The organism is Microbacterium sp. AC132 (assembly GCF_979258525.1).
Genome location: NZ_OZ409862.1, coordinates 2,315,364 through 2,369,900, shown reverse-complemented (window position 1 = coordinate 2,369,900; position 54,537 = coordinate 2,315,364). Strand labels below are relative to the sequence as shown.

Sequence of the window (54,537 nt, the reverse complement as noted above, 5' to 3'; positions counted from 1 at the left end):
CGTGGTGCCGTCCGCCGACACCGAGGCGCTCGCGCGCGCCGCGACGAACCTGGTCGCGCAGTCGCGCAGCGGACTGCGCCGACGGGATGTGCGCGACGCCGCCTCCGCGCGGCATTCGCTCGACCATCGGCATCGCGAGATCGAACGGGTCCTCACCGTCGCCGCTCAGAGCGCGATGCCCGCCCACGAGCTCGTGGAGGCGGTCGGAGCATGATCGCCTGGTACGTGCACCATCACGGGTGGGGCCACCTGACGCGGATGCAGGCGATCCGCCCGCACCTCGCCGACGAGGTCACGGTGTTCTCGAGCCTGCCTGAGCCCGAGTCCCTGGCACCGCGGACGACATGGGTTCAGCTGCCCTCCGACTCCGACCCGGTCGTCGGGGCCGACGGAGTGCGCCGAGAGGCGCACGAGCTCGGCGATGTCACCGCGAACGGCAGCCTGCACTGGGCACCCCTCGGGCATCCCGGGCATCAGGCTCGCCTCTCGGTGATCGCCGACTGGGTGGCCGTCCACCCGACCGCGGCCTTCGTCGTCGACGTCAGCGTCGAGATCACGATGCTCGCCCGCCTGATGGGCGTGCCGACGATCGTCTTCGCTCAACCGGGCGAGCGCACCGACGCCCCGCACCGGCTCGGATACGACCTCGCCGACCTCATCCTGACGCCCTGGCCGCAGGGAACGATCGAGGCGACGGCGCTCGTCGGCCGCGAGCGCGTGCGAGCGGTCGGCGGCGTGTCTCGCTATGACGGCCGAGCCCGCGTCGACACCGGCGATGAGCACCCTCGTCGCGTGCTGTTCCTGGGCCGCGCTCTCGACCGTGACGGGCTCTCGGAGACCGTCGAGCTGCTCAGAGCGGACGGGTGGGACGTCGAGACCGCCGGCGCGAACGGAGACGACCGGGTCGACGACGTCTGGCCCCTGCTGTGCCGCGCCACGGTCGTGGTGAGCGCGGCGGGCCAGAACAGCATCGCCGACCTCGCCGCCGCCGATGCCCGCGCCGTCGTGATCGCCCAGGAGAGGCCATTCGGCGAGCAAGAGGACATGGCCCGCGTGCTCGCCGCACAGGGCTTCGCCCAGAGTCTTCCGGTCGATGCGGAGCCCTCCCAGGTCGTGGACGGCATCCGCCGAGCTGCCGAGACCGCTCCCCGCTGGCACGCGTGGCAGGTGCACGGGGCTGCGGCCCGCGCCGCGAGCGCGATCGAGGAGGTGGCGCGATGAGCGTCCGCGTCGCCGTCATCACGCCGGCTTCGATCAACCGTCTCGACCATCTGCAGCGTCAGCGGCGGTTCCTCGACGAGGTGAGCACACCCGGCGTCGAGATCATCCGCATCGAGGCGTGGCTCGATGCGGATGCGCCGCCCGTGCAGCCCCCGGCCCTGTTCGTGCATGTGCCGCCGGGCGACCACGGCATGCGCGTCGGCGCGGCGCGGAACGCGGCGGCCTCGCTCGCGCTCGCTCGGGACGTCGACCTGCTGGTGTTCCTCGATGTCGACTGCCTGCCGGGACCGGGACTCGTCGAGCGATATATCGGTGCCGCGCGAACGCACCCGCAGGACCTCCTCTGCGGCCCGGTGACCTATCTCCACAGTGTGCAGCGCCCGTCGACACCGCACGATCTCGGCATCCTGACCCGTCCGCACCCCGCTCGCCCGCTGCCCGCGGGCGACGCCGTCGTCGCGGCGACCGATGACGAGTTCGACCTGTTCTGGTCGCTCTCGTTCGCGGTGACCCCCGAGACCTGGACGCGTCTCGGCGGATTCGACGAGGTGTACGAGGGCTACGGCGCCGAAGACACCGACCTGGGTCGACGCGCACGGGCGCGTGGCATCGGTCTGCGCTGGGTCGGCGGCGCGCATGCCTACCACCAGTGGCATCCGGCCGGCTCTCCGCCCTGGCGCCACCTCGACGACATCCTGCGCAACGGCGCTCTGTTCGCCGAGCGATGGGGCGAGTGGCCGATGCGCGGCTGGATAGACAGCTTCATCGAGGGCGGTGCCGTGGAACCTCACGGCGACGGCTTCCGCCGCGTCGATCGCGCGAGCGCATCCCGTCGCTGAACCGCTCGACGGGAGGTTCGGATGCCGGGGAATCCGCACTACGCTCGGCAGCATGACGGCGTCTTCCCCCGATGAGCACCCGCTGCTTCGCGCGCACCGCACCCTGCGTCCGGGATTCGGCACCGAAGCGGCGGTCTACGGAACGATCCTCGTGAGCGGACTGATCGCCGTCTCGTCCGCACACGGAGAGACGTCTGCCGCGGTGCTCCTGTCGGTCGGAGTGACCGTCATCGTCTTCTGGGCGGCGCATGTCTACGCGGGTGCCGTCGCCCGGCTCGGCCGAGACGATCCCGAGCAGATGGGCGTGCGCACGGCCATCGGCCGCTCGGTGCGCCATTCACTCGGGATGCTGAGCTCGGCCGGGATCCCCGCGCTCATCCTCGTCGCCGGCACGACGCGGGTCATTCCCGACGATGCCGCGAACGACGTCGCCCTGTGGTCGGGAACCGTCATCCTGGCCTTCCTCGGCTACGTGGCCTTCCTCCGTCGGGGCAGCTCCATCCCCGTCCGCATCCTCGGGGCGCTGAGCACAGCGCTGTTCGGGGTGGCCTTCGTCGTGCTGAAGGCGTTCGTGCACTGACGTCCGGTCAGGCCGGCAGGATCACTCTGATCTGCGCGGCGACCTCGTCGACGATCTGCTCGACCGAGTGAGCGATGTTGATCGTGGCGGACATGGTCAGGAACATGACGGCCGAGACGATGCGGGCGAGCGCCGCGGCCTCGTCGGCCGAGACCCGCGTATCACGGGCGATGACGTCGGCGACCAGCTGCTCGGTCTGCCCGGTGAGGGCGAGCGCCTCACCGTGATGCGGTTCTTCGGGGTCGCCGAACACGATCTCACGCAGGTAGGTGCGGCCGTTGTCGATCTGGGTGCGGTTGCATTCGATGACCGGCCGGATCACCGCCAGCACACCCTCGAGAACACCGTCCGCGTCGGCGGCGGCGGCGCGTCCGCGCTCGAGCGCCTCGGCGTACATCGAGTTCTGCACGAGCAGCAGCAGCTCGCCCTTGGTCTTGGCGTAGAGGAAGAGCGTTCCCGTGCCGATGTCGGCGCGATCGGCGATCTCCTGCGTCGTGACGTCGTCCACCCCTCGCTCGGCGAAGAGCTCGCCAGCAGCGGTCGTGATGCGCTCGAGCTTGTCGAGCTTGTTGCGCTCACGTCGACCGAGAGGGCGGGAGTCGACAGTCATGGCGTCCTTCGGAATAAATAATGATCACGCTCAGTTCTGATCATAGTCACCAGGGCGTGGGCTCGGTCCGCCCATTCTCCCACGAGCGCCTCATCGATCCACGGTGAAGCCGTGACGGCATCCGTTCGATCCCTCCCACAGAAAGCCCACCCTCATGCCTTCTCTCTCTGGAGCAGTAGTCCTCGTCACCGGCGCGAACGGAGGGATCGGCACGCACTTCGTCCGCGAAGCCCTCGCGCGCGGCGCCTCGAAGGTCTACGCCTCCGCACGCACGCCCCGCGAGTGGGATGACGAGCGCATCGTGCCGCTCGCCCTCGACGTCACCGATCCGGCATCGATCGCCGCAGCCGTCGCGGCCGCACCCGACGTCACGGTGCTCATCAACAACGCCGGCGCTTCGCCCTCCAGCCCCGGCATCCTCTCGCACAGCGACGAGGAGATCCGCGCGAACGTCGAGACCAACTTCCTCGGCCCGCTGTTCCTCGCTCGCGCCTTCGCGCCGATCCTCTCGGCCCAGCCGCAGTCGGCGCTCATCGACATCCACTCGGCCTTGAGCTGGTACGCCGTCGCCGGCATCTACAGCGCGACCAAGGCGGCGCTGTGGTCGGCGACGAACTCGCTGCGCCTCGAGCTCGCCCCGGCCGGAGTGCACGTCGTCGGGGTGCACGTCGGATACGTCGACACGGCAATGGCGGCGAACGTCACCGACCCGAAGCTCGACCCGGCCGTGCTCGTGACCAAGGTGCTGGATGCCACGGAGGCGGGCGAGTACGAGGTGCTCGCCGACGACACCTCGGTGCAGGTCAGGGCCGCCCTGAGCGCCCCGCTCGAGGCGCTCTACCCACAGCTGGCGCGCACCTCGGAGCAGTAGTCCACACGGCGAAGGCCCCGGGAGCGATCGGATCGCTCCCGGGGCCTTCGTGCGTCCGGATGCTCTGCAGCGATCAGGACTCAGGCTCCCCTGATCACGACCTTGCCGCGGATTCCGCCCCGGGTCAGCGACGCGATGCCGTCGGCGGCCTCCTCGAACGGGAGCACGCGACCGACGATCGGGCGGATGGCTCCCGCGTCGACGAGTTCTGCGATCTGGCGCAGCTGTTCGCCGCTCGCCCGCATGAAGAGGAACGTGTAGGCGACGCCCAGGCGCTTCGCCTGGGCCCGGACCTTGCGGCTGAGCACGGCCATGGCCAGTCGGAGCAGTGGATTGAGGCCGGCTGCGCGGGCGAACTCGGGTGTGGGCGGACCCGAGATCCCGACCGCCCTGCCTCCCGGCCGCAGGATGCGCAGCGACTTCTCGAGGTTCTCGCCGCCGAGGCTGTCGAGCACGACGTCGTATCCACTGAGGACCTCCTCGAAGTCCTCAGACCGGTAGTCGACGACATGGTCGGCGCCGAGCATCCTCACGAAGTCGGCGTTCGCGCCGCTCGCGGTCGTCGCCACCTCCGCGCCCAGGTGCTTCGCGAGCTGGATCGCGATCGATCCGACGCCACCGGCTCCCGCATGGATCAGCACCTTGTCGCCCCGCCGCACCTCGCCGATCTCGACCAGGGCCTGCCAGGCCGTCAGCGCGACGAGCGGCAGCGACCCCGCCTCGTCCATCGTGATCGACGCGGGCTTCAGCGCCACGTCGCTCTCGTCGACCGCGATCCGCTCGGCGAAGGTCCCGATGCGACGATCGCGCGGACGCGCGTAGACCTCGTCGCCGATCGCGAAACGGCTCACGCCGGCGCCGACGCGGATGACCGTGCCCGCGACGTCATGCCCGAGGACGATCGGCAGACGGTACGGCAGGATCGCTCTGAACTCGCCGGCGCGGATCTTCTCATCCAGCTGGTTGACACCCGCCGCCTGCACGCGGACGAGCACGTCGTGCTCGCCCACGGAGGGCTCAGGCACGTCGGCCGCGTGCACGGCGGTGTCGTACTTCGAGAGGACGAAAGCTCTCATGGGTGATGCTCCTTCTGTGCTGTCGGAGGGCCGATCGGGAGAGGTCAGCGACGCGGAGGGGCGTCAGCCGCCGAGGCCTGGTCGGCGGTAAGGAAGGCGACCGCGACCGGAGCGAACCTCTCCCAGTACTGGAAGATCGCTCCATGCCCCGAGTTCGGATAGATGATCAGCTCGCTGCCCGGGATGCGGCGGTGCAGATCGCTCGACAGCACCGAGGGGACCATCCGGTCGTCGTCGCCGTTGGCGATCAGCGTCGGACCGGTGATGACCGACAGATCGGACGGCGCCGAGCGGCCGAACTTCGCGATCGCCGTGAGCTGCGTCTGGAACGCCGAGAGCCTGATGTCCCGGTCACGGTCGACAGCGCGTTCGCCCAGACGGTTCACGAAGGCCTTCGCGGCCTTCTTGCCCGCCGCATCGCGGTGGAAGAAGAGGAACTCCTTCGGATCGGAACGGGTCAGCGTCGCCCGCAGCACGTCCCAGTAGGTGGTGGCGACGACCTTGTCCATGTCCTTGCCGCCGCGCGGACCGGTGCCGGTCAGCACGAGGCGGCGCACGAGAGTCGGATGCGCGACGATCAGGTCCTGCGCGATCATGCCTCCCATCGAGAACGAGAAGACGTCGATCGTCGAATAGCCCAGCCCTCTGATGAACGAGTACGCGTCGCCGGCGGCGCTCTCGAGGGTGGCCGGGACCTTCCCCGACGAGCGGCCCACACCGCGCTGGTCGAAGGTGATCACGTGCCGGTGCTGCGCGATCGCGTCGACGATCCGCGGGTCCCAGTTGTCGAGAGTGCCGGCGAGGTGCATGAAGAACACCACCGGGACCTCTTCGACGGGTCCGAGCTCGCGGTATGCGAACGTCACCCCGTCAGCAGTCAGCGTCTTGGTCGGCGCATGCGCGTACGACGCGTGAAAGGGCGAGCTGCTCATGGCGATCTCCGGAATCCGTCGCAGAATAACGACTGAACTCTATTATGAGCGCACTCAGTTTTATTGTCAACGGCGAGATGCTCTCAGTCGAGTCGAGAGGACAGCTCCTCGATGATCTGCGCGACCTCGCGTCGCGCATCCGCCAACCGTTCGATCTCCGCGTCGAGGCCGGCGAGCGCGGTGTCGGACGATCCGTGACGGCGTGCGATCTGCAGGTTCGCCCGGATGTTCAGCGACGCCCCCGACAATCCGGCGCCCAGGGCCTCTGCGGCGACGGCGAGATCAACGGCGATGTGAGGGTTGCCCGCCTCGACGAGCACCCGCACGTCGCGCAGCATCCGCACGCCGATGCCACCGACCTGCGCCGCGGACTCGGCCGCTTCGACGGCCGCCTCGCGGACGCGCTCGTCGCGGGACGGGTCGTCGCTGGGCAGTGCGAGGGCAGCCCCGAAGCGTGCCGAGACGACGCCGTCCGCCTCGACCGCCCGCAGCGCCTCGACGCGTCGCCCGGCGAGCGGATCGAGGCGCTCCGATGCTCGAGGGTCGTCATCGGAATACCCGCCCACCATGCTCATCAGCGAGGCGGCGATCGCGAGCATCACTCCCGACGCGGCGCCTCCCCCGGGAGAACCGGTCGGACGACTCAGCGCGTCGAACCAGTAGTCCATCGGGGTGGATGCGGGGATGTCGGCGGAGTCCTCCATGACCGTCACCCTACGAGCTACGACCAGAGCAGCGGGAGCAGCGACACCACGAGACCCACGAACCCGACGCCGGCGAACACGATCCCGAGGGTGAGGACGACGCGGCGTGCGTGCGGGGGCTCCCCCACCCGTGCGTGGGAGGGGTTGTTCGCGCTGACCACTCCGTCGGCCCAGCCTGCCTCCGCGGTCGCCGATTCCTGCCGGCTCAGCGGTCGCTCGTGGAAATCTCCGCCGGCGAACCAGCGGGCGAGCAACGCCCCGTCGCGCTCGATGACGGCGATCTCTGCGGGCAGCCACGGCCCCTCGATCGTCCGGATGAGGACGCCGATCAGCAGCATCGGCAGACCGAGCCCGAGGCCGACCCACGACAGCACCTCGCCGACGAGCGCGAGGGTGTCGAGCATCTTCATGATCTCATCGTAGAGAGTTCGGTTAACCCTCGTCGGCCTCTGACGCAAGGCCCTCGGCACACTCGCTTCGATCGCATAGCGTCGGCCACACGAGAGGGAGGAGCGCACAATGAGCACGAACATCGAGATCGACGGCCGGAATTTCGTGCTGCGTGACGATCGCCCTCTGAGGCAGGTGATGGACGAGATCGAGGCCGCCGCATCCGCAGCGCCGACCTTCATCACCCTGTCGGGCGACGACCGCAGCATCAGCGTGCTCATCCGCCCCACGACGCGCGTGGTGATCTCGGTCGAGAAGGCCGCGCACGTCGATACGACCGGACGCATCGAGCCGGACCACGCCTCATGGGACCTCCCGTTCGAAGACTGGGAGATGTGACGTGCAGGAGCTGTGGCTCGTCAGGCACGGAGAGAGTGTCGGCAACGTCGCCGCGACAGCCGCGGAGACCGCCCGCGCCGAGGTGATCGACCTCGCGACCCGAGACGCCGATGTGCCGTTGTCGACCACCGGCGCCGAGCAGGCGCGAGCGCTGGCGGCCGCGTTGCACGGCGGCCCTGTCACGCCCCAGGTCGCCTGGTTGTCGCCGTACGTGCGGGCCCAGCAGACGTTCGCGCTCAGCATGGAGGGCGTGGAGGGCGTTGCCGGCGTCGAGCGGGTGCTCACCGACGAACGGCTGCGCGACAGAGAGCTCGGCATCCTCGATCTGCTGACCCGGTGGGGCGTCGCCGCCCGGCATCCCGAAGAGGCCGACCGTCGGGCGCGACTGGGCAAGTACTACCACCGGCCGCCCGGAGGAGAGTCGTGGGCCGATGTGTCCCTGCGCCTGCGGTCGTTCCTGCGAGACGCACTGGCCGACGACGCCCGCGTCGGTCTCGTCGTCGCGCATGACGCGGTCGTGATGCTGCTGGTCGCACTGCTGACCGGGATGGACGAGACGCGCCTCATGCAGTTCGCCTCGACGAACCCGGTGCTCAACGCCTCGGTGACGCGGCTGCGCCTGGACGGCCGGCAGTGGCAGCTCGAGGACTTCTCCGACGTGCGCCACCTCGCGCAGCTGGGCGCCGATATCACCGTGCACCCGGGAAGCCCCGATGTCGGCCCGGGATGAGCCGACGCGGGTGACGCCGCAGCTGCTGCAGGAGTGGGGTCTGCCCGACCCCGGCGACTCGAAGAAGTCCCGCGGCACGGCGATGATCATCGGCGGCTCGTCTCTCTCGGCCGGCGCGGTCGTGCTGGGCGGGGAGGCCATGCTGCGCGTCGGAGCGGGCAAGGTCGCGGTCACGACCGACGCCTCGGTCGCGGATGTCGTGAGGATCGCGTTCCCCGAGGCCGGGGTCTACGAATCGCCCGGTCCGGGCGAACCGATGACCGACGACCTGCGCAGCGCCTGCGAAGGAGCGGATGCGGTGCTGGTCGGGCCCGGGCTGGACGACCCCGAGGATGCCCTCGGGTGGCTGCGGCGGCTGGCGGGCCACGACATCTCCTGCCTCGTGGTCGACGCCTTCGCCGTCGGTGCACTGCGCGACGTGCCGCGCTCGGATCTTCCGGCGTGCCTGATCGTCAACGCCAATCTCGACGAGGCCGAGCTCCTGCTGGGCCGCCCCGTCGACGACCTCTTCTCGGAGCTGCCGGGACTCGCTCAGGAGCTCGACGCCGTGATCCACTGCTACTCCGCCGTGGTCTCACCCTCGGGCGCCGCATGGCGACTCGACGACGGCGGCCCCGGCCTCGGCACGGCCGGATCGGGCGACGTCGTCGCGGGCGCCATCACCGGCTTCGCCGCCCGAGGACTCGCCCCGGAACGCGCCGCCGTCTGGGGAGCATGGGCACACGCCCGCGCAGGAGACCGACTCGCCGAGCGGATGGGTCTCGGCTACCTCGCCCGCGAGCTGGTGCGCGAACTCCCCGCCGCCGTGCTCGACGGCGACAGGGCTCGAGGCGACGTCGACTGAGCCTCAGGTCACGCGTCCGTCGCCCGGTCGCGAGACCCGGAGCCAGCGGTAGCCGTATGCCGGCACCTCCAGTTCGACCTCGCCGTCCGGCCCCAGCGCGATCTGGGCGGGATCGAGCAGATCGACGAGCCTCGTGCCATCAGGCTCGTCCTCCACCCGGAACGAAGTCGTGACCGGCACCTCGGCGAAGTTGTGGAGGGCGATCATCCTGCCCACGTCCGCGGCGAGCGAGTGCGCGAGAAGCGAGGCGGCCGGCTGGTCGATGATCTCGAGCGTTCCCCAGCCGAGTTCCGGCGAGATCCGGTACGCCGAGGTGAGCGCCCGAACGAAATACAGCATCGACTCGCGGTCACCCAGCTGCGCGGCGACGTTCACGTGCTCCGGCGCGTACCCGTCGGACGGTGGCCGAGCGACGAGCCGGCTGGGCGCGGCATCCGAGAATCCCCCGTTCTTGTCGACCGACCACTGCATCGGCGTCCGCACCGCTTCGCGGCCGGGGATCTCGATGTTCTCCCCCATGCCGATCTCCTCGCCGTAGAACAGCACCGGGGTGCCGGGCAGGGTGAAGAGCAGGCTGTAGGCCATGCGGATGCGACGAGGGTCGCCCTCGAGCATCGGAGGAAGGCGGCGGGTGATGCCCCGCCCGAACACGCGCTGGCGCTCATCGGGCGCGAAGGCGTCGAACACCTCCTGACGCTCGCTGTCGCTGAGCTTGTCGAGGGTCAGCTCGTCGTGGTTGCGCAGGAAGTTCGCCCACTGCACCTCGGATCCGAGCACGGGTCGAGCCCGCAGCGCCTCGATCAGCGGAGCGGGGTCCTTGCGGGCGAACGACAGGTACAGCGACTGCATCCCGACGAAGTCGAACTGCATGGTGAGCTCGTCCTCATCATCACCGCCGAAGTACTGCACCTGCTGGTCGTAGGGCAGGTTGACCTCGCCGAGCAGGATCGCCTCGCTCGACCGGCGCTGCAGGAAGCGGCGGATGTCGCGCAGCAGATCGTGGGGCTCGGGGATGCCGGAGCCCTCGGGGATCTCGAGCAGGAAGGGCACCGCATCGACGCGGAAGCCGGAGATGCCCAGCTGCAACCAGAAGCCGATGACCTTCGCGATCTCGTCACGCACCCGGGGGTTGGCGATGTTCAGGTCGGGCTGGTGCTCGTAGAAGCTGTGCTGGTACCACTGCCCCGACTTCTCGTCCTTGCCCCAGATGCCGTTCGCCTGCCCGGGGAAGACGGCGTTCTTCTGCCCCTTCGGAGGTGCGTCGTCACGCCACACGTAGTAGTCGCGATACGGCGAATCCACGCTCCGTTTCGCGGCGAGGAACCACGGATGCCGGTCGGAGGTGTGGTTGATGACCAGGTCGACGATCACCCGCATCCCGCGGTCCCGTGCAGTGCGGATGACCTCGACGAAGTCGCCGTGGGTGCCGAGTCGCGAGTCGATCCCGTAGAAGTCGCTGACGTCGTAGCCGTCGTCGCGGTCGGGCGTCGGATAGAACGGCATCAGCCACAGGCAGGTGACGCCGAGCTGCGAGAGGTAGTCGATGCGCTGGGAAAGGCCCTGTAGATCGCCGACGCCGTCGCCGTTCGAGTCGAGGAACGTCTCGACGTCGAGGCAGTAGATGACTGCGGTCTTCCACCAGAGGTCGCTCGTGTCGGTGATCTTCACAGTCGCTCCTTCAAGGCGGGGATGAGCTCGGATGCTGCGGCGTCGAGGTATCGGGACTGCTCGGAGCCGACGTGATGCAGGTAGACGCGGTCGAACCCGATCCGAACCAGATCCGCGATGCGGTCGGCCAGTGCGGTCGCGTCGTGGTCGATGAGGACGGCCTTGCGGAGCCCCTCCTCATCGATCCCGACCAGCGCCGCCTCGAAGTCCTCCGGCTGCTCGAGATCCCAGGTGACCGGAGGCGCGAGCAGTCCGTTCCGCCACTGCTCGCGCGCGATCGCGAACGCCGCATCGTCGCTCTCGGCCAGGCTGAGATGCACCTGCAGGATGCAGGGACCCGTGCCTCCTGCACCCCGGTAGGCATCGACGACGCGCTGCAGTGCGGCCGGTTCCTGCGCGACCGTAGCGAGGCCCTGCGCCCACGACGCCGCCCACTCCGCCGTCTCGGCGCTCACAGCGGTCGCGAACAGCGGCGGCGGTTCAGCCGGTCGGCTCCAGACCCGCGCGCGATGCACGCGCACCAGACCGTCGTGGTCCACCTCCTCTCCCCCGATCAGTCGGCGGATCACGTCGACGCTCTCGCGCAGTCGGTCGTTGCGGATGCTCTTGTCGGGCCATCCGTCGCCCGTCACGTGCTCGTTGACCGCTTCACCGCTGCCCATCGCCGCCCAGAAGCGGCCGGGGAACATCTCCTCCAGCGTCGCGAACGCCTGCGCGATCATCACCGGGTGATACCGCTGACCAGGAGCATTGACCATGCCGATCGAGAAGCGGGTGCGGGCGAGCGCGGCGGCGATCCAGCTCAGGGCGAAACCCGACTCGCCCTGAGCCGTGGTCCACGGTGCGAGGTGGTCGGAGCACATCGCCCCGTCGAACCCTGCGCGCTCCGCCTCGACCACGGCCTCGAGCAGGGCGCTCGGGGGGATCTGCTCGTGCGATGCATGAAAACCGATGAACACCATGCGCCGAGTCTGGCAACGAACAGCGCGCGGCGGCAGTGGTGGACACTCCGGAACGAGTCTGGCAAGATGCGACGCCCGGATCGGCCCGCGGTCTCAGCTGCCCGGGCTCACGATTCCGAGCTCGTAGGCCAGGATCACCGCCTGGACGCGACTGGGCAGATCGAGCTTCACCAGGATGCGGCCGAAATGCGCCTTGACCGTCGACTCGCTCAGATGCAGCGTCTGCGCGATCTCGCTGTTGGTGAGGCCGCGCGCGACCTGCAGGAAGACGTCACGTTCCCGCTCGGTCAGCGCCGAGAGCGCGCCCTCACGGGCCCCGGGGTTCGGCGGCGCGAGGTGCGGCAGGGCGACCTCGATGAGCTTCGCGGTGATGCGGGGTGCGACCACCGCATCCCCGGTGGCGACCGTGCGGATCGCGGCGACGAGCTCGGCCGGTCTCGTGTTCTTGAGCAGGAACCCGGCCGCCCCGGCCTGCAGGGCTCCGAAGGCGAACTCGTCGAGATCGTACGTGGTCAGCACCAGCACCCTGGTCCGCGGCAGACGCGCGGCCAGGTCCTGCGTGGCCCGGATTCCGTCGATCCCCGGCATCCGCACATCCATCAGGATGACGTCGGGGGTCAGCGCGATCGCGGCCTCGACGGCGGAGGCGCCGTCGGCCGCTTCGCCGACCACATGCACGTCGTCCTCCGCCTCGAGCACGAGACGGAGGCCGTAGCGGACGAGCTCCTGGTCGTCGGCGATCAGCACGCGGATCCGATCGGTGGGTGCGTCCGGGGTCATCCCGCTGCCTCCGTCTGAAGTCGCACGAACACGCGCCAGCCGCCGCCCGGTCGGGGCCCCGCCTCGACGTGTCCGTCATAGAACGCGGCGCGCTCGCGGATGCCGACCAGACCGCGGCCCGGATCGGCGATCGGCACCACCGGCGCGGATCGATCCTCCACGAGGATCGACAGTCCGTCGTCGGCGACGCTGATCCTCACCAGCACGTCCTGCACCTCGCGCGCGTGCCGGAGGACGTTGGTCAGCGCCTCCTGCACGACGCGGTACACCGTGAGCCCGACCATGGCATCGGGGTCGATGGCACCGACCTGCTCGAACCTGACCGGCAGTCCTGCGCTGCGCGATTCGGCGACGAGGGCGGGGATGCGCTCCATGCTGGCCTGCACCCGCTGGCGGTCGACGGCGTCGGTCTCACCGCGGACGGAGGTGAGCAGGCGACGCATCTCGACGAGGGTGCGGCGCCCGGTCTCGGCGACACGTCCGATCGCACGACGCGATTCCTCGGGCCGCGATTCCGCGGATGCCTGCGCACCGTCGGCGACGGCGATCATCACGGCGAGGCTGTGGGCGATCACGTCATGCATCTCCCGCGAGATCCTCTCGCGCTCGAGGACGGCGGCGATGTGCGCCTCCTGGTCCCGCTCTCGGCGCATCTGCTCCGCGCGCTCCACGAGTGCCTGCAGCTCGCGTCGCCGATGGCCGACGTCGAGTCCGACGAGGGTGGCGATCAATGCGACGGCGATCACGACCGCGCTGATCCCGAGCCAGTCCAGTGGCCAGGCGTCCACGTCGACCCGCGGCGCCAGCCCGAGCAGGGGCGGACCGACGCGCACCCGGATCGCGAGCACCAGTGCAGCGATCGTCCCGGCCGCCGCCGCGGCGGCGAATGCCAGCCACGCCCGCTGCGGGCGGGCGACGCCGCCGCTGCGGTACAGCGCGCCGACGACCAGCACCGCTTCGGCACCGGAGCCGCCGGCGAACGACAGGGGCAGGAGCACGAGCACGACGATGAAGGCCGCCAGCGGATGCCGTCGCGACACGAGAACCGCTGCGACGCCGGCGACGAAGAGCGCCACCAGCGCCCACGCCGGAGTCGTCAGCGAGGACTCGACAGACAGATAGCCGAGCACCAGCGACACGGCCGCGTAGACCCCGAGCATCGCGAGGTCTGATCTCCGCCCACTCATACGTCTCTCGTGCGCAGAGCGAGCGCACCCGCGGCGAGCGCGACCGCTGCCCAGATCGACGCGATGAGCCAGCCAGCGCCGACGCTGATGTGTCCGGCCCACAGGTCGAGGAACGGTCCGCCCTCCGCGCCGACACGGCTCATCGCGTCGCCCGCGTTGCCCAGCTGTCCGATCCGCAGGATGCGGGAGATCAGGCCGTAGGGAAGCAGCGACGTGAGCACGGGAAGCAGCAGAGTGGCGAGGAAGACGATGATCGCGCCTGCGGTCGTCGACCGCACCAGTGCCCCGATTCCCACGCCGAACAGCGCGCAGAGTCCGAGGTACGCGGCCGAGCTGAGCAGGGCGAGCACGACTCCCGGCGCGGCGAGCGGTGCCGCGAGGCCGAACTGCGCGTAGATCGGTGTGGTGAGCGCCCACGCGCTGAACACCGTGATCAGGGCGACAGCCGTGACAGCGGAGGATGCGACGAGCGCTTTCGCGCGCAGTATCCGCAGCCGGTCGGGCACGGCGACGAAGGTGGGCTGAATGGAGCCCGATGCGTATTCGGCCCCGATCAGCATGACTCCGAGGATACCGGCGATGATCTGCCCCAGAACGACGGTCGGCACGGTGACGTCGGCCATGGTGCGTTCGATCGACGGCACCGACGGCGCCCCCGATGACTCGAGCGTCACGCCGAGGAAGAGGCTGCCGCCGATGCCGATCAGGAAGATTCCGATCAGGGCGAGCGCGGCGGAGGGAAGACTGAACAGCTTGATCCACTCCGAGCGCAGCACGTGTCGGAACGCGGGGCGGCGAGTGCGGGCATCCGTTCGTCGGGGACTCGTCGTGATGGTCATCGTCGTGCTCCTTCTTCGGTGTGCTGCGCCCCCGCGCGGTATTCGGTGTCGGCTGCGGTGAGGGCGAGGTAGGCATCCTCGAGCGACCCCTCGATGGTGGCGATCTCATGCAGCACGATCCCCGCGTCGGCTGCCCTGCGAGCGATGTCCTCCGCGGCGAGGTTCTCGATCTCCAGCGCGCCGTCGACCTGCGACGCGACCGTCGCCTCCGGCCCCGCCAGGAGGGCCGCCAGTCGGTCCGCCTCCCGCGTCCGGACGCGCACCACAGAGCGCGTCGCACCGGCGACCACCTCGTGCAGAGGTCCGTCGGCGAGGATCGATCCTCGCCCGATCACGAGCAGATGGTCTGCCGTCTGGGTCATCTCGCTCATCAGATGCGACGACAGCAGCACCGTCTTCCCCTCCCCCGCCAGTTGCCGCAGCAGAGCCCTGATCCACAGGATGCCGTCGGGGTCGAGACCGTTCACCGGCTCGTCGAGGATGATCGTCTGCGGATCCCCCAGCAGGGCGGCGGCGATGCCCAGCCGCTGGTTCATGCCGAGCGAGAATCCCCCGACTCGCCTGTCGGCCACGGCATCCAGACCCGCGATCCCGATCACCTCCCGCACTCGGGCCGCACCGATCGCGTGCGTGGCGGCGATCGCGAGCAGATGCTTGTAGGCGGTACGGCGTCTGTGGGCCGACCGGGCGTCGAGCAGAACGCCCACCTCGCGCAGCGGCGCGGGCAGATCGGCATAGGGGCGACCGTTCACCTCCGCCGTGCCGGCCGTCGGCCTGTCCAGACCCACGATCATTCGCATGGTGGTGGACTTGCCGGCCCCGTTCGGCCCCAGGAATCCGGTGACCGTGCCCGGTTCGACCGTGAAGTCGACCCCGTTCACCGCCACCCGCTCGCCATAGTGCTTGGTCAGAGACTGAACTCGGATCATGTCGCGCCTTTCGTCATCTTCGACGCTACGAACGGCCGCACACGGGCACATCGGGCTGCGGTCCTGAACAGGGCGAGCGGCCAGTACCTGGGTCTACAGAGGGATGCCACCGGTGATCCCGCCCGAATCGGCCTCACCCGCTTCGGATGAGCCCATCGCACATTCTCTGGCCGACCGGTGCGCGCACTGCGATACTGAGCGCAGAATCTCGATGACCGTCTTCTCACGTGCCGGTTCCACCCGAGATGAGGAGCGAGATGGCGAAGACCCGTTCGTCCGACGCACCGGGAGCACCTGCAGCACCGCACCCGGTCGCACCTGATTTCGTCCTGCGGCGCAGCCGAGGAAGGGATGCCCGGATCCGCGCCCCCAGATCGGGCCAGGGGCCGTGGATCCCACCGACGGATCGCGCCGATCCGATCGGGCTGCTGGAGGGCCAGGCGGCGTCACGGGTCGAAGAGCTCGTGCCTGTGCGGCACTCGCGGATGGCGGCTTCTCCGTTCGCCTTCTTCCGCGGCAGCGCCCTGCTCATGGCCGCGGATCTCTCGACGACACCCCACAGCGGTGTGATCGCACAGATCTGCGGTGACGCGCACCTGTCGAACTTCGGGCTGTTCGGCACGCCGGAGCGGCAGCTCATCTTCGACATGAACGATTTCGACGAGACGCTGCCCGGGCCGTTCGAGTGGGACATCAAACGACTGGCGACGAGCTTCGCCGTGGCCGGACGCCAACGGCGCTTCACCGCCGCGCAGATCCACGACTGCGTCGAAGCCGCGGTGCGCGGATATCGGATCGCCATGAGCCGCGCTGCCGACGCGTCGGTCCTCGACGCCTGGTACGACCGATTCGACGCGGACCGCGCGCAGCGGCGCATCCGTTCCGCGAGGCGGAAGGGGCGGTCCGACGACGAGACGGTCGATCGGCTCGACGCCGCACTCGCCAGAGCGCGGAAGCGCGATCACGCGAAGTCGTTCTCGAAGCTCGTGGACCGCGAGGACGGCCAGCTGCGGATCCGAGGGAATCCGCCCCTGATCGTGCCCGTGGACGAGCTCGCCGCAGGCCACGACGGATTCGACGACGTGAGCGCGATGCGGGAGCTGCTCGAGGAGTACCGACGGACTCTGCCCGGCGGACGCCATCCCCTCTCCGAGTACCGCTACCGGCATATGGCGCGCAAGGTGGTCGGGGTGGGCAGCGTGGGCACCCGCGCGTGGGTGATCCTCCTCAGCGGACGCGACGACGACGATCCGCTGCTCCTGCAGGCGAAAGAGGCACAGCCGTCGGTGCTGGAGCAGTTCCTCGGTCCCAGCGAATTCGATCACGCCGGCGAACGAGTCGTTCGCGGGCAGCGACTGATGCAGGCGGCCTCGGACATCTTCCTCGGATGGCAGCGCGTCACCAGCCTCGACGGCGTCACCAGGGACTTCTACATCCGCCAGCTCCAGGATTGGAAGGGCGGGATCGATCCCGAGGCGATGACTCCCGGAGGCGCCGCGCTCTATGCACGGGTCTGCGGTGAGACCCTCGCCCGGGCCCACGCCCGCAGTGGCGACCGCCTCGAGATCGCCGGATATCTCGGGCGCGGCCGAGGATTCGAGAGCGCCATCATCGCGTTCGCCGACACCTACGCCGACCAGAACGAACGGGACTTCGCCTCGTTCCGCGCCGCTTTGGATTCCGGGAGGCTCGCCGCCGCCGATCTCGAACGACCCGCGCCATGAGCACTCCGCTTCAGACGAGGCGCCCGGTCGCTGCGCATGCCGCGGGACGCAGAGCCCTGCGCGGCAGGCACGGCGTCCCCGGCTACGTGGCCGCCCTTGTGCTGCTGGCCCTCTCCTACTGGATCTGCGCCGTCCAGCGCACCACGAACCCGAGTCCGTCCGCCTTCCTGCTCATCCTCGCCACGGTCGCCGTCGTCTTCCACATCACCGCCGTGCGAGCCGTCATCCAGCACGTCGCGTGGATCGTGCTGGCCACCGCCGGCGTGGCGACGATCGTCGCCACGCTCGTCGGCGCGGAAGGGCGGATCCTGGACGTCATGTTCTCGGCCGCATCCATCGCCGCTCTTCTGGTCGCTCCGGCCGCGATCGTGGCTCACCAGGCGCGGCGGCGTGGATTCAATCTCGAAGCGCTGATGGCGACGATCACCGCCTACCTCCTCGTCGGCATGCTTTTCACCTTCGTCTTCAACCTCGTGTCGCTCGTGTCGAGCGCTCCGATGTTCGGCGACGGGAGCGAGGACTCGCTGTCGAATCAGCTCTTCTTCTCCTTCACGACGCTGACGACGACGGGATACGGCAACCTCGCACCGGTGACATCGGGCAGCCAGGCGGTCGCCGTCGCCGAGGCGATCACGGGCCAGCTGTTCCTCATCACCGCGGTCGCGCGCATCATGCGCGGCAGCAGTCTTCGACCGGCCACCCGGCCCGACTCTCGCCAGGAGGCGTCATGAAGAGGTGGAACGTCGTCATCGTGCTCGGCAGCGCGCAGTTCGTGATGGTGCTCGACGGCACCGTCATGAACGTGTCGATCTCGACGGTCGTGGACGACCTCGACACCACCGTGGCCGCGATGCAGGGCGCGATCACGTTCTACACGTTGACGATGGCGGCCTTCATGCTGCTCGGAGCGAAGCTCGGCGATGTGTGGGGTCGGCGGCGAGCCTTCGTGATCGGATCCTGCGTGTACGCGGTCGGCTCGCTGGTCACGGCGGTGAGCCCGAACGTGCAGACCCTGTTCCTCGGCTGGTCGGTCATCGAGGGGCTCGGCGCCGTGCTGGTGATACCCGCCATCGCCGCGCTCGTCGCCGACAACTACCAGGGACGCGAACGGGTCACCGCGTTCGCCGTCATCGGCGCGGTCTCGGGGGCCGCCGTGGCCGCCGGTCCGCTCATCGGAGGCTTCGTCACGACGTACTTCGACTGGCGCTACGTGTTCGCTGCAGAGGTGGTGATCATGATCGGGGTGGTGCTGTGCGCCCGGATCATCACCGACGCCACCGAGCGGGTCCGCATCCGCATCGACCTCCTGAGCGTCGCGCTGTCGTCAGCGGGCCTCGTCGCCGTCGTCTTCGGGATGCTGCAGAGCAAGGTGTGGGGATGGATCGTGCCCCTGCGCATCCCCGTCATCGGGGGCGTGCCGGTCGCGCCGCTCGGCATCTCGCTCGCGGCGTGGCTCATCGTCGTCGGCGTGCTGCTCGTCGCGCTGTTCATCGCCAGGCAGCGGATGCTCGTGCGCGTCGGGCGTCAGCCCCTCGTCACCGTCGAGATGTTCCGGATCAGCTCTCTTCGCAGCGGTCTCTCGGTGCTCGGCGCGCAGTACGCCGTGACGGCGGGACTCTTCTTCATGGTGCCGGTGTACCTGCAGATGACACTCGGGCTGGATGCCCTTCAGACCGGCATCAGGATCTTCCCGCTCTCGGTGGCCCTGGTGCTGTTCTCCATCGTCGGCACCGCCCTCACCAAGCGGATGTCCCCTCGCACCATCGTGCGGATCGGTCAGCTCCTTCTGGTCTTCAGCGCGCTGGTGCTGCTCGGATCGGCGACGAGCGACCTGCGCAGCGGCCTCTTCGCCGTCGGCATGTTCCTCTCGGGTGCGGCTCTCGGGCTGCTCGCCTCGCAGCTGGGCAACGTCAACATGTCGAGCGTGAGCGCGAAGGAGACGAGCGAGGTGGGCGGTCTGCAGGGGGTCTTCCAGAATCTGGGATCATCGCTCGGCACCGCACTCATCGGGTCGATCCTGATCGGGGCCCTGTCGACCTCGTTCGCCTCCGGAGTCGCCGCGAGCGACCTCTCCGCGACGACCCGCGCCTCGGTGGCCGCGTCGACCGAGCACGGCGTCACGATCGTCCCCGCGTCGGCCGTTCCCGCGATCGCCGAGGAGGCGGGGCTCAGCGCCGACGACGCAGAAGCACTGGCCGAGATCTACCGCGAATCGCAGCTCTCCTCGCTGCGTGTCGCGTTCTTCGGACTCATCCTCATCAGCCTCTTGGCGCTGTTCTTCTCGCGCGGCATCCCTCAGGAGATCGAGGTCCGTCGACGACGCGAAGACAGGGTCGTCGACGGATGACCGGGCGGTCCTCAGACCGCACGGTCATCGCCGGCGCTCAGAGCCGCGACGCCGCCTCCCGCGCGCCGCGCACCGCGATCGCGACGCTGGTGAGGGTCGGATTCATGGTGTTGGCGGTGGGGATGAGAGCGTTGCCGCCGACCACGAGGTTGTCGAAGCCCCACACCCTCGAATACGGATCCGCGACGCTGGTGCCGTCGTCGTCGGTGCCCGCTCGCATGGTTCCCATGTAGTGCAGGCTCGACCCGTTCGGCAGCAGCCGCGGCTCGGCGATGAACGTGCCCAGGGCCGCACCGGCGCGACGCAGATGCGCCGTGGCATCCGAGATCTCCGCCTCCTCGACGTCGGTGAGGGCGTACTCGATCGTCATGTTCGGCAGACCGCGGTAATCGAGCTCGTCGTCGTCGAAGCGCACCCCGTCCTCGATCCGCGGATGCTTGCGCACTCCGTACCCCATGTTGACGTATCCCCAGCGGTTGCCTGCGTGCGGGTGCGACGCGTCGAGCGGGAAGGGCGGGTTCTCGGCATACATCACCTGCAGCGAGAAGGGATGGTCGGGCTCCGAGAACGGGATGCGGTTCACGGCGGCGACGGGATCCGCCGGGTTCGTCGCGCGGCGGGCGAGCTCGCGCTCGAGCTCGTCGTCCGTCACGAGGTCGGCCATCCGGTCGCCGTCGAGCGACACGGTCGAGATCACCACGTGGTGCTCGGTGAGATAGCGGCCGAGGGCCGTGGGGCGGATGCCCGATGCCCACAGCAGCTGCGGCGAACGGAAGGCGTCAGCGGCCACCACGACGAGGTCCGCGGGAAAGGACGACGTCTGCCGGGTGCGCAGGTCCTCGACCACGACTCCGGTCGCGCGGCTCCCGTCGTGCTCGATCCGCCGCACCAGCGAGAGGTCGCGCAGTGCGAAACGGGCGCTCTCGTCGGTGCCCGGCTCGATGAGCGGACCGAGCACCATGTCGGCGCCCGCCCACACCATCGTGCCGTCGGGCTGGGGGTCGCCGGCGATGGGCAGAGTGCTCACGCCGTATCCGTCGGGGAGCTCGGCGGCGAACTCACCCTCGAGCAATGCGCGGATGGCACCGCCGATCGGCGAGTCGGCGAAGGCCGCACCCTGGTGATGCAGCAGCTCCTCGGCCGTCGTGATCAGCTCTTCCCACTCCTCGTCGTCGATGAACGGGAGCTTCTCGCTGAATGCCGGACGCGGGATCGCGCAGGTCCAGTGCGATCCCTGGCCCCCGACATTCGTCGCCGCCGCGACAGCCGGGAACGTCGGGGCGTGGGCTGATCCCTCTCCGCCGAAGTCGAGCAGGTGGGTCCCCTGCCGCGCCGTGAACATGCCCTCGACGACGACTCCGGCGGGGATGCCCAGAGACTCGCGGAAGGCGCCCGCCTGCGGACCCTGCGCCATCTCACGCGCGCGAGCCTTCTCCTCGGGATCGACGATGTTGCGGACGCTGGCGCCCGGCCGCTCGGTGATCTGCGGTCCTGCTTCGAACATCACGACCCGCGCGGTCGGATGACTCTGCAGGATCACGCGCGCGTAGGCGGAGCCGATCGGTCCGCTGCCCACGATCGCGACGGTCGGATGCTCGGAGGCGGTGTTCTCAGACATGGTTGTTCTCCCGGTGCGTGCGGATTCAGGCGGTGACGGATTCGACGGAGGCGATGGGGTCGTGCTCGTCGGCCAGACGTCCTCGGGGCATGAGCAGCGCGACGACGAATCCGATGGCGTAGGCGACGGCGAGCGCGGCGAACACCGGTGCGAAGACGTCGTGGTAGATGCCGGCGACCTCGATCTGCAGGGCCGGGTCCGACACCTGCACCAGCTGCGGGGTCAGCGCTGTCGCGTCGAGCCCCGACGGCAGGAGCGCTGCGACGCCGAAGCCGACGACGCCGCCGATGACGGCGGTGGTCACAGTCGCGCCGACCTGTCGCACGATGTTGACGGTCGCCGTGAGGGTGCCGGTCGCGCTGCGCGGTGCGGCGCTCTGCACGACCGTGACGATCAGGCTCATGAACGCGCCGGTGCCGATGCCGACCACGAACATGACGGCCATCGGCGCCCACAGCGGCAGGCCGACCGGCAGCAGCGCCATGACGGTCAGGCCGGCGGCCCCCAGAGCGGTGCCGACGATCGGGTAGACCCGGTAGCGGCCGGTGCGGCTCGCGAGGAAGCCGGATGCCAGGTTGCTCAGGAGCATCCCGAACACGGTCGCGATGGGCACGAGCCCGGAGACGGTCGCCGTCGCCTGGTACGCCATCTGCACGTAGGTCGGCAGGTAGGCGGTGATCGAGAAGAGGCCGACGCCGATGATCGCCGAGAGCGCTGTGCCGACCGCGATCGTCCGATTCGCGAAGAAGCGCAGCGGCACGATCGGCTCCTCCGCCCGCAGCTCGGCGAGCAGGAACGCGGCGAAGGCGACGAGGGCCGCGGCTAAGGCGACGACCGTGGCGGTGCGCAGCGCCGGGTCGGCCACCCACGAGACGGCGAGCACGAGGGCCACGAGCGCGGTCGTGAAAGAGACGGCGCCGGCGATGTCGAACCGGCGCAGCGCGCCCGGTGCGATGCGCGGCACCGCGACGAGAGCGAGCGCGAGGGCCGCCACACCGACGGGGATGTTGACCCAGAAGACCCACTGCCAGCCCCAGAAATCGGTGATGAGCCCGCCGAGGACGGGACCCACGAGGATCGCGATGGGGAAGGCGGCCCCGATGACCGCCATGTACTTCGGACGCTCCCGCGGCGAGGTCACCTGGGCGATGATCGTCTGCGACATCAGTTGCAGACCGGCGGAGCTCATGCCCTGCAGCACTCGTGCCCCGATCAGCCAGGGCATCGTCTGCGCGAAGCCGCAGGCGAGGGAGGCGAGGAGGAACACGACGAGCGAGGTGAGGAACACCGCTCGGGGGCCGACCACGTCGCCGAGCTTGCCGAGCACCGGAAGCAGCACGGTGCTCGCGAGCGTGTACCCGACCACGACCCACCCCATGTGCTCGAGGGCGCCCAGCTCACCGGCGATGGTGGCGAGGGACGTGGAGACGATCGTGTGGTCGAGCGCACCGAGGAAGGACACGGTGAGCAGCGAGACGACGAGGAGACGCAGACGCAGCGTCGAGAGTGGAGGCATGACCGATGACCCGATCGATCGGGCAGTCGACGCGACTTCGTGTGCCCCGCTCGCAACGTCACGAGCGGGAACGGGTTCGAGGAACCCCGGCGCCGAGTTCAGCATACGGGATCTTTAGTCGGTTTTCAACTAAAGTGCACGCCGACGCGCACGGGATCGGCTCCTGGCACGCGGCACCGCGGGCGCGGTGACGGGCGCGCCCACTCTCCCGACGAGTTCACCGATCCCCTCCACCACCATGCGCACCACGTCGCCCTCGACGAGCGGAGGTGGCGTGAGCGCGCCGTTGCGCCCCCACAGCTCGCCCAGGCACCCGCCGTTGCCGACGGTGCCGCTGCCCAGGACGTCGCCCGGCACGACCCGCGAGTTCCGCGAGGCATAGGCGACGAACTCGGGAAACGGCCAGCCGGCGTTCGAGACGAGGTCCTCGCCGATCAGCTCGTCGTTCACGAAGACCTCGGCGCGGATCGCGAGGAAACCGTCGTCGTCGAGATACGGCTCGAGCTCATCGGCCGTGACGATCCACGGCCCCAGGCTCATCCCGAAGTCCTTGCCCTTCGACGGACCGAGGCGCACCTTCATCTCGCGGGCCTGCAGGTCGCGGGCCGACCAGTCGTTCATGATCGTGTATCCGAAGATCAGCGACGCCGCCGCCCCGGCGTCGAGATTCGACTCCCCGACCCCCGGGGCGCCTCCGATCACGACCGCGACCTCCAGTTCGAAGTCGAGTCGTTCGGTCACCGGCGGATGCAGCACATCCGCAGGCCCCAGGATCGTGTGCGGGTTGCCGAAATAGAAGGTCGGCGCGTCGTACCACTCCGGCGCCACGTCGCTCTTGCCCTCGACGCCGGCGCTCACTCCCTCGACGTGCTCCTCGAAGGCCACGAAATCGCGCACCGACGCGGGCGCGACCGGAGCGAGCAGGGTCACCTCGGCGAGCGCCGCTCCCGTCTCGCCCTCGACCTCGCGGTGCAGGTCGCGCGCGGCGTCCAGCCCGAGCGCGAGCACATCGGCCACACGCAGCCGGCGCGGGAAGGAGACCACCCGATCGCCCTCGACGAAGCCCTCGCCGACCTCGCCGTCGACGCTCCAGCGGGCGATCCTCATGCCCGCACCCGCCGCCCGAGCAGCTGTGCGGCGTTCTCCTCGAGGATGCGGTCGACGACCGCGGCTTCGAGCCCCGACCCCCGCACGAACTCGACCGGGTCGTCGAGCCCCATGTCGAACGGATAATCGCTGCCCAGCAGCACGCGCGACTCCCCCGCGACCTCGATGAGTCGCCGCAGCGCGTCGGGGTCGTGCACCACGGTGTCGAACCAGATCTTCGAGAGATATGTCGAGGGCGCGTGCGCGCAGCGCTGAGCCTCGGGACGCACCGTCCATGCGCGGTCCGAGCGCCCGATCGACAGCGGCAGGTAACCGCCGCCGTGGGCCGCGACGATCGTGAGCTGCGGATGCCGGTCGAGCACACCCGCGAAGATCAGGTGCGAGAGCGCGACGGCGTTCTCGGCCGGCTGCCCGACGGTGTTCGACAGGTAGAACCGATCGAGTCGTTCGTCGAGGCTGCAGCCGAACGGATGCAGGAAGACGACGGCGCCCAGTTCGGCAGCCCGCGCCCAGAAGGGCTCCAGTCGCTCATCCGAGAGCTCCACGTCGCCGGCGAACGACGAGATCTCGACACCGGCGAGACCCCGGCCGAGCACCGCGTCGTCGAGGCACTCGACGATGCGCGCCGGGTGCTGCAGCGGAACGAGTCCGAGACCGATGAGCCGCTCGGGCGCCTGCGCCACGTGCTCGGCGACCAGTCGGTTGGCCTCGTTCGCCGCCCACACGGCCAGTCCCTCGGGAGCCCAGGGGTAGAAGTGGTTGGGTGAGGCGCTGACCCACTGCACGTCGACGCCCTGCGCATCCATGTCGGCGAGACGCACCGGCACGGACGTGAGCTGGGGGATGCGCGCGCCCACCATCGGGCCCGAGACAGCCAGGCTCTCGGCACCGTTCCGAGTCAGCTCGAGTGCGGCGGCCTCGCGCACGAGGTCGGGCACGCGTCGCTCGACCTCGGCCTGCAGCGACGGCAGCAGGACGTGAGCATGGACGTCGGTGGTCATGCCGGTGCCGCCATCTTCTGCGCGATGCCGAAGATGAGTCCGCCGGCGTCGGCGTCGCGATCGTGCTCGAGCTGCCAGCGACCGAGCTGCACCGAGGCCTCGACGACGGCCTGCGCACGAGGCAGGCGACGCGCGTGGAACTCGTCGAACAGCGAGTCGTCCACGGCATCCCGCGTCGTCAGCAGCTCGGTGAGCACGAAGGCGTCCTCGAGCCCCTGCGCAGCGCCCTGGGCGATCGTCGGAGGGCAGGAGTGCGCCGCGTCGCCGATCACGATCACCCGCCCGCGGTTCCACGGCGCGGGCACGACGTGCTGGGTGAACCAGGTGTAGTTGGCGACGGCGCCCGCCTCGAGATCGGCGCGGATCGAGTTCCACGGACCGTCGTAGGCACGCGACGCCTCGAGCATGATCTGCGTGGCCTCCTCGCCGGAGACCCCGAAGCGATCCTGCGCGTCCTCCACGAGGAACGCGTACATGGTGTCCTCACCGGTCGGCGTGTACCCCGCGATGTACATGGGCCCGCCGTAGTAGAGCTCGGACCGTTCGACGTCGGCGGGGCGCGAGACGAACGCGCGCCAGATGCCCATCCCGGTCGGCTCCGGCTTGGTCTCGATCCCGACGAGGTCCCGCACGGCGGAGTGCAGCCCGTCCGCGCCGATCAGCAGGTCGTACTCGCCTGCCGACCCTCCGTTCACGACGACCTCGACGGAGTCGGGACCATGCTGCTCGACTCCGGTGACCTTCGCACCGAAGCGCACGTCGGCTCCGGCCGCGCGCGCGTGCTCGAGCAGGATGCTCGTCAGTTCGGCGCGAGGCATGCCCATAGCGGCCGGGTAGTCGGGGCCTCCGGTCTTGACGTCCGGCAGCGCCGCCACGATCGGGGCGCCGGGACCGGGTGCGCGCAGATTCAGTCCCTCGAACGGGAATCCCGCCGCGCGGATGTCGTCCCACGCGCCGAGCGCATCGAACACGCGCAGGGCGTTGCCCTGCAGCGAGATGCCGGACCCGAGGGTGGACGGCGCGTCCTTCGCCTCGAAGACGTCGACCTCGACGCCGGCCTTGGCGAGCTGGATCGCGGCGGCGAGTCCGGCGACGCCGGTGCCGGCGATCGCGACCTTGCGAACTGCGGTCATGAGCAGAACCTCTCTGTTCTGGGTGATCGTGCGGGTGTGAGTGGACTAGAGGATGGCGACGGGGTTGACCGGCGAGCCGACGGCCCCCGTGATCGGGAGCGGCGGCGCCGACAGGAGGAAGTCCCACCGGCCGCGCTCGGCACAGGCCTCGGCGAGCTCATCGAGGTTCCACATCTCGCCGATCGTCAGGCCGAGGTTCGGGATGACGACCTGGTGCAGCGGCTGGAAGGCCGGCACGTCGAACTCGTTCGGACGCACCTCGAACCCCCAGGTGTCGGTCGCGATGGCCGCGATCTCCGTGCGATGCAGCCACCCCGCGGTGGTCAGCGACAGTCCGGGCGCCGGTCCCCCGGCATAGTCGCCCCAGCCCTCGCGGCGGGTGCGTGCGTACTGTCCGGTGCGGACCACGACGATGTCGCCGCGCCCCACGACGCTGGAAGCGCCCTGCGCGGCGATCGTCGCCTCGATATCCGCGACCGTGATGGCGTGACCGTCCGGCAGCTCACCGGTCTCGGGGAACAGGTGTCGGCCGACGTCCAGCAGCACCCCGCGCGAGACGATGACGGATGCCGCGTGCTCGATGCCCGTGACGAGGTCGCCCTCGCTGGTCACGACGTCGCCCGCCCGTCGCCCGTTCCAGGCGTTGCCGTGGTCGAAGATGTGGCCGAGGCCGTCCCACTGCGTCGAGCACTGCAGGGGCATCGCGATCACGTCGTCCGCCCCGCCGATGCCGTGCGGGAAACCCTGGTTGCCGCGCTCGGCGTCGACACCGGTGTCGGTCATGGTGTGCACCGGGTTGGTACGCCTGCGCCACCCCTTCTGCGGGCCGTCGGTGTCGAAGCGCTGCGAGAGCGAGACCACCCGGCCGGAGGACACGAGCGACGCGGCCTTCACCCGAACGGCGTCGTCGATGAAGTTGAGGGTGCCGAGCACGTCGTCGCTCCCCCAGCGCCCCCAGTTGCGATACGCCGTCGCCCGGGCCGCGATCTCGGACTCGGGGTCGGCGCGGTCGAGATCGGCCGGATTCTCGGAGGGCGTCCCCATCACGAGGCCCCGTCCGTCTTCTGGGTCACGCAGCGCACGACCTGGGTGCCGAGGTTGGCGATCGTGCCGGTCATGACGTCTCCGTCGCGGAGGAACCGCCGCCAGTGCTGGCCGTTGCCGGCAGGGCTGCCCGTCAGCAGCAGGTCACCGGGGTACAGCGGGTGGGTCTGCGACGCGGCCGAGAGCAGCGCCGGGATGTCGAACAGCAGATCGCTGGTCGATGCGTCCTGCATCGTCTGCCCGTTGAGGTCGAGGCGCACCGCCGCGTCACTCGCCGAGACGAACGGTGCCGGTACGAGGAACGGACCGGTCGGCAGGAATCCGGGTGCGTTCTTGGCCCGATACCAGTCGGTGCCGATCTCCTTCATGTCCTTGCGGAAGACCAGATCGCGGGTCGTCACGTCGTTCACGATCGTGTAGCCGGCGATGTGCTCCCAGGCGTCCTCGCGCGAGACCTGGAAGGCCTCCTTGCCGATCACGAGGGCGAGCTCGAGCTCCCAGTCGTGCACCTCGCTGTACGCGGGCAGCACGAGGGGGACGTCGTCCCCGACGACCGCGGCGGGCAGCCCGATGAAGAAGTAGGGCTCGCCGTTCGCCTTGCGGTCGTCCATCATGGTGGCGGCGAACTCCCGCGCCTCGTCGGGCGTGCGATCGGAGTTCTGGGTCAGGCCGGCTGCGACGAGCTCGATGACGTGCTCGCGGTAGTTCGCGCCGGTCTGCAGCACCTGACGCGGCTCGACGGGAGCGGTGAGGGTGACCTCCGCGAGCGGGATCCACGGCCCGTCGCTCCGGGCGATCGTGTGCAGTCTGTCCCAGTCGGGGGCCGCGAGGAACTGGTTGAGCCCGTCGGCTCCGAGCTCCTCGGACGAGAGCGGGCGGATGCGCTCGCCGACCGCGAGGCCGAGACGCACGCGCCCGTCGTCGCGATAGCGCGCCAGTGCGAAGGGTGCGTCGGGTGCTGTTGTCGTCGTCGTCATCGTCGGTCGATCCTCTGTCGTTCAGTATGGCGTCACGGAGGTTCCGGGGCGGACGTCGACGTCCGCTCCGGGCGGGCGCTCAGCCCTGGCCGTGCTTGGCGTACGGGTTGAAGAGCGCTTCCTTGATCTCGTCGGGCACGCCCTCCTCGGTGGCGGAGGGGCCGTCCGCCGGCGGGAACGACTCCGTCATCGACATCGGCATCGCGCCGTTGCGGTAGAAGTTGTTCGAGCCGAGCGAGGGCTTCCAGGTGTTCGCCTCCCAGTCCGGGACGTAGTTGCGGTAGCCGCCCGTGTTCAGCTCGATGCGCAGCGTCGACGGCTCGCGATAGTAGAGGAACGTCTGCTCCCCGATGCCGTGGATGTTGGGTCCGTATTCGATCGGGATGCCGTTCTCCATCAGGGTGTCGGCGGCGATCAGCAGCTCTTCGCGGGTGTCGACCCAGAACGCGTAGTGGTTGACCCGACCGGCGCGCGTGGATCCGTCGAGCACGACGCCGAGGTCGTGCGACTTCTCGTTGGTCGTGAGCACCGAGAACACCGAGATCGGCGCCTCGTCGAGCACGGTGCGCGCCATGAAGCGGAAGCCGAGCACGTCGACGTACCAGGCGACGAAGGCGTCGACATCGCTCGTCGCCACCGTGACGTGGTCGAGCTGACGCGGTGCGCCGGCGATCTTGCTGCGCTTCTCGGGACGGTCGGGGTAGATCGAGGCGGCGTCCGTCGTCGACTGGTGGCGCTCGACGTCCCAGTGGAGGGTCATGTCGTGGCCGAAGGGACCGGTGAAGCGGTAGGCACGGCCGATCTTGAATCCGTCGATCCACTCGCCCTGGATCCCCGCGGCCTCGATGCGCTTCGCGGCTTCTTCGAGCGCCTCGGCGCTGGACGTGCGCCAGGCCATGGTCTCGAGAGACGGCTCGTCTCCGGGGACGACGACCACCGAGTAGGCGTAGTAGTCACCCCAGCAGCGCAGGTAGACGCGACCGTCTTCGCGGGCCACCTCGGTGAGACCGACCTGGGTCTTGTAGAACTCCACCGATGCCTCGACGTCCGGCGACGTGATCGCCACGTAGGACAGGTGGGAAAGCAGCTTGATCATCTTCGATCCTTTCGTGGGGGCTCTGGGACCTGCCCCGCGATCTACTTTTGTCGGATATCGGCTATTCAGGAATCCCGATGTGGCTATGCGCGGAATCAGCCTCGTTTATCCGTTCCCCACATCCCCTCAGCGAGCTGCACGTCGTGCCGGAACTCCCGGACATCCGCCGGAAGCGTGCCCTGCAGCGCTGCGTGGATCGCTCGACGGAGTGCGAGCCGCTCACCCGACTCATGCCGCCGAGGCAGGCGCAGCACGCCGTCGGCGCTGCTCGACTCCACGCTTCTCACATCGGTCGCCGCGTCGAGATCGACCTCGATGCGCGTCTCTCCGACGGCGAGTGCCCGGAGCCGCGGTCGCCCTCGGCCGACCAGCGCCGAGACCGTCAGCGCGGCCGCCGTTCCCGACGTCGGTTCCTCGAGCAGGGCGATCAGCCCGTGCGGCAGCGCCGCTGCCGTCCGCAGCTCGAGATCGCCTCCGCCGAGCACCCGCAGCCAGCCGACCGCATCCCTCGTCAGTTCGCCCATCGCTGGCGCCGCTCCGGCTGCATCGACGGTCAGCTGACGCGCCGGGACGGCGACCGCCGCGTCGGCGACGACGTCGGCCCGCAGCCACGGACGGTCCAGCACCACCGGTGCGCCCTCGGCGACAGCCTCGAGATCGCCGATCTCCGCCGCATCCGTCGAGACCGGATTCCCGACGAGCACCGCGGCCGCGCCCCGGCGCACGGCCTCGACCGCCCGCCCCGGCCACCCCGAGGCGCCGTCGACCACGACGACCGCACCGGAGGCCGTGGACGTCGCACGCGCTCGCAGTGGCAGCTCGGCGAGTGCCGCCGCATATCCGGCCGTCGCTCCGGTGACCCCGATCATCGCGTCATCCCCTCGCGCACGGCGGTGGCTGCGGCATCCGCCAGGTCGATCGCGTAGTGCGCATCGGCGAGCATCTCGTCGTACTCGACCGCGTCGGCGCCCGCGGCGAGCGACGCCATCGCCCGCCACTCGGCCAGATAGCCGTCATCGGGCAGCGGCGGGTACTCCGACACCCGGCCGTCGACATGGCGCACTCGTGCTCGCGCGCTGCCGTCGTGCACGAAAGCCGGAGGGAACTCGATGTCGATCAGATCGCGTCCGGTCGCGACCGAGAAGCGCCAGAGCGCCTCCGCCCCCTCGCGCAGCATCACCGCGGTGAGGCGGACGAGCACGTCGCCGGCGATGAATCCCACGCAGTACCCGATGGGGGCGACGGGACGCGCGAACACCACCCGATCGACACGCGGCGCGAGGTCTCGTAGCAGGGGGAGATCGTGGATGCCGAGGCCGAGGATCAGCTGCCGGACCACGGCCGAGGAGAACCCCGGATCCTTCCAGTCCGGCGCGGGTCGGGCAGGTGCGGCACCCGGCAGTGACTCCGTGACGACGTCGTGGTATCGGCCGTTCGGCGGCAGCGCGGCGGTGATCGAGACCGCGCGCACCGGAGCCTGCTCGGCGGCGATGTGATGCCGAGCCCTGCCCCATGCCGGATCGAAGAGGTGATTCGTCCCGACGACGAGCGCCGTGCCGGCTCGACGGCATGCGTCCATCACGGCATCAGCGTCGTCTCTGGTGAGCGCGATGGGTTTCTCGCACAGGATCGCGCGCACGCCGGCGGCCACCGCATCGAGTATCTGAGCCGCATGCTGCTCAGGGGGCGAGCAGATCGCGACCACCTCGACCTCGGGATCGGCGAGAAGCGCGGCCGTGCCCGCTGAGTACCGCGCTCCTGTGCGCTCGGCGAGGGCCTCGGCTCGTCCGCTGCCGCCGTCGGCGATGTGCACGACGCGGAACAGCTCCGGCAGGCGATCGAGGGTGGGCAGATGCAGGGCCGACACCCCCGGGCCCGCTCCGATGATTCCGACGCCTCTCGTCATCAGATCGTTCCTCTCGGGAAGCATCAGGCCTCCATCGGCTTATGTTGGAACTGTACCTAAGTCTGTCCGCGCACGACAATAGATGACGCGATGAACGCGGAATCCGACAGACCCTGTGTGAAAATCGGGTATGGCTAGTGAGTCCACCCTCCGATTCGGCGCGCAGACCGATGAGATGACGAGTCTCCTGCGCATCGTCAACCTCGTTCGCACGGGCGAGGCGGTGACCAGACCCGAGATCGGTCGCCTGACCGGACTGGGGCGAGGCGTCGTCGCCCAGCGGGTCGACCACGCGATCGAAGTCGGGTTCCTGCAGGACGGGGAGTTCGCGCCGTCGTCCGGCGGCAGAGCGCCACGCACGCTGCGCTTCCGCGCCGAACGCGGGCGAGTGATCGTCTGCGCGCTCGGAGCCCTGCACATCCACGTGGGTCTCGCCGACCTCGACGGCGCGATCCTCGCCGACTCGCATCGCGCCTGGGACATCGCCCGGGGACCCGAGGAGACCCTCGACGAGGCGATGTCGATGATCGACCGCCTGGTCGCGGAGGACGCCGCGCCCGGCACGCCCGTCTGGGCCATCACCGTCGGCGTTCCGGGCCCCGTGGACTTCACCTCCGGCCGCCCGGTCGCGCCGCCCATCATGCCCGGCTGGAACGGCTTCGACATCCGCACCCGGTTCGAGGAGCGCTTCGACGCCCCGACATGGGTCGACAACGACGTGAACATCCTCGCCTTCAGTGAGCGCGAGCGTCGCGAGAACGACAGCATCGACCTCATCTACTGCAAGATCGGCTCGGGAATCGGCGCCGGGCTCCTTTCTCGTGGGCGCGTGCATCGCGGCGCGAACGGCGCGGCCGGTGACATCGGTCACGTGCGCGTCCTCGACTCCGAAGAGCTGTGCCGGTGTGGCAAGGTCGGCTGCCTCGAGGCCGTGGCCGGGGGCTGGGCGCTCGTGCGCGACGCTCAGCGGGCGCTCGACGAGGGCGGCGGTGGAGCTCTGGCGAAGCGGGTCGCCGACGGAGAGGCAATCACGCCGGAGTCGATCTCCCGCGCCGCCGAGGGCGGCGACGCCCTCGCGATCTCCCTGATCCGCAAGTCCGCGCGGGTGGCGGGCGAATCGATCGCGACCCTGGTCAACGTGTTCAACCCGAGCATCATCGTGATCGGCGGCGCCGTGGCCGCCGCGGGCGAGCTCTTCCTGGCGGAGGTGCGGCAGCGGGTCTACGAGCTCTCCCTGCCTCTCGCGACGCGCGACCTGTCGATCGTGAACTCGCTCAACGACCAGCGCGAGCCCCTGCGCGGTGGCGCCGCGCTCGCTCGGGAAGAGCTGTTCGACGAGACCTTCCCCCGGTGGTTCGCCGACGGGGCGCCGACGGTCGCGCGCATCCACTCGGTGGACTGAGTCCCTCACTCTCGCACTTCTTCCTATTTCAGACATAAGCAGGTATGTTCTGAACTGAAGTCGAACGAGAGGCGTCGAAGATGATGCATGCCATGCCGGGCGAGTGCTCGGATGCCGCCGCAGACCACAGAGGCGCACCGTGCTCGACGCGCTGACGGCGAGTTCACTCGTCGAGGATGCGACCGGCGCTGTCCTCAGGCTCGCACTGCCGTGGATCCGGGCGCTGCCCCTCGCCGCCGTGCGAGACGTCGAGGTGCACATCGACGGCGTGCCGGTTCCGCACCTCCGTGTCGTTCTCGGTCAGCGCGACATCGCACCCGCCGACCTCGCGCACGAGGACGGCTGGTGGTTCGTGCAGGACCGGCTCGCGCTGCGGCTCGGACGGCGTCTCTCCGCGGGCACGCACTCGGTGCGGGTCTCCTTCCGTCTGGCCGTCCCCTACCTGCAGAAGGGCCCGGACGGTCCTCTGATCCTTCCCTTCCACTTCGCCCGCGACCTCGACACCGTGACCCCGGGCGCCAGCGCCGATGCGGCACGCGACGTCGCCTGACCCGGAGACCGCACATGACGACCGCACTTCCCTCCGACTGGACGCTCTCTGCGAGCGCCTTCAACTGGTCCTCCGAGATCGTGCGTGCAGAGCGCACCGCTCCGGACATCGCGATCGGAATCGTGGCGGAGGGCATCGCCTCGGTCATCGAGGTCGAGCTGGGCCAGCTGTGGCGCTCCTATCCGGTGCCGACCGACGCCGAGGCCGAAGCGCTGCGCGAGTCGCTCGCCGCAGTGGGCGGTCGGGTGAGCATCGTCGGCGCGAGCATCGACGACTGGGACCTGCCTGCCCGACGGCGCAGCGACGCCGAGAGACTCGCGTTCCTGCTGCCTCAGCTGCGGGCCGCGCATCGACTGGGCGCCTCGGGACTCCGTCTGCCGATCGGACAGGCGGGTCCCGCGCTGCTGGCCGACCTGCTGCCGCACCTCCATGAGCTCGACCTCGTGCTGTTCGAAGAAGCGCAGGGCCGCCAGACCCCGTCGGCCCACACTGCGGACTACGACACCGTCGCGGCGATCGACGACTCTCGCGTTCGGCTGCTGATCGACATCAGCATGCTCATGCCGGCGCTGCCCACGACCTACCTCGAGCGCCTGAGCTCGGGCGGGATCCCGCCCGAGCTGATCTCCCGGCTCACCCACGACTGGCGCGAGGCCGAGACGCATGACGCCGTGATGGATCTGCTGCGGTCGGGCGGCGTGCCCGGTCCGGTGCACACGCTCTACATGGACATGCTCGTGCGCTTCGGGCGTTCGGATGCCGCGGAGCTGCGCGGCATCCTTCCCCTCGTCGGCGCCTTCCATCTGAAGTTCTGGGATCTGGACGACGCGGACCACCGCATCTCCACGCCGATCCAGGCTCTGGGCGCCGAGCTGGCGGGGCGCGACTTCCGCGGCACCTTCACGAGCGAGTGGGGCGGGCTCGAATGGCTCGACGACGACGCGGCCGAGATGACCCGCGCGCACCTGGCACTGGCCGGCACGGCGCTCGGGATCGGCGTCTCGTCGGCCCGCGTCTGACCGGAGCACGAACACGGCCTCGAGCCTCCTGATCGGAGGCTCGAGGCCGTCGCCTGTTCGAGGTCGCGGTCAGCCCTCGCGGTTGTAGTACGGCCAAGGCAGGAATCGACGGTCGCCGCGCCGATCCGGCCCCTCGAGGCTCACCTCGCCCGTGGCCGCCCACTCGACGCCGCGCGGGAACATCCTGATGAACTCGATGCGCCGGAACGTGTCGATGTCGTGACCGATGGTGATCGTGAAGCTGCGGCCCGAGCCGTAGTCGTTGATCCAGGCGATCGGCTGATCGGTGTTCATCCCGGGCAGCGCTGCGATGCCCTCCGCGGGAATCGCGACGGGATAGTGCGACATCGGCCAGACGGGCGCCTTCTCGTACGACTCGAGATCGTCGAAGGTCGTCAGCAGAACCTGCGCACCCTCATACAGCTCGACCCCGACGAGGATGTCGTCGCCCGTCACGGTCCACGTCTCAGTGATGCCGTCGGTGATCGCGTGACGTGGCTCCGTCGTGCGCAGCAGCGCCTCACCCCACGGACGGGGACGGATGCCGGTCGGCACGCTGAGCTTCGCACCGCGCATGACGTTGTACTCCTCGGGGTAGCCCCAGTCATCCTCCTGCACCGCCGAGCCGTGGAACCACACGATGCCCTTGCCCCGGTCGTGCACGAATCGCAGCAGCGCGGCATCCGTCTCCGGCCCGAAGCCGACGGCCCTGTCGTGGTAGCCGTCCCGCCCCTCGAAGACGACGATGATCACGTCGTATTTGTCGATGATCTCGGCGCCGAGGCCGCGCGGATCTTCGATCACGCGCACGCGGAAGCGCCCGGTGTCTTCGAGCAGCGTCGTCAGCCACTGATTGTGGGTGCGGAAGCTGCGGTGCTCGTTGTCGTGCTCGATCGTCATGTGCCCCGAGAGGATGAGCACGTTCAGAACGTCGGCCATCAGGCGGTCTCGTCGACCTTCGAGGAGAACGCCGAGTCGAAGGCGGCATCCGGAGGCGTGATCGCGGCGAGCCCGCGAACGAACGCGAGCGCCTCCGGTGCGCCGTGCAGGCGGTCCATGCCGGCGTCCTCCCACTCCACGCTCGTCGGGCCGGTGTAGCCGATCGCGTTGAGCGCACGGAACAGCGGCTCCCACTTCACGGCCCCGTGGCCGGTCGACACGAACGTCCAGCCGCGGCGCGGGTTGGCCCACGCGAGGTGCGAGCCCAGCACGCCGTTACGGCCGTCGAGGTTGGTGATCGACTCCTTCACGTGGACGTGGAAGATGTGCTCGGCGAAGTCGAGCACGAACGCGACGGAGTCCAGCTGCTGCCAGACGAAGTGCGAAGGATCGAAGTTGAACCCGAAGCTCTTGCGATGCCCGATCGCGTCGAGGGTCGCCTTCGCGGTCCAGTAGTCGTAGGCGATCTCCGAGGGGTGCACCTCGAGAGCGAAGCGCACCCCGACCTCCTCGAACACATCGAGGATCGGATTCCAGCGGTCGGCGAAGTCGCGGTATCCGGCGGCGATGAACTCGTCGGATGCCGGGGGGAACATCGCCACGGCCTTCCAGATGCTCGATCCCGTGAAGCCGTTCACCGTGGCGACGCCGAGCTTCGCCGCGAACCGGGCGGTGTCCTTCAGATCCTCCGCGGCCCGCTGACGCACGCCCTCGGGGTCTCCGTCACCCCAGACCCGGTCCGACAGGATGTCGCGGTGGCGCACGTCGATCGGATCGTCGCACACCGCCTGCCCGGTGAGATGGTTCGAGATCGCCCATACCCCGAGGCCGTTGCGCTCGAGGATGTCGCGACGACTCTGCACATAGGCGTCGTCGTCCCAGCGGGAGACATCGATGTGATCACCCCAGCAGGCGATCTCGAGTCCGTCGTACCCCCACTCCCCCGCCAGGCGCGCGACCTCCTCGAACGGGAGGTCGGCCCACTGACCGGTGAACAGCGTGATCGGACGTGCCATGAACGACTCCTTCGTAGAACGGATGGCGATGTGTGACTGCGGTGGGTGGAGGACTCAGCGGATGCCGACCGGCGCCTCGGTGCGCACGCGCACCCAGGCCGCATCGTCTGCCGCGCTGCGCTCGACCGCATCGAGCACCCGCTGGACTCCGAGGCCCTCCGCGAAGCTCGGATGCGGCGCGGTGCCGTCGTGGATCCCGCGCACCAGATCGACCACCTGATGCGTGAAGCCGTGCTCGTAGCCGAGCATGTGGCCCGCGGGCCACCACGCGGCGACGTAGGGGTGCGCCGCCTCGGTGACGATGATCTTCGTGAAGCCCTGTCGGTCGTCGGGAAGGGTGCGGTCGTAGAACTGCAGACTGTTGAGGTCCTCCAGGTCGAACGCCAGTGCGCCCCGGTCTCCCGACACCTCGATCGTCAGCGCGTTCTTGCGGCCGGTCGCGAAGCGCGTGGCCTCGAAAGAGGCCAGCGCCCCTCCCGAGAGCCGGCCGGTGAACAGCGCGAGATCGTCGACGGTGACGTCGCCGTAGCCCGCCCCGGCAGTGCCGGACAGCCCGGATCCCCCCGCGCTCAGCGGACGTCGAGACACGATCGTCTCGGTGACGCCGGTCACGGCCTCCACCGTCTGCCCCGTGACGAACTGCGTGAGGTCGATGATGTGGGCGCCGATGTCTCCCAGCGCCCCGGAACCCGCGTGCTCCTTCTGCAGACGCCAGGCGAGCGGCATCTCGGGGTCGACGAGCCAGTCCTGCCGGTAGGTGGCCCGCACCTGCTGCACGCGCCCGATCACCCCCTCCGCGATCAGATCGCGCAGGAAGGTGGCAGCGGGGACGCGCCGATAGGTGAAGCCGACCATCGAGACCACGCCGTGCTCGGCCGCGCGTGCGGCGGCATCCGCCATCGCCTCAGCCTCCTCGACCGTGTTGGCGAGGGGCTTCTCGCAGAGCACGTGCTTGCCCGCATCGAGCGCGGCGATCGCGATCTCGGCGTGCGAGTCACCGGGCGTGACGATGTCGACGATGTCGATGTCGGGCCGGGCGATGACCTCGCGCCAGTCCGTCGACGTCTCGGCCCACCCCCACTGCTCGGCGGCTCGCTGCACGGAGTCGGCCGTGCGACCGACGAGAACCGCCATCTCCACGTCATCAGGCAGGTCGAACATCCGCGGCGCCTGACGCCAGCCCACCGAGTGGGCCGCGCCCATGAAACCGTGGCCGATCATCGCGACACGCAGCGCGCGGCCGGTCGCCGGCTCTCGGGTCATGCGAGCACGACCTCGCGCTGCACCGGGACGCGGTTGGTGACGTAGCGCCCGGGGCCGCCGTCGACGCCCGGCATGATCTGCATGTAGAGCAGACGCATGGTCAGCACGACCTCGACGGTGAGGGCGTCGCCCGCCTGCGGCACCGGGTCGAGGTCGATGAGGACCTCAGGGCGCTCGGCGACGAACCACAGCGTCTCGTGCTGCTCGGGCAGCTCATCGACGCGGTAGGTGCGCCCCTCGAGCTCGAACCGCAGCGACTCGGTCGGGATGTCGACGCCGTTCACACGGGCGGCGACGCCGTCGACGGCCGACAGCCAGAGGCTGCGGTACCAGGGCAGCTGCACCGCGACGGCGATGCCGGTGTCGGTGCGGCGGACGTCCTTCTCGGAGAACAGGGAGTTGTGAGTGGCCATGAGTGTCTCCGATTCAGACCGCGACTGCGGTCTCTTCGATCGCACGACGCATGAGGTCGTGCTGCTTCTTGACGAGGTCGATGGGGTCGCTCTCGCCGAGGTCCGAGAACGCGTGACCCTCCCACTCGCTCGAGAGGTACCCCTGGTATCCGCCCTCGACGAACTGGCGCACGATGCGGGGGATGTCCATCGCGGGCTCCTCCCCGTCGGGGCCGATGTCGTAGAACTTGGCGTGCACGTGGAAGATCTGCGGCATGATGTCGAGCCATTCCTCCGGCGGCACAAGGCCGTGCATGTTGAACGCCAGGCGCGTGAAGGGTCCGAGGCGCGCGAAGTCGAAGTTCTCCGACGTCAGGAAGTCCTCGAACTTCTGATTGCGCACGTGCATGGGCGTCGGCTCATGCCAGATCTCGTCCATGACGGCGAAGTACTCCTCGGGCATGCCCATCTGCCGCATGGTGCGCAGAAGGGTGGGCGAGAGCGAGTGCATGGTCGACGAGAAGTCGGCGGTGAAGCCCAGTCGATCGGACTGCAGCTCGTCGTACATCTCGCGCATCTGCAGCACCTGCGGGTTGTTCGGACCCGACGGCGCATGGATCTCGTAGCCGAGCTTCTGGTCGTACTTCTCCGCCAACGGCAGCAGACTGCGCAGCAGCTCCTTGCCGTGCGAGCGGATGACGACCTTCTTGAAGCCGAGCGTGTGCGCGGTCTTGAGCTGTCGGGCCAGGAAGTCGTGCTCCTCGTCGGGGGTCATGTCGCGATCCTTGCGGCGGCCCATGTCGAGGTTCGTGCCGATCGCACTCGGCTCGAACCCGTAGCGGTCCATGCTGTCGCGCCAGAGCCGCACGAAGTCGTCGTCGACATCGGGGTAGGTGCGCAGCATCTGCGCGATGTTGAACTCGATCCCGGGGCCCAGGCCGTGGTCTGCGGCGGCCTTGATGAGCGTCTCGGGGGTGTAGAGCCCCGCGGCGAACTCGGAGGTGAGCGAGTAGAGCGTGATGCCCAGCTTGATGCCGGTGCCGGCGATTCCGTCGGTCATGCGCGGAGTCCCTTCGTGAGAGCGTGCGGGAGGTGGGCGGCGAGCGCGCGGTGCGCCTCGGCCGCGTCGGTGATCATGCGGCTGCCGGCGTTCTCGGCCGCGGAGCGCTGAACGGCCTGCTCGCCGGCGATGATCTCGAACGGGCTCTGCCAGTGGTTCCAGTGCCAGCCCTCGTATTCGCTCGACACGGCACCGGAGTAGCCGTTCTCGACGAGCAGCGTGATGAGGTCGCGCACCGGCACCGACGGCTCTTCGCCGTTCTCGTCGATTCCGAAGAACTTGCCGTGCACGTGCTTCACCCACGGCATGATCTCGAGCCAGTCGTCGACGCGCGCGGGTCCGAACAGGCCGGTGCCGTTGATGCCGAAGTCGATGCCGAGGTCGGGTCGACCGTTCTGGGCGGCGAGTCCGATGAAGGATCCGAAGCGCTGCCCGTGCACCGCCTGATCCGCCGGCGGGCCCTGCTCGTAGTAGGTGTTCCACAGGTCGACGACCTTGCCCAGCAGCTCCTCCGACGCACCACGCCGGCGGTAGGCCTCGATGAGCGAGGGCGCGAAGCCCGAGACCGTGGCGCCCCAGTCCATGGTGAATCCGAGGAAGGGCGATCCGACCTTCTCGTAGCGGTCGCGGAGCGCCAGGATGCGCGGATGCGAGGCGTACTGATCGGCATGCACCTCGAGGGCGAGCGTCACCCCGTGCTCCTCGGCGATCGGCGCGAGCGCCTCCATCGAGTCCGGGGTGATCGAGATCTGCACGCGGGCGATCGGGAAGCCGAGCTTCGCCGCCGCCTTGATCTGCAGGGTCATGTAGTCGATGAGCTCGTCCTGCGTCAGCAGACGATCGCGATGGATGCCGATGTCGGCGTTCACGGCGAGCGAGGTGGTGACCAGGCCGACCTCGTCGATCAGGTCGCGGAACCACCCGGCGAAGGAGTCCTCGATGTGCGGGAAGCCGCGGAAGCTCGAGAAGCCGATGATCTCGAGACCGGGCCCGTAGCCCTCGTCCGCCACCTTGCGGATCAGCTGCTCGAGGTCGTATTCGCGACCGTGGAAGGCGCGGGTGAAGCTGTAGAGCGTGACGCCCTGGATGGGTGTGCCCTGAGCGGTCATGCCGCCACCTCCTGTGCCTGACGCGCGGTCATGGTCTTGGTGTCGTGCTCTTCGATGTGCAGCGTCTCGGTGTCCGAGATGATGATGTAGGGGATGTACAGCGTCAGGTCGACCCGCACCTCGTGCTCATCGTCCGCCGTGATCGGCAGGTCGCCCGAGAGCACCGCCGAGTCGACGGGGAACCACCACTCCCCCGTCTCATCGAGGAGCTCGTCGAAGCGGAACTCCCGACCGTTCATGCGCCAGCGCAGCGAGTCGGACGGCGCCTCGACGCCGTCGATGGTGAGCGTCGCTCCGGCGATGCAGCTGCCGGGCAGAGCGCGGTACCAGGGGAGGCGCACCTCCACCGACGCGCGTGTGCCGTCGACGGCGAGCGTGCCTTGTTCGATGATGCGATCGGGGATCACGTGCTTCTCCTTGACTACTTTGTCTTGATTTGAACAGACTAATGTAGTTTTCCTGCATAAGCAAGAGTCAGCGCAGAGATCCGGCGATCTTCCTCGCCCCGCGCACGGCGAGAGCGACCGAGGTCAGCGTCGGATTGCAGGCCGTCGACGTGGGGATCACGTTGTTCCCCGCGACGAAGAGGCCGGGGATGCCCCACACCTCGCTGTCCGGCGAGCAGACGCTGCGACCATCGTCGGTCTGGCCCATGCGCGTGCTGCCCTGATAGTGCAGCGAGGCCCCGGCCGGCATCGTGAACGGACGCTCGTCGAGAGGGTCCCCCACAGCGCGACCCAGGCGCACGATCTCCTCACGGGCACGATCCATCACCGCGTGATCGTGCGGCGTGAGCGTGTAGTGGATGGTCATGGCCGGCATCCCGTAGCCGTCGACGACATCGTCCGAGAACTCGACGCGGTCGTCCCACTGCAGGTCCTTGGCACAGAACAGGCCGAGACCGACGATCGAGCCGGGGACGATCGGATCGTCCTCTGCGAGCGGCACCGGCGAGGCGTCGAGCTGCATGATCTGGCCGTGGAACGGCATCGCATCGGTGAACGGCACCCAGGTGACGCCGCTCTGCTCGCTCAGCGCGCCCGACGCTGCGACAGCATCCTCGGACCCGGCGTGCACGTCACGCAGACGCGCGGCGAACACGACCTGCGTCTGGTCGTTCAGCATGCGCCCGAGTGCTTCCGGACGGATTCCCGACGCCCACAGCACCTGCGGGGTGCGCAGTCCGTCGGCGGCGACGACCACGCACCGGGCGGCGACCGACTGCAGCGTTCCGCTGCGCAGATCACGGACCTCGACCCCCGACGCGGCGCCGCCCTCGGTCAGCACGCGTGTGACCAGCGACTCGTCGTAGAGGGTGAAGCGCGGATTCGTCCGCGTCGCGTCACCGAACACGACGTCCGACCCCGACCACACCAGGCGACCGTCGTCGCGGCGATGCACGGCCAGCGGCATCCGCTGCGCCCGATGGGCGTGGTCGCGGTCCGCGTCGACCGCGGCGGAGAGCCGTTCCCGCACGATGGTCGCGAAGGGCGACGAGTCGAACGCGTCGGTCGTCACCCCCAGCAGTCTCTCCGCCTCGGCGAGCAGCTCGTCGAGATCGGGAAGGAAGTCGATGCGCTCGCTGTCGTTGGGCCGAGGGCACGCGGCGGTCCAGTGCGCGCCCATGCCGCCGACGTTGCTCGAGAAGGCGGCGACGGGCATGCCGTCCTCGCCCTCGACGCGATAGCCGTCGGGCAGCAGGTAGGTTCCGGCACGTCCGCGGCGCTGCCCCGACTTGGCCGCACCGGGATCGGAGATCGTCGCCGCGCGCTCGCCCGGCCCCTCAGACCGCGCCTGGGCGAGAGCCCGCTGCTCGGCATCCTCGATGTTCTTCACGTGGGATCCCGGGGGATCCGACACGGTCGGCCCGACCTCGAACATCGCTATCGAGACGTCCGGTGCCAGCTCGCTCAGGATGCGCGCGTAGGCGGCGCCGTTGGGCCCGCTGCCGACGATGACGACGTCGACCGATGCGGGGTAGTCACGCGGGTTCATGCTGCCGCCGCGACCTCTCGGATGAGTCGGACCGACTCCTCGGAGGCGGTCTGCGGGTAGTACTCCAGGCCGATCGGCCCGTCGTATCCGGAGGCCCGGAGGATGCCGAAGCGTTCCGCCCAGTCGAGCGACCCGGTGCCGGGCTCCCCTCGACCGGGCGCGTCGGCGAGCTGCACGTACTTGATGACGTCGCCCGCGTTCTCCAGCTCGGCGGCCATGTCCTCCCCCTCGACCGCCGAGTGGTAGATGTCGTAGAGCACCCCGAAGTCGGGCGAGTCGACGCCTCGGGCGACGTAGACGGCCTCGGCCGTCCGATCGAGCAGCGAGCCCGGGTGGTCGACGCGCACGTTCACCGGCTCCAGCACGAGGGTGACCCCCGACCCGTCGATCTGCGCGATCGCCTTCTGATAGATCTCGATCAGCTTGTCGAGCTGCACCTGGCGCTTCCAGCCGCCGAAACCGGTGCCGCTGCCCACCACGAGGCGCGGCGTGCCCAGCTCGCTGGCGATGTCGACGCCCTCGTCGAGCTTGCGGAAGAACTCGGTGTGGTCCCACGGCGGGATCATGAACTGCGTGCGGGGCTCGGCCAGCTGAGCGGTCAGCTGCACGCCGGTCTCCTCGAGCGCTGCCTTGAGTGCGGGGATGTCCTTCGGGGTGGCGGGGGCGTCGACTCCGGTCGGCCCCCACATCTCGACGGCGGTGAATCCCGCGGCTGCGGCGGCCCTCACCCGGTCGTGGTAGTCGCCGGCCTCGGTGAAGAGGAGCTCGATATTGGGCGCAAGAAGGTACATGATGCTCGTTTCTCGACGGGACGTCGGTGCAGAGGAGGCGGTGAGAGGGGTCGGTGGAGGACGGCGAGTGCCGGAGCACCGCCGAGCGGTCAGCCTTTGAGTCCGCCCGCGAAGCCCTGGATGAAGCGCTTCTGGGCGAAGAGGTAGAACACGAGGATCGGGATCATCGACACGATGACGATCGCGAAGATCTTGTTCCACGACGAGACGAGCGAGCCGATGTAGTAGTACATCGCGACCGGGAGGGTCTGGTTCGCGGAGCCGCCGAGGAAGATCAGCGAGGTGAAGAAGTCGTTCCAGACGATCAGCCCCGCGAGGATCGCGACCGTTCCCGTGGCCGGCGACATCAGCGGCAGCACGATGCGGAAGAAGATCTGCGTGCGAGACGCTCCGTCGATCGTCGCGGCCTCCTCGTACTCGGTGCCGAGACTGCGGAAGAAGCCGGCGTAGAGGAAGATCGACAGCGGCAGCAGCATCCCGGTGTAGAGGATGACCATCCCCCAGAGCGATCCGGTGAGGCCGAGCGTGCGGGCGCCGATGTACAGGGGCACGGTGCCGAGCTGGGTCGGCAGCACGATCGCGATGAGGAACAGCATGTAGGCGGTGCGGCTCCATCGGCGGGTGCTGCGGGAGATCACGTAGCCGGTGATCGCTCCGAGCAGCACGAGGCACAGGATGCTGCCCGCGGTGATGATGATGCTGTTCACCAGCCCGAGCACGACGTTCGAGTTTCCCTGAGCGGTCAGCACCTCGACGAAGTTGCCGAGGTCGGGGCTGGTCGGAGGCGCGAGGTTCGACGAGGTGATGACCTCCTGGTCGGACTTCAGCGCCGTGGTGATCAGGAAGTAGAAGGGGGCCAGGAAGACGATCGCGATGATCCAGATGAGGACCTCGCGCAGCGCGGTGAATTTCGTGTAGCGGAACATGTCAGTCCTCCTCGGGGCGACCGTTGGTCAGACGCTGCTGGATGATGGCGAACACCAGGATGATCACGGTGAGCAGCAGCGCGAGCGCGGCACCGTATCCGAAGTTGCCGAGGGCGAACGACTCCTTGTAGACCTGCGTCGCGAGCGTCTCGGTCGCGCCCGCGGGTCCTCCCCGGTCATCGCCATGATCTGGTCGAAGATGCGGAGTCCGTTGACGAGACCGAGTGTCGTCGCGATCGCGACGGCGGGGCGGATCGACGGCAGCGTGACGTGCCAGAAGCGCTGCCACAGGTTGGCGCCGTCGATCGCGGCGGCCTCTTCGATCTCGACCGGCACCGCGGCGAGGCCCGCCATGTAGATGACCATCGCGAAGCCGATGTTCTGCCAGACGACCACCACGAGGATCGTCCAGATCGCCCACATCGGGTCGGCGACCCAGGCACGGGCGAACTCGTCGAGTCCCAGTGCCCGGAGGAACGCGTTGATCGGCCCGTTGTAGTCGAAGATGAACTTCCACACATAGGCGACCGCGAGCGGGCTGAGCACGACCGGCATGAAGAAGAGCACGCGGAGCGCGTAGCGGGTCTTCAGGCCTCGGTTCAGCCCCAGAGCCAGCGCGAGGCCGGCGATGTTGCTGAGGATCACCGACACGAACGCAAGGAAGAGCGTGTTGCCGAGGGAGCCGATCTGCGTCGGATCGCCGAAGATCTTCACGAAGTTGTCGAACCCGATCCAGGCGAACGTGCCGATTCCCGACCAGTCCGTGAAGGCGAAGAAGCCGCCGATCGTCGTGGCCACGTAGTGCACCGCGAGCACGAGGATGATCCCGGGAAGCGCCCACCACCAGTGGCCGAACTTCAGCAGACCGGGCCTGCGCGGAGCGGGCGGGCGGCGGCGTCCGTTCTGCGAGCTCTTCGGCACGATCACCAGCTCGGTCTCGGACTCTGTCCTCAGGCTCATGATTCCCTCATGTTCGTACGTCGTCGTGCGAGTTATGGGAGCGGCCGTCCGGGTGCGCGTGCGCGACCCGGACGGCCCTCGTCGTCAGTCGCCCCAGGCGTTGTCCATGTCCTGGAGCACCTGGTCGATCGTCTTCTGCCCGGTGAGCAGTCCCTGGACGCCGACCTGCAGCGCCTCGTAGACCGACGGGTTGGGCCAGATGTTGTTCGGCAGCGTGGCGTACGAGCCGTCTGCGATGAGGTCGACCACCGGCGAGTAGATGGTGTCCGAGAGGTCGAGGTTCTCGTAGCCCGAGATGGGCAGCAGGCCGGACTTCTCGTAGTACAGCTCCTGAGCCTCGTCCGTGGCGAGCCACTCGACGAACTCCTCCGCCGCGGGCTTCACCTTCGACGCCGCGTTGATCGAGATCGTGTAGTTCGAGCTGGCGAGGATGTACGGGTCTCCGCCATCCGCGGCCGGGAAGGGCTGCACCTTGAAGTCGGCCTCCGCCGGAGCGGCCGTCGCGATCTCGACCGCCGACCCCGAGGGGATGAAGCTGCCGACCGAGGTGCCCTGGGCGAGACCGTTGGTGATGGCGTCGAAGCCGCCGCCCTCGGCGCCGGGCTGGAAGCAGCCGCCGTCCTTCAGATCGATGAGGGTCTGGAGGGTGTCCTTCCACCCGTCGGACTCGGCGAACGTCGTGTCGCCGTCGGCGCGCTTGGTGTTCCAGTCGGGGTCTTCGGCGTAGACGCGCGTGGCCGCGATGCCCTGGGCGGTGAGTCCCGCGTTCGGTCCGGCGGCACCCGCGAGGGCCAGCAGCGACTTGCCGTCGGCCGAGAGGGCGTCGCAGGCCGCGTAGAGCGACTCCTCGTCGGTCGGGAACTCGTCCAGTCCGTTCATCGCGGCCGTGCCCATGCTGGCGACGACCGCCGCGATGGTGAAGTCCATCGGCTGGCCGTAGGTCTCGCCGTCGATCTCGAAGATCGGCTCGCTTCCCGCCGGCACGAGGCCCGTCGCGGTGTCGCCCAGCGGCTCGAGGAATCCTGCCTCGGCCAGCGGGATGAGACCGCGCGCATCGCCCGAGCCGGGAGTCGTCTGGATGACGTCCGAGGCGTTGCCGGCCTGCAGCTGGGTGCGTATGGTCTCGCCGTACTTGTCGTTCGGCGTCGGGTTGAGCGTGATCTTCACGTCGGGGTTCGCGTCCATGTACGCCTTGGCGAGGGACTCGTACGGGCTCTCGAGGTTGTTCGAGGTCGCGAAGGTGAAGCTGAATGCCTGGTCTCCGCCGGAGTCGCCGGTGCCGCCTTCGGGGGCGGATCCGGAGCATCCGGCGAGGATGACGATGCCCGCTGTCGCCGCGGCGAGAACGCCTGTGCGGAGGACGCGAGATCGAGAGTGCTGTGACATGTCCAGCCTTTCTGACTACGTTGTCGGGGACTCAGGGGCCTGAGTCCTGTGCTGTTCTGCCAGTATCGACCCGATTGGTCAGAAACACACATAAGTGCTTTGGATGCATCGCATAAGTCCGCCTGAACGGGGCCGGGAACCCATCCAGCGCACCGATGGTCGCCCCCGGCCGGATAGATTCGGTCGATAGGATGGGGCAACGCAACCCGATGCCGAAGGATCACACTGTGGTGACCGACCATGCCCTGCTGTCCCGACTCGACCTCAATCTGCTCGTGTCGCTCGACGCTCTGCTCACCGAGCGCAGCGTCACCAGGGCGGCGGAACGGCTGCACCTCAGCCAGCCCGCTCTGAGCGCCTCGCTGTCACGCCTGCGGACCCACTTCAACGACCAGATCCTCGCTCGACGCGGCAACACGTACGAGCTGACGCCGTTCGCCCTGCGTCTGGCCGAGCACACCACGACCGCCCTCGAAGCCGCCAGACGCGTGTTCGAGAGCCAGGCGACCTGGACCCCCGCCGAGTCGACGCGTGAGTTCTCGATCTACGGGTCCGACTACGGCTTCGCCACCATCGGCGCCGTGGTCTCGCGCTTGGCCGCCGAGCGCGGGCTCGGGGTGCGCTTCCGGTTCATGCTGCACAACCCCACCGTGGTCGAGGACGCACCGAATCGGCTGCGTTCCGTGGACGGGATGATCATCCCCCACGGGTTCCTCTCGGACCTGGCCTACGCCGACCTCTGGCGCGACGAATGGGTGGCCCTCGTCGCCGACGGCGAGCACGGTATCGACGGCGACCTGACGATGGAGCACCTCGCCGAACGCCCCTACGTGATGACCTACCAGTCGCGCACCGCGTTCACCTCGGCGAGCCGGCAGATCCAGCAGCTCGGCGTCGAGCCGCGCGTCGACGCCGTCGTCGAGAGCTTCCTCGCCCTCCCCCTCTACGTGGCGGGCACGCGTCGCATCGGCCTGATCCAGCGGGCGCTCGCGCCGCTCGCCGCACGGCTCGGCGGCGTGCGGATCGTCGAGCTCCCCTTCGAGCCCACTCCGCTGGTGCACGCGCTGTGGTGGCATCCGGTGCATGCTCGCGACCCCGAGCACGCATGGATGGTGGAGCTCTTCCAGGAGGCGGGACGCATCGTGGAGTCCGGCGCGCACGCCGACGACTGACCGCGCCCGCAGCGCGTCAGACGGCGGCCGTGACGCTGCGCATGCTCTCCCGGATCAGGTCGTGCTGGCGACGCACGAGGATGAGCGGATCCACCTCACCGAGCTCGGCGAAGGCATGACCCTCCCACTCGCTCGACCAGTAGCCCCGGTAGCCGCCCTCGACGAACACCCGCACGAGCTCGGGATAGTCGATCGCCGGCTCCTGTCCCTGCTCGTCGATGTCATAGAACTTGGCATGCACATGGGTGATCTGCGGCATGATGTCGGCCCATTCGGACGGCGCGACGTGTCCGTGCATGTTGAAGGCGAGGTGCGCGAAGGATCCCAGCCGACCCGGGTCGAAGTCGCGTCCGCGTAGGTAGCCGATGAACTCCTCCTGGCGCTCGCGCATCGTGGCGTCGGTCGCCCAGATCTCCTGCAGTCGTCCGACCGCCTCGTCATCGAGACCCGCTCGTCGCACCGCTCGGAGCAGGGTCGGAGACATCGAGTGCATGGTCGACGAGAAGTCGGCCACGAACCCGAGCAGCGGGGAGTCGAGCTCGGCATACGTCTCGCGCACGCGGAGGATCGGTTCGGAGTTCGGCCCCATCGGCGCATGGATCTCGTACGCGAGCTGGAGATCGAGCCGCTCGGCCACCGGAAGCAGCCGTCGCAGCAGCTCGGGCTTCGCGCTCTGGATGCGCACGAGCGGGAAGCCGAGCTTCTTGGCCCCCTCGAACAGGAGCTCGCTGAACTCGAACTCCTCGTCGGGCGTCATGTCGCGATCGCGTCGGCGGCCCATGTCGAGGTTGGCGCCGAACGAGCTCGCGTCGAACCCGTGGCGATCGAACGCCGCACGCCAGGTGCGCAGGAAGTCGTCGGAGACCACGGGATACGTGGGCACCATCTGCGACGCGACGATCTCGATGCCGGGGCCGATGCCCAGCTCTGCGACGCGATCGAGAAGGCCGTCGAAGTCGAACCAGCCGGCGCGGAACTCCGCGCTGGCGGAGTACAGCGTCAGCCCGAGGCGGAAGGGATCGGACTCGGTGGCCGGCGGTGGTGGCGCGGCCTCGGAGACGAGCGCGGGCGCGGCATCCGGCCCCTGCCTCACGGTCAGGTCGAGCGACTGCCGCACGACGTTGGGCACGTACATCCCCGGGCCGCCGTCCGCGCCAGGCGCGATCTGCATGTACGGCAGCCGCAGGTCGCCGGCGATGCCGATGCGATGCGCCTCGCCGAGGGCGAGCGGCCGGTCACGACACACCACGAGCAGCGGATGCTGCTGCAGGAACCAGAGCGTCTCACTCTGCTCCGGCAGCTCGTCGATCCGATAGGTGCGACCGTCGAGTTCGACGCGCAGATCCTCACCGGGCACCTCCTCTCCGTCCACCGTGACGGAGATCGTGCTGACCGACGACAGCCAGAGGCTGCGGTACCAGGGCAGGGTCAGGGCGAGGGCGACGCCGTCGGGGTGCGCGCGCAGGCTGTCCTGCTGGATGAGTCCATTGGGCATGATGCGTCCTTCGTGAGAGGTCAGTCGAGCCCTGCGACGACACGTCGCAGAAGGGAGTGCTGGCGGCGGATCTGCTCGATCGAGCGCCAGGGGTCACGGACGCCCTCGTACTCGCTGGAGAGGTAGCCCGTGTACCCGGAGTCCTTCAGCGCCCGCAGCACCGGCTCCCACGGGATCTGCTGATCGTCGAGGTTCTCGTCGATGTCGTGGAACTTCGCCTGGATGAACACGACGTACTTCGCGATGTCGGCGATGTCGGCGGGGTCGACGGCGATGCCGTCCATGAAGGCGGGACGCTGGCCCGGCAGCTCACCGGGGCGCAGCGCGATCGGTCGGTCCTGGAAGATGCCGGTGTCGAGCAGCAGGCCGAAGTGCGCCGTTCCCGTGCGCTCGATGAGGTCGATGTAGTCGTCGACGACCTCATGCTTGATGGGCGTGGGCGAGTGGATCTCGGGACAGATGATCACGTCGAGCTCGGCCGCGAGGTCGAGCGATCGTTCCACCGATTCGGTCCATGCCGGATGCGGCACCAGATCGCTCGACACGACGCCGATCTTCGGGCGCACGAATCGGAAGCCGAGCTGCTTCGCGAGTCGCAGGTCTCGCTGCAGGATCTCGGCGCCCTCCGCACCGGTCAGGTCACGGGCGTTGCGGCCGCTCGAGTGCAGTCGCGTGTCGATCCAGGATCCGTAGTTCGTCGGCTCGAGGCGATACGTGTCGAGCAGCTCGAACCAGCGATCGAGCCAGGCCGTCGACGGGGTCGGGTAGCCGGCGACGTGCCCTTCGCCGAGGATCTCTATGCCCGTGGCGCCGACGTCCGCGACGTGGCGGAAGGCGGTCTCGAGGTCGAGCACGGTGCCGAAGTCGGTCATGTAGCTGTAGAGCGAGACGCCGTACTGGAACGGGCCGCCGTCTCTGTCGGAGGTGAGGGTGATGTGCCGCGTCTCGCGGTAGGTCGACGGCTGGTGCTCGATCGGGATGTACGACATCCGCAGACGCAGTTCGATCGACACCTCGTGGATGCCGTCCGGAAGCCCGCCGGCGAGCGGCACGGTCACGACCGCGGCCTCCTCGAGCGGCCAGCGCACCCCGTCGCCGTCCCACAGCTGCTGCAGCGTGTACGTCGCACCGCCGAGCGTCCACAGCGGCACCTCGGCAGGGACATCGACGACATCGCCCACCCGCACGGCGACCCCGTCGATCAACGACGCGGACATGCCGCGATACGACGGCATGCGGAGCCTGATCTGGAATCCGGTCGTCGCTCCGCTCTCATCGCTGACGTTGCGGAAGCCGGTGGCCTGGAGGATGTCTCGTTCGAGCAGCATCGGAACTGGGTCTCCTTGTCGTGCCGCGTCGTCGCGACAGGACGAATCTATCCTCTTATGCGTGCTTTCGTCATAAGTAGTACTGATACGCGCATAAGCAACGACAGCGGCCCGTGCTCATCGCTCCAGGACGAGCGCGAGCCCCTGGCCGACGCCGATGCACAGAGCCACCACCGCAACGCCTCCGCCACGGCGCACGAGCTCGTGCGCCGCTCGCGCCACGACCCTGCCCCCGGATGCACCGAGCGGATGACCGATCGCGATGGCGCCTCCGTGCACGTTGAGTCGGTCGGGGTCGAGGTCCGGCCATCCGGCCAGACACGCGAGCGACTGCGAGGCGAACGCCTCGTTGAGTTCGACGAGGTCGACCTCGTCCCATGTGCGCCCGGCCCGCGTGAGCGCGCGATTCGCGGCTTCCACCGGCGCGATGCCGAACACATCGGGGTCGTTGCCGAATACTCCTCGCCCGGCGATGCGCGCGAGCGGCTCGCCGTCGATCACGCCCTCGGCCCCGAGCAGGACCGCAGAGGCGCCGTCGTTGATCGGCGAGGAGTTGCCAGCCGTGACGGTGCCGTCGGCGGCGAACAGCGCTCGCAGGCCCGCGAGCTTCTCGAGGGTCGTGTCGTCGCGGATGCCTTCGTCCCGCGCGAGATCGATGCCGGGCACAGCGACGATCTCGCCGTCGAAGACGCCGTCCGCCCACGCCTGGGCGGAGCGCCGATGGCTGCGCAGCGCGAAGGCATCCTGCGTGTCGCGCGTGATCCCGAACACCGTGGCGAGCTTCTCAGCCGATTCGCCGTTCGAGATCGTCCAGTCCTTCGGCAGGGCCGGGTTCGTCATCCGCCACCCGATCGCGGTGTTCCACATCGTCGGGTTGCCGACCGCCGGCCACGGCTTCGGCGACTTCTCGACGACATACGGTGCGCGACTCATCGACTCGACCCCGCCGGCCAGCACGATGTCGGCGTCGCCCGTCTCGATCGCCCGGGAGCCCTGGATGACCGCTTCGAGACTCGACCCGCACAGGCGGTTCACCGTCGCCCCGGGCACCGTCGTCGGGAAGCCGGCGAGCAGGGCGGCGAAGCGGGCGACGTCGCGGTTGTCCTCCCCCGCCTGATTCGCATCGCCCAGGAGCACGTCGTCGATGCGGGCGGGGTCGATTCCCGTGCGCTCGACGACGGCGGCGAGCACCACAGCCGCGAGATCGTCGGGCCGGACGCCCGCCAGCGCCCCTCCCGCTCGACCGAACGGCGTGCGGACCGCGTCGTAGATGAAGGAGGCGGTCATGAGAGCTCCAGTCCGGTCAGTGCGCGCAGCGTCTCCACGGTGTTGTCGCCGAAGGCCTCCTGCACGACGAAGCGACCGTCGACGACGTCGAAGACCGCATGGTCGGTGTAGACGCGGGTCACGCAGCCGACCCCGGTGAGAGGGTAGGTGCACTCGGTCACGAGCTTCGACGAGCCGTCCTTCGCCAGCAGGTCGGTCATGACGAACACCTGCTTCGCGCCGATCGCGAGATCCATGGCCCCGCCGACGGCCGGGATCGCACCCGGTGCACCTGTCGACCAGTTCGCGAGGTCCCCGTTCTGGGCGACCTGGAAGGCACCGAGCACGCAGACGTCGAGGTGCCCGCCGCGCATCATCGCGAAGGAGTCGGCGTGGTGGAAGTAGGCGGCCCCGGGGAGCGCAGTGACCGGCTGCTTGCCCGCGTTGATGAGGTCGGGGTCAATCCGGTCGGCGGCCGGCGCAGGCCCCATGCCGAGGAGGCCGTTCTCGGTGTGCAGGATGATCTCGAGGTCGGCCGGCAGGAAGTTCGCGACCAGGGTCGGGGCCCCGATGCCGAGGTTGACCACGGCACCCTCGGGGATGTCGGCGGCGATCCGTGCCGCGAGCTCGTCACGCGTGACGCGGGTGGTCATCGCACGCCTCCTTCGCCGGCGGTGCCGGTGGCGGCGGCATCCAGCGGCCGACCTTCGATGTCGACACCGCCGATGAACCCCGCGTCGCCGAGCCAGGCACGACGCCCGACGGCGACGACACGATCGACGAAGAGACCGGGGGTGACGACGGTCTCGGGATCGATGGACCCGAGGGGCACGATCTCGTCGACCTGGACGATCGTCGTAGCTGCCGCCGATGCCATGACCGGACCGAAGTTCCTGGCGGTCTCGCGATAGACGAGGTTGCCCCATCGATCGGCGGCGCGGGCGCTGACCAGCGCGACATCCGCCGCGATCGGGTATTCGAGCACGTAGCGCCGACCCTCGATCGACCGCTCCTCCTTGCCCTCGGCGAGCTGGGTGCCGACGCCGGTCGGAGAGAAGAAGGCCCCGATGCCCGCGCCGGCTGCCCGGATGCGCTCGGCGAGATTGCCCTGGGGCACGATCTCGAGTTCGATCTCACCTGCGCGGTAGAGGCCGTCGAACACCCAGGAATCGTGCTGCCGTGGGAACGAGCACATGATCTTGCGCACCCGCCGCTCGGCGAGCAGCGCTGCGAGCCCGGTGTCGCCGTTGCCCGCATTGTTGGCGACGATCGTCAGGTCGCCCGCACCCTGCGCGATGAGGGCGTCGATCAGTTCGACCGGCTGCCCCGCGCGCCCGAAGCCGCCGATCATCACCGTGGCACCGTCGGTGATTCCGGCGACCGCGGTCGCGGCATCCGGCACGGTCTTGTCGATCACGATGCCCCCTCGGCGGCGAAGACCTCGCCCGCGATGCGGAACGCGGTGTTGGCCGCGGGGACCCCCGAGTAGACCGCGGACTGCAGGATCACCTCGCGGATCTCGGCGACGGTCAGACCGTTGCGCAGAGCCGCGCGCAGATGCATCGCGAGCTCTTCGTGATGACCGTGCGCGATGAGCGACGAGAGCACGGCGATCGACCGCGAGCGACGATCCAACCCTGGACGCGACCAGACCTCGCCCCAGGCGACGCGCGTGATGAAGTCCTGGAAGTCGGCGGTCAGGTCGGTCGTGGCGGCGATCGCACGGTCGACGTGCTCATCCGAGAGCACCGCCCGCCGCACCGCGAACCCCTGGGTCCGACGTTCGTCATCGCTGAGACCGGTCATCGCCGGCTCCTCTCGTTCAGGAAGTCATCGAGCAGGGCGGAGATCTCGGCGGGGGCGTCGACCGGTGCGAGGTGCGACGCGGACGCGACACCGGCAGTCCGGCCGTCGCGCACGCCGTCGGCGATCTCTCGCGCGGAGCTCTCAGGCGTCACCTGGTCGTGCTCGCACCAGATCGCGAGCACCGGGGCGTCGATCTCGTGCAGTCGCGCGCGCACGTCGTACTCGGCCAGCGCCTCGCAGCATCGTGCGTAGCTCTCGTCGTCCGCGTCCTGCAGCGCGTGCAGCAGACGTCCGGTGAGATCAGGATGCGCGGCGACGGAGCCGGGCGCGAACCAGCGCTGCGCCGAGGCGATGATCAGGGCCGACGTGGACTCGGCACGCACTCTCGCGGCGCGCTCGCGCCAGGCCGCGGCCTCGCCGATCACCGCGCCCGAGCAGAGGATCGCACCTCTCTCGACGAGAGTCGGATGCCGCAGCAGCAGCTCCAGGCCGACTGCTCCGCCGAGCGAGACGCCGGCGTAGCGGACGCGGTCGGCTCCCCGATCCCGAACCGCGGCGGCGACCGCATCCGCGAGGTCGGACACCGAGAACGGCACGGTCGCCGGGGTCGAGGCTCCGTGCCCCGGGAGGTCCCAGGCGACGACACGGTGCGACGTCGCGAGCGTCGGGGCGACCGACTCCCAGAGGATCGTCGAAGTGCCCAGCGACGGGCCGAGGATGAGCAGCGGGGCGCCGGACGGTCCGATCGGTTCGGTGAACGCGAGCTCGATCATCGGCCATCCTCCGATCCGTCGGCGCCCGTGTAGGACGTCGGGTCGAGCAGGCCCTCGAGGTCGAGATCCGCGGCTTCGGGCAGCGCCCGCACGAGCCCTCCGAGATCGGCGCCCTCGGCGGCCGACGCGATGAGCTCGTCGAATCTCGCCCGCCCGATCAGGGGCACGAGCACGATCGCGAGCCGCTCGCTGACGATCAGGGCGCCGGTGAGCGCGAGGTTCCGCGATGCCGCACTCGGATCGACGCGCAGGCTCCGGGCGAGCGAGGACGCGTGCGCCGAGGCGCCGAGCGCGAGTCGGAGGAGTTCGCGCAGCGTCGGCCATTCGGCGTGCCATGCGCCATCGGGCCGCTCGTCGACGGCCAGCGCTGCGACGAGGTGCAGTGTCGCTCCCAGGTGCGGCGCCCGCAGGGCGGCGGAGCGGATCAGCGTCGATGCGACGGGATTCTGCTTCTGCGGCATCGCCGACGACCCGCCGCCGCGTCCCTCGCTCAGCTCGCCGATCTCGGTGCGGCTCAACGTCGCCACGTCGCTCGCGATCTTGCCGAGCGCGTCGATGGTCTGCACCAGGGCGTCGCCGAGCTCGGTGATGGGCCAGCGTGTGACCTGCCACGACTCGGCGGGAGTCTCGAGCCGAGCGTGCCGCGCGAACCATTCCACGAGCGACTCGGCTCTGTCGACGGAGCCCGTGATCTCGACGAACGACGCGCGGGTGCCCGCCGCTCCCGCGAGCTGCGCCGGGAACTCCAGCGCAGCGAGTCGGGTGATCGCCCGGTCGACGCCTCGCACCCAGGTCGCGACCCGAGCTCCCAGGGTGATCGGCAGAGCGTGCTGGGTCAGCGTGCGCGCCGCGACGACAT

General features: G+C 69.3%; 56 protein-coding genes (2 of these 56 running past the window's edge). 15 read left to right on the top strand and 41 right to left on the bottom strand.

The features are described 5' to 3' along the window. The 4 genes in view from ACZZZQ_RS11240 to ACZZZQ_RS11225 are tightly spaced (at most 52 nt apart) and all read left to right on the top strand, a layout consistent with a single transcriptional unit that may run on beyond the window. A protein-coding gene (locus tag ACZZZQ_RS11240) for a glycosyltransferase (protein ID WP_463507572.1) crosses the window boundary here: on the top strand, positions 1-214 show its 3' end. The gene continues 926 nt to the left of window position 1, outside the view; the window shows 214 of its 1,140 coding nt (coding positions 927-1,140); its start codon lies beyond the left edge, outside the window; it ends in the stop codon at positions 212-214. Continuing rightward, the gene (locus ACZZZQ_RS11235; protein ID WP_463507571.1) at positions 211-1,221 is read left to right on the top strand and encodes a glycosyltransferase; all 1,011 of its coding nucleotides are present in this window, start codon (positions 211-213) and stop codon (positions 1,219-1,221) included. The genes ACZZZQ_RS11240 and ACZZZQ_RS11235 overlap by 4 nt, the downstream gene beginning before the upstream one ends. After that, on the top strand, positions 1,218-2,060 hold the full coding sequence (locus ACZZZQ_RS11230) for a galactosyltransferase-related protein (protein ID WP_463507570.1): 843 nt from the start codon (positions 1,218-1,220) through the stop codon (positions 2,058-2,060). Before ACZZZQ_RS11235 ends, ACZZZQ_RS11230 begins: the two co-directional genes overlap by 4 nt. A gap of 52 nt (positions 2,061-2,112) precedes the next feature. Further along, positions 2,113-2,640 carry a hypothetical protein gene (locus tag ACZZZQ_RS11225; protein ID WP_233277240.1) on the top strand — a complete coding sequence of 176 codons (528 nt, stop codon included), beginning with the start codon at positions 2,113-2,115 and terminating at the stop codon, positions 2,638-2,640. Between the two features lie 7 nt (positions 2,641-2,647). On the opposite strand, the gene ACZZZQ_RS11220 is transcribed toward ACZZZQ_RS11225, so the two are convergent. Beyond that, positions 2,648-3,250: a TetR/AcrR family transcriptional regulator gene (locus ACZZZQ_RS11220; RefSeq protein ID WP_053097652.1), complete on the bottom strand. Its 603-nt coding sequence runs from the start codon at positions 3,248-3,250 to the stop codon at positions 2,648-2,650. A 154-nt stretch (positions 3,251-3,404) separates the two neighbouring features. On the opposite strand from ACZZZQ_RS11220, the gene ACZZZQ_RS11215 reads away from it, so the two are divergent. Continuing rightward, complete coding sequence (locus ACZZZQ_RS11215; protein ID WP_463499349.1) at positions 3,405-4,121, top strand: SDR family oxidoreductase; 717 nt, start codon at positions 3,405-3,407, stop codon at positions 4,119-4,121. A gap of 80 nt (positions 4,122-4,201) precedes the next feature. Here the strand turns inward: ACZZZQ_RS11215 and ACZZZQ_RS11210 are convergent, their stop codons facing one another. The 4 genes from ACZZZQ_RS11210 to ACZZZQ_RS11195 form a co-directional block, all read right to left on the bottom strand. Next, entirely contained in the window at positions 4,202-5,197 is a 996-nt protein-coding gene (locus ACZZZQ_RS11210) for an NADP-dependent oxidoreductase (RefSeq protein WP_463507569.1), read from the bottom strand. Positions 5,198-5,241: 44 nt separating this feature from the next. Further along, a complete protein-coding gene (locus ACZZZQ_RS11205) occupies positions 5,242-6,129 on the bottom strand; it encodes an alpha/beta fold hydrolase (protein WP_463507568.1) in 888 nt (295 codons plus the stop codon). Between the two features lie 83 nt (positions 6,130-6,212). Then, on the bottom strand, positions 6,213-6,833 hold the full coding sequence (locus ACZZZQ_RS11200; protein WP_463507567.1) for a cyclodeaminase/cyclohydrolase family protein: 621 nt from the start codon (positions 6,831-6,833) through the stop codon (positions 6,213-6,215). A 17-nt stretch (positions 6,834-6,850) separates the two neighbouring features. After that, positions 6,851-7,243 carry a hypothetical protein gene (locus tag ACZZZQ_RS11195; protein WP_463507566.1) on the bottom strand — a complete coding sequence of 131 codons (393 nt, stop codon included), beginning with the start codon at positions 7,241-7,243 and terminating at the stop codon, positions 6,851-6,853. A 109-nt stretch (positions 7,244-7,352) separates the two neighbouring features. Here ACZZZQ_RS11195 and ACZZZQ_RS11190 point away from each other — a divergent pair, with 109 nt between their 5' ends. From ACZZZQ_RS11190 to ACZZZQ_RS11180, 3 genes are read left to right on the top strand one after another with little or no spacing between them, the layout of a single operon-like run. Beyond that, entirely contained in the window at positions 7,353-7,622 is a 270-nt protein-coding gene (locus ACZZZQ_RS11190) for a hypothetical protein (protein WP_053097657.1), read from the top strand. Position 7,623: 1 nt separating this feature from the next. Further along, the gene (locus ACZZZQ_RS11185) at positions 7,624-8,352 is read left to right on the top strand and encodes a histidine phosphatase family protein (RefSeq protein WP_072591776.1); all 729 of its coding nucleotides are present in this window, start codon (positions 7,624-7,626) and stop codon (positions 8,350-8,352) included. Next, the gene (locus tag ACZZZQ_RS11180) at positions 8,336-9,196 is read left to right on the top strand and encodes an ADP-dependent NAD(P)H-hydrate dehydratase (RefSeq protein WP_463507565.1); all 861 of its coding nucleotides are present in this window, start codon (positions 8,336-8,338) and stop codon (positions 9,194-9,196) included. Before ACZZZQ_RS11185 ends, ACZZZQ_RS11180 begins: the two co-directional genes overlap by 17 nt. A gap of 3 nt (positions 9,197-9,199) precedes the next feature. Here ACZZZQ_RS11180 and ACZZZQ_RS11175 read toward each other — a convergent pair whose 3' ends face one another. From ACZZZQ_RS11175 to ACZZZQ_RS11150, 6 genes are all read right to left on the bottom strand, one after another. After that, the gene (locus tag ACZZZQ_RS11175) at positions 9,200-10,864 is read right to left on the bottom strand and encodes an alpha-amylase family protein (RefSeq protein ID WP_463507564.1); all 1,665 of its coding nucleotides are present in this window, start codon (positions 10,862-10,864) and stop codon (positions 9,200-9,202) included. Next, positions 10,861-11,826 (bottom strand): TIGR03885 family FMN-dependent LLM class oxidoreductase, encoded by a 966-nt coding sequence (locus tag ACZZZQ_RS11170; protein WP_056279514.1) that lies wholly within the window; start codon positions 11,824-11,826, stop codon positions 10,861-10,863. Before ACZZZQ_RS11170 ends, ACZZZQ_RS11175 begins: the two co-directional genes overlap by 4 nt. Before the next feature lie 93 nt (positions 11,827-11,919). Beyond that, a complete protein-coding gene (locus tag ACZZZQ_RS11165) occupies positions 11,920-12,606 on the bottom strand; it encodes a response regulator (RefSeq protein WP_463507563.1) in 687 nt (228 codons plus the stop codon). Next, entirely contained in the window at positions 12,603-13,793 is a 1,191-nt protein-coding gene (locus ACZZZQ_RS11160; RefSeq protein WP_463507562.1) for a sensor histidine kinase, read from the bottom strand. Before ACZZZQ_RS11160 ends, ACZZZQ_RS11165 begins: the two co-directional genes overlap by 4 nt. Beyond that, positions 13,790-14,632, bottom strand: coding sequence for a hypothetical protein (locus tag ACZZZQ_RS11155; protein ID WP_463507561.1), 843 nt, complete (start codon positions 14,630-14,632; stop codon positions 13,790-13,792). The genes ACZZZQ_RS11160 and ACZZZQ_RS11155 overlap by 4 nt, the downstream gene beginning before the upstream one ends. Next, positions 14,629-15,561 carry an ATP-binding cassette domain-containing protein gene (locus tag ACZZZQ_RS11150; protein WP_463507560.1) on the bottom strand — a complete coding sequence of 311 codons (933 nt, stop codon included), beginning with the start codon at positions 15,559-15,561 and terminating at the stop codon, positions 14,629-14,631. The genes ACZZZQ_RS11155 and ACZZZQ_RS11150 overlap by 4 nt, the downstream gene beginning before the upstream one ends. A gap of 257 nt (positions 15,562-15,818) precedes the next feature. Between ACZZZQ_RS11150 and ACZZZQ_RS11145 the strand changes: the two genes are divergently transcribed. From ACZZZQ_RS11145 to ACZZZQ_RS11135, 3 genes are read left to right on the top strand one after another with little or no spacing between them, the layout of a single operon-like run. Next, positions 15,819-17,285 carry a DUF2252 domain-containing protein gene (locus ACZZZQ_RS11145; protein WP_463507559.1) on the top strand — a complete coding sequence of 489 codons (1,467 nt, stop codon included), beginning with the start codon at positions 15,819-15,821 and terminating at the stop codon, positions 17,283-17,285. Further along, complete coding sequence (locus tag ACZZZQ_RS11140) at positions 17,282-18,016, top strand: ion channel (protein ID WP_320490555.1); 735 nt, start codon at positions 17,282-17,284, stop codon at positions 18,014-18,016. Before ACZZZQ_RS11145 ends, ACZZZQ_RS11140 begins: the two co-directional genes overlap by 4 nt. Beyond that, positions 18,013-19,632 (top strand): MFS transporter, encoded by a 1,620-nt coding sequence (locus ACZZZQ_RS11135; RefSeq protein WP_463507558.1) that lies wholly within the window; start codon positions 18,013-18,015, stop codon positions 19,630-19,632. The genes ACZZZQ_RS11140 and ACZZZQ_RS11135 overlap by 4 nt, the downstream gene beginning before the upstream one ends. A gap of 37 nt (positions 19,633-19,669) precedes the next feature. Here the strand turns inward: ACZZZQ_RS11135 and ACZZZQ_RS11130 are convergent, their stop codons facing one another. The 10 genes from ACZZZQ_RS11130 to ACZZZQ_RS11085 all read right to left on the bottom strand — a co-directional run bounded on the left by ACZZZQ_RS11130 (position 19,670) and on the right by ACZZZQ_RS11085 (position 31,030). Next, positions 19,670-21,250 carry a GMC oxidoreductase gene (locus ACZZZQ_RS11130; RefSeq protein WP_463507557.1) on the bottom strand — a complete coding sequence of 527 codons (1,581 nt, stop codon included), beginning with the start codon at positions 21,248-21,250 and terminating at the stop codon, positions 19,670-19,672. A gap of 25 nt (positions 21,251-21,275) precedes the next feature. After that, on the bottom strand, positions 21,276-22,766 hold the full coding sequence (locus ACZZZQ_RS11125; RefSeq protein WP_463507556.1) for an MFS transporter: 1,491 nt from the start codon (positions 22,764-22,766) through the stop codon (positions 21,276-21,278). Between the two features lie 129 nt (positions 22,767-22,895). Continuing rightward, positions 22,896-23,873: a fumarylacetoacetate hydrolase family protein gene (locus ACZZZQ_RS11120; RefSeq protein WP_463507555.1), complete on the bottom strand. Its 978-nt coding sequence runs from the start codon at positions 23,871-23,873 to the stop codon at positions 22,896-22,898. Further along, positions 23,870-24,874, bottom strand: a complete 1,005-nt coding sequence (locus ACZZZQ_RS11115; protein ID WP_463507554.1) for an amidohydrolase family protein — start codon at positions 24,872-24,874, stop codon at positions 23,870-23,872. The genes ACZZZQ_RS11120 and ACZZZQ_RS11115 overlap by 4 nt, the downstream gene beginning before the upstream one ends. Next, a complete protein-coding gene (locus tag ACZZZQ_RS11110) occupies positions 24,871-26,007 on the bottom strand; it encodes an FAD-dependent monooxygenase (RefSeq protein ID WP_120493731.1) in 1,137 nt (378 codons plus the stop codon). The genes ACZZZQ_RS11115 and ACZZZQ_RS11110 overlap by 4 nt, the downstream gene beginning before the upstream one ends. Positions 26,008-26,052: 45 nt before the next feature. Continuing rightward, the gene (locus tag ACZZZQ_RS11105) at positions 26,053-27,051 is read right to left on the bottom strand and encodes a cyclase family protein (protein WP_320490568.1); all 999 of its coding nucleotides are present in this window, start codon (positions 27,049-27,051) and stop codon (positions 26,053-26,055) included. After that, positions 27,051-28,028, bottom strand: a complete 978-nt coding sequence (locus ACZZZQ_RS11100; protein ID WP_463507553.1) for a fumarylacetoacetate hydrolase family protein — start codon at positions 28,026-28,028, stop codon at positions 27,051-27,053. Before ACZZZQ_RS11100 ends, ACZZZQ_RS11105 begins: the two co-directional genes overlap by 1 nt. A gap of 79 nt (positions 28,029-28,107) precedes the next feature. Further along, entirely contained in the window at positions 28,108-29,124 is a 1,017-nt protein-coding gene (locus tag ACZZZQ_RS11095) for a VOC family protein (RefSeq protein WP_120493734.1), read from the bottom strand. Positions 29,125-29,219: 95 nt separating this feature from the next. Further along, complete coding sequence (locus tag ACZZZQ_RS11090; RefSeq protein ID WP_463507552.1) at positions 29,220-29,993, bottom strand: hypothetical protein; 774 nt, start codon at positions 29,991-29,993, stop codon at positions 29,220-29,222. Then, positions 29,990-31,030 carry a Gfo/Idh/MocA family protein gene (locus ACZZZQ_RS11085; protein WP_463507551.1) on the bottom strand — a complete coding sequence of 347 codons (1,041 nt, stop codon included), beginning with the start codon at positions 31,028-31,030 and terminating at the stop codon, positions 29,990-29,992. Before ACZZZQ_RS11085 ends, ACZZZQ_RS11090 begins: the two co-directional genes overlap by 4 nt. Positions 31,031-31,160: 130 nt before the next feature. Here ACZZZQ_RS11085 and ACZZZQ_RS11080 point away from each other — a divergent pair, with 130 nt between their 5' ends. The 3 genes from ACZZZQ_RS11080 (at position 31,161) to ACZZZQ_RS11070 (ending at position 34,001) form a co-directional block, all read left to right on the top strand. Next, positions 31,161-32,432 carry an ROK family protein gene (locus ACZZZQ_RS11080; RefSeq protein ID WP_187250194.1) on the top strand — a complete coding sequence of 424 codons (1,272 nt, stop codon included), beginning with the start codon at positions 31,161-31,163 and terminating at the stop codon, positions 32,430-32,432. Between the two features lie 139 nt (positions 32,433-32,571). Further along, the gene (locus tag ACZZZQ_RS11075) at positions 32,572-32,982 is read left to right on the top strand and encodes a hypothetical protein (protein WP_463507550.1); all 411 of its coding nucleotides are present in this window, start codon (positions 32,572-32,574) and stop codon (positions 32,980-32,982) included. A gap of 14 nt (positions 32,983-32,996) precedes the next feature. Then, complete coding sequence (locus ACZZZQ_RS11070; protein WP_463507549.1) at positions 32,997-34,001, top strand: apurinic/apyrimidinic endonuclease family protein; 1,005 nt, start codon at positions 32,997-32,999, stop codon at positions 33,999-34,001. Positions 34,002-34,070: 69 nt separating this feature from the next. Here the strand turns inward: ACZZZQ_RS11070 and ACZZZQ_RS11065 are convergent, their stop codons facing one another. The 12 genes from ACZZZQ_RS11065 to ACZZZQ_RS11010 all read right to left on the bottom strand — a co-directional run bounded on the left by ACZZZQ_RS11065 (position 34,071) and on the right by ACZZZQ_RS11010 (position 45,838). Beyond that, complete coding sequence (locus ACZZZQ_RS11065) at positions 34,071-34,940, bottom strand: ThuA domain-containing protein (RefSeq protein WP_187250192.1); 870 nt, start codon at positions 34,938-34,940, stop codon at positions 34,071-34,073. After that, positions 34,940-35,956 (bottom strand): sugar phosphate isomerase/epimerase family protein, encoded by a 1,017-nt coding sequence (locus ACZZZQ_RS11060; RefSeq protein WP_187250191.1) that lies wholly within the window; start codon positions 35,954-35,956, stop codon positions 34,940-34,942. The genes ACZZZQ_RS11065 and ACZZZQ_RS11060 overlap by 1 nt, the downstream gene beginning before the upstream one ends. Positions 35,957-36,010: 54 nt before the next feature. Next, the gene (locus tag ACZZZQ_RS11055) at positions 36,011-37,219 is read right to left on the bottom strand and encodes a Gfo/Idh/MocA family protein (protein WP_463507548.1); all 1,209 of its coding nucleotides are present in this window, start codon (positions 37,217-37,219) and stop codon (positions 36,011-36,013) included. Further along, a complete protein-coding gene (locus tag ACZZZQ_RS11050; protein ID WP_120493741.1) occupies positions 37,216-37,632 on the bottom strand; it encodes a C-glycoside deglycosidase beta subunit domain-containing protein in 417 nt (138 codons plus the stop codon). Before ACZZZQ_RS11050 ends, ACZZZQ_RS11055 begins: the two co-directional genes overlap by 4 nt. Positions 37,633-37,645: 13 nt before the next feature. Beyond that, positions 37,646-38,671 carry a sugar phosphate isomerase/epimerase family protein gene (locus tag ACZZZQ_RS11045; protein WP_120493742.1) on the bottom strand — a complete coding sequence of 342 codons (1,026 nt, stop codon included), beginning with the start codon at positions 38,669-38,671 and terminating at the stop codon, positions 37,646-37,648. After that, positions 38,668-39,780 (bottom strand): sugar phosphate isomerase/epimerase family protein, encoded by a 1,113-nt coding sequence (locus tag ACZZZQ_RS11040; RefSeq protein WP_463499313.1) that lies wholly within the window; start codon positions 39,778-39,780, stop codon positions 38,668-38,670. Before ACZZZQ_RS11040 ends, ACZZZQ_RS11045 begins: the two co-directional genes overlap by 4 nt. Continuing rightward, positions 39,777-40,187, bottom strand: coding sequence for a C-glycoside deglycosidase beta subunit domain-containing protein (locus ACZZZQ_RS11035; RefSeq protein ID WP_187250188.1), 411 nt, complete (start codon positions 40,185-40,187; stop codon positions 39,777-39,779). Before ACZZZQ_RS11035 ends, ACZZZQ_RS11040 begins: the two co-directional genes overlap by 4 nt. Positions 40,188-40,254: 67 nt before the next feature. After that, on the bottom strand, positions 40,255-41,775 hold the full coding sequence (locus tag ACZZZQ_RS11030; RefSeq protein WP_187250187.1) for a GMC oxidoreductase: 1,521 nt from the start codon (positions 41,773-41,775) through the stop codon (positions 40,255-40,257). Continuing rightward, positions 41,772-42,566 carry a TIM barrel protein gene (locus ACZZZQ_RS11025; RefSeq protein ID WP_463507547.1) on the bottom strand — a complete coding sequence of 265 codons (795 nt, stop codon included), beginning with the start codon at positions 42,564-42,566 and terminating at the stop codon, positions 41,772-41,774. The genes ACZZZQ_RS11030 and ACZZZQ_RS11025 overlap by 4 nt, the downstream gene beginning before the upstream one ends. Positions 42,567-42,655: 89 nt before the next feature. Further along, positions 42,656-43,492, bottom strand: coding sequence for a carbohydrate ABC transporter permease (locus ACZZZQ_RS11020; RefSeq protein ID WP_187250185.1), 837 nt, complete (start codon positions 43,490-43,492; stop codon positions 42,656-42,658). Between the two features lie 63 nt (positions 43,493-43,555). Continuing rightward, entirely contained in the window at positions 43,556-44,452 is an 897-nt protein-coding gene (locus ACZZZQ_RS11015; protein ID WP_463507546.1) for a carbohydrate ABC transporter permease, read from the bottom strand. 84 nt (positions 44,453-44,536) lie between these two features. Continuing rightward, positions 44,537-45,838, bottom strand: coding sequence for an ABC transporter substrate-binding protein (locus ACZZZQ_RS11010; protein ID WP_120493749.1), 1,302 nt, complete (start codon positions 45,836-45,838; stop codon positions 44,537-44,539). A gap of 230 nt (positions 45,839-46,068) precedes the next feature. On the opposite strand from ACZZZQ_RS11010, the gene ACZZZQ_RS11005 reads away from it, so the two are divergent. Next, on the top strand, positions 46,069-47,010 hold the full coding sequence (locus ACZZZQ_RS11005; protein WP_187250182.1) for a LysR family transcriptional regulator: 942 nt from the start codon (positions 46,069-46,071) through the stop codon (positions 47,008-47,010). Positions 47,011-47,026: 16 nt separating this feature from the next. On the opposite strand, the gene ACZZZQ_RS11000 is transcribed toward ACZZZQ_RS11005, so the two are convergent. The 8 genes from ACZZZQ_RS11000 to ACZZZQ_RS10965 all read right to left on the bottom strand — a co-directional run. Then, positions 47,027-48,505, bottom strand: a complete 1,479-nt coding sequence (locus ACZZZQ_RS11000; protein ID WP_463507545.1) for a C-glycoside deglycosidase beta subunit domain-containing protein — start codon at positions 48,503-48,505, stop codon at positions 47,027-47,029. 20 nt (positions 48,506-48,525) lie between these two features. After that, positions 48,526-49,833 (bottom strand): C-glycoside deglycosidase beta subunit domain-containing protein, encoded by a 1,308-nt coding sequence (locus ACZZZQ_RS10995; protein WP_187250180.1) that lies wholly within the window; start codon positions 49,831-49,833, stop codon positions 48,526-48,528. A gap of 117 nt (positions 49,834-49,950) precedes the next feature. After that, positions 49,951-51,120 (bottom strand): thiolase family protein, encoded by a 1,170-nt coding sequence (locus ACZZZQ_RS10990; RefSeq protein ID WP_463507544.1) that lies wholly within the window; start codon positions 51,118-51,120, stop codon positions 49,951-49,953. Beyond that, the gene (locus ACZZZQ_RS10985; protein WP_463507543.1) at positions 51,117-51,752 is read right to left on the bottom strand and encodes a 3-oxoacid CoA-transferase subunit B; all 636 of its coding nucleotides are present in this window, start codon (positions 51,750-51,752) and stop codon (positions 51,117-51,119) included. Before ACZZZQ_RS10985 ends, ACZZZQ_RS10990 begins: the two co-directional genes overlap by 4 nt. Beyond that, entirely contained in the window at positions 51,749-52,516 is a 768-nt protein-coding gene (locus ACZZZQ_RS10980; RefSeq protein WP_187250177.1) for a 3-oxoacid CoA-transferase subunit A, read from the bottom strand. The genes ACZZZQ_RS10985 and ACZZZQ_RS10980 overlap by 4 nt, the downstream gene beginning before the upstream one ends. Beyond that, positions 52,513-52,905, bottom strand: coding sequence for a 4-carboxymuconolactone decarboxylase (pcaC, locus tag ACZZZQ_RS10975; RefSeq protein WP_187250176.1), 393 nt, complete (start codon positions 52,903-52,905; stop codon positions 52,513-52,515). Before pcaC ends, ACZZZQ_RS10980 begins: the two co-directional genes overlap by 4 nt. Next, positions 52,902-53,678 carry an alpha/beta fold hydrolase gene (locus ACZZZQ_RS10970; protein ID WP_463507542.1) on the bottom strand — a complete coding sequence of 259 codons (777 nt, stop codon included), beginning with the start codon at positions 53,676-53,678 and terminating at the stop codon, positions 52,902-52,904. The genes pcaC and ACZZZQ_RS10970 overlap by 4 nt, the downstream gene beginning before the upstream one ends. Beyond that, on the bottom strand, positions 53,675-54,537 hold the 3' portion of the coding sequence (locus ACZZZQ_RS10965) for a lyase family protein (protein WP_187250174.1). It continues 445 nt past the right edge of the window; the window shows 863 of its 1,308 coding nt (coding positions 446-1,308); its start codon lies beyond the right edge, outside the window; it ends in the stop codon at positions 53,675-53,677. The genes ACZZZQ_RS10970 and ACZZZQ_RS10965 overlap by 4 nt, the downstream gene beginning before the upstream one ends.

Excerpts from the sequence above, each read along its gene's own strand:
- ACZZZQ_RS11235 (WP_463507571.1), top strand. The coding sequence starts at position 211 with ATGATCGCCTGGTACGTGCACCATCACGGGTGGGGCCACCTGACGCGG.
- ACZZZQ_RS11230 (WP_463507570.1), top strand. The coding sequence starts at position 1,218 with ATGAGCGTCCGCGTCGCCGTCATCACGCCGGCTTCGATCAACCGTCTC.
- ACZZZQ_RS11225 (WP_233277240.1), top strand. The coding sequence starts at position 2,113 with ATGACGGCGTCTTCCCCCGATGAGCACCCGCTGCTTCGCGCGCACCGC.
- ACZZZQ_RS11220 (WP_053097652.1), bottom strand. The coding sequence starts at position 3,250 with ATGACTGTCGACTCCCGCCCTCTCGGTCGACGTGAGCGCAACAAGCTC.
- ACZZZQ_RS11215 (WP_463499349.1), top strand. The coding sequence starts at position 3,405 with ATGCCTTCTCTCTCTGGAGCAGTAGTCCTCGTCACCGGCGCGAACGGA.
- ACZZZQ_RS11210 (WP_463507569.1), bottom strand. The coding sequence starts at position 5,197 with ATGAGAGCTTTCGTCCTCTCGAAGTACGACACCGCCGTGCACGCGGCC.
- ACZZZQ_RS11205 (WP_463507568.1), bottom strand. The coding sequence starts at position 6,129 with ATGAGCAGCTCGCCCTTTCACGCGTCGTACGCGCATGCGCCGACCAAG.
- ACZZZQ_RS11200 (WP_463507567.1), bottom strand. The coding sequence starts at position 6,833 with ATGGAGGACTCCGCCGACATCCCCGCATCCACCCCGATGGACTACTGG.
- ACZZZQ_RS11195 (WP_463507566.1), bottom strand. The coding sequence starts at position 7,243 with ATGAAGATGCTCGACACCCTCGCGCTCGTCGGCGAGGTGCTGTCGTGG.
- ACZZZQ_RS11190 (WP_053097657.1), top strand. The coding sequence starts at position 7,353 with ATGAGCACGAACATCGAGATCGACGGCCGGAATTTCGTGCTGCGTGAC.
- ACZZZQ_RS11180 (WP_463507565.1), top strand. The coding sequence starts at position 8,336 with ATGTCGGCCCGGGATGAGCCGACGCGGGTGACGCCGCAGCTGCTGCAG.
- ACZZZQ_RS11170 (WP_056279514.1), bottom strand. The coding sequence starts at position 11,826 with ATGGTGTTCATCGGTTTTCATGCATCGCACGAGCAGATCCCCCCGAGC.
- ACZZZQ_RS11165 (WP_463507563.1), bottom strand. The coding sequence starts at position 12,606 with ATGACCCCGGACGCACCCACCGATCGGATCCGCGTGCTGATCGCCGAC.
- ACZZZQ_RS11160 (WP_463507562.1), bottom strand. The coding sequence starts at position 13,793 with ATGAGTGGGCGGAGATCAGACCTCGCGATGCTCGGGGTCTACGCGGCC.
- ACZZZQ_RS11155 (WP_463507561.1), bottom strand. The coding sequence starts at position 14,632 with ATGACCATCACGACGAGTCCCCGACGAACGGATGCCCGCACTCGCCGC.
- ACZZZQ_RS11150 (WP_463507560.1), bottom strand. The coding sequence starts at position 15,561 with ATGATCCGAGTTCAGTCTCTGACCAAGCACTATGGCGAGCGGGTGGCG.
- ACZZZQ_RS11145 (WP_463507559.1), top strand. The coding sequence starts at position 15,819 with ATGGCGAAGACCCGTTCGTCCGACGCACCGGGAGCACCTGCAGCACCG.
- ACZZZQ_RS11140 (WP_320490555.1), top strand. The coding sequence starts at position 17,282 with ATGAGCACTCCGCTTCAGACGAGGCGCCCGGTCGCTGCGCATGCCGCG.
- ACZZZQ_RS11135 (WP_463507558.1), top strand. The coding sequence starts at position 18,013 with ATGAAGAGGTGGAACGTCGTCATCGTGCTCGGCAGCGCGCAGTTCGTG.
- ACZZZQ_RS11130 (WP_463507557.1), bottom strand. The coding sequence starts at position 21,250 with ATGTCTGAGAACACCGCCTCCGAGCATCCGACCGTCGCGATCGTGGGC.
- ACZZZQ_RS11125 (WP_463507556.1), bottom strand. The coding sequence starts at position 22,766 with ATGCCTCCACTCTCGACGCTGCGTCTGCGTCTCCTCGTCGTCTCGCTG.
- ACZZZQ_RS11120 (WP_463507555.1), bottom strand. The coding sequence starts at position 23,873 with ATGAGGATCGCCCGCTGGAGCGTCGACGGCGAGGTCGGCGAGGGCTTC.
- ACZZZQ_RS11115 (WP_463507554.1), bottom strand. The coding sequence starts at position 24,874 with ATGACCACCGACGTCCATGCTCACGTCCTGCTGCCGTCGCTGCAGGCC.
- ACZZZQ_RS11110 (WP_120493731.1), bottom strand. The coding sequence starts at position 26,007 with ATGACCGCAGTTCGCAAGGTCGCGATCGCCGGCACCGGCGTCGCCGGA.
- ACZZZQ_RS11105 (WP_320490568.1), bottom strand. The coding sequence starts at position 27,051 with ATGGGGACGCCCTCCGAGAATCCGGCCGATCTCGACCGCGCCGACCCC.
- ACZZZQ_RS11100 (WP_463507553.1), bottom strand. The coding sequence starts at position 28,028 with ATGACGACGACGACAACAGCACCCGACGCACCCTTCGCACTGGCGCGC.
- ACZZZQ_RS11095 (WP_120493734.1), bottom strand. The coding sequence starts at position 29,124 with ATGATCAAGCTGCTTTCCCACCTGTCCTACGTGGCGATCACGTCGCCG.
- ACZZZQ_RS11090 (WP_463507552.1), bottom strand. The coding sequence starts at position 29,993 with ATGATCGGGGTCACCGGAGCGACGGCCGGATATGCGGCGGCACTCGCC.
- ACZZZQ_RS11085 (WP_463507551.1), bottom strand. The coding sequence starts at position 31,030 with ATGACGAGAGGCGTCGGAATCATCGGAGCGGGCCCGGGGGTGTCGGCC.
- ACZZZQ_RS11080 (WP_187250194.1), top strand. The coding sequence starts at position 31,161 with ATGGCTAGTGAGTCCACCCTCCGATTCGGCGCGCAGACCGATGAGATG.
- ACZZZQ_RS11070 (WP_463507549.1), top strand. The coding sequence starts at position 32,997 with ATGACGACCGCACTTCCCTCCGACTGGACGCTCTCTGCGAGCGCCTTC.
- ACZZZQ_RS11065 (WP_187250192.1), bottom strand. The coding sequence starts at position 34,940 with ATGGCCGACGTTCTGAACGTGCTCATCCTCTCGGGGCACATGACGATC.
- ACZZZQ_RS11060 (WP_187250191.1), bottom strand. The coding sequence starts at position 35,956 with ATGGCACGTCCGATCACGCTGTTCACCGGTCAGTGGGCCGACCTCCCG.
- ACZZZQ_RS11055 (WP_463507548.1), bottom strand. The coding sequence starts at position 37,219 with ATGACCCGAGAGCCGGCGACCGGCCGCGCGCTGCGTGTCGCGATGATC.
- ACZZZQ_RS11050 (WP_120493741.1), bottom strand. The coding sequence starts at position 37,632 with ATGGCCACTCACAACTCCCTGTTCTCCGAGAAGGACGTCCGCCGCACC.
- ACZZZQ_RS11045 (WP_120493742.1), bottom strand. The coding sequence starts at position 38,671 with ATGACCGACGGAATCGCCGGCACCGGCATCAAGCTGGGCATCACGCTC.
- ACZZZQ_RS11040 (WP_463499313.1), bottom strand. The coding sequence starts at position 39,780 with ATGACCGCTCAGGGCACACCCATCCAGGGCGTCACGCTCTACAGCTTC.
- ACZZZQ_RS11030 (WP_187250187.1), bottom strand. The coding sequence starts at position 41,775 with ATGAACCCGCGTGACTACCCCGCATCGGTCGACGTCGTCATCGTCGGC.
- ACZZZQ_RS11025 (WP_463507547.1), bottom strand. The coding sequence starts at position 42,566 with ATGTACCTTCTTGCGCCCAATATCGAGCTCCTCTTCACCGAGGCCGGC.
- ACZZZQ_RS11020 (WP_187250185.1), bottom strand. The coding sequence starts at position 43,492 with ATGTTCCGCTACACGAAATTCACCGCGCTGCGCGAGGTCCTCATCTGG.
- ACZZZQ_RS11015 (WP_463507546.1), bottom strand. The coding sequence starts at position 44,452 with ATGAGCCTGAGGACAGAGTCCGAGACCGAGCTGGTGATCGTGCCGAAG.
- ACZZZQ_RS11010 (WP_120493749.1), bottom strand. The coding sequence starts at position 45,838 with ATGTCACAGCACTCTCGATCTCGCGTCCTCCGCACAGGCGTTCTCGCC.
- ACZZZQ_RS11000 (WP_463507545.1), bottom strand. The coding sequence starts at position 48,505 with ATGCCCAATGGACTCATCCAGCAGGACAGCCTGCGCGCGCACCCCGAC.
- ACZZZQ_RS10995 (WP_187250180.1), bottom strand. The coding sequence starts at position 49,833 with ATGCTGCTCGAACGAGACATCCTCCAGGCCACCGGCTTCCGCAACGTC.
- ACZZZQ_RS10990 (WP_463507544.1), bottom strand. The coding sequence starts at position 51,120 with ATGACCGCCTCCTTCATCTACGACGCGGTCCGCACGCCGTTCGGTCGA.
- ACZZZQ_RS10985 (WP_463507543.1), bottom strand. The coding sequence starts at position 51,752 with ATGACCACCCGCGTCACGCGTGACGAGCTCGCGGCACGGATCGCCGCC.
- pcaC (WP_187250176.1), bottom strand. The coding sequence starts at position 52,905 with ATGACCGGTCTCAGCGATGACGAACGTCGGACCCAGGGGTTCGCGGTG.
- ACZZZQ_RS10970 (WP_463507542.1), bottom strand. The coding sequence starts at position 53,678 with ATGATCGAGCTCGCGTTCACCGAACCGATCGGACCGTCCGGCGCCCCG.